49 protein-coding genes (1 of these 49 cut by a window edge) are annotated in these 56,902 nt (G+C 72.4%); 23 read left to right on the top strand and 26 right to left on the bottom strand.

Annotation, left to right across the window (positions count from 1 at the left end; all coding sequences use genetic code 11):
* Both HS048_RS22100 and HS048_RS22095 read right to left on the bottom strand, forming a co-directional pair.
* Window positions 1-2,418: the 5' end (the start) of a type I polyketide synthase gene (locus HS048_RS22100; RefSeq protein WP_196468514.1), read on the bottom strand. The gene continues 2,868 nt to the left of window position 1, outside the view; only the first 2,418 of its 5,286 coding nucleotides appear in the window; the start codon lies at window positions 2,416-2,418; the stop codon falls past the left edge of the window.
* A 72-nt stretch (window positions 2,419-2,490) separates the two neighbouring features.
* The gene (locus HS048_RS22095) at window positions 2,491-3,537 is read right to left on the bottom strand and encodes a methyltransferase (RefSeq protein ID WP_196468513.1); all 1,047 of its coding nucleotides are present in this window, start codon (window positions 3,535-3,537) and stop codon (window positions 2,491-2,493) included.
* 216 nt (window positions 3,538-3,753) lie between these two features.
* Here HS048_RS22095 and HS048_RS22090 point away from each other — a divergent pair, with 216 nt between their 5' ends.
* The gene (locus tag HS048_RS22090; RefSeq protein ID WP_196468512.1) at window positions 3,754-4,974 is read left to right on the top strand and encodes a class I SAM-dependent methyltransferase; all 1,221 of its coding nucleotides are present in this window, start codon (window positions 3,754-3,756) and stop codon (window positions 4,972-4,974) included.
* Window positions 4,975-5,181: 207 nt separating this feature from the next.
* Here HS048_RS22090 and HS048_RS22085 read toward each other — a convergent pair whose 3' ends face one another.
* Entirely contained in the window at window positions 5,182-6,345 is a 1,164-nt protein-coding gene (locus tag HS048_RS22085; RefSeq protein WP_196468511.1) for a DegT/DnrJ/EryC1/StrS aminotransferase family protein, read from the bottom strand.
* Window positions 6,346-6,739: 394 nt separating this feature from the next.
* Between HS048_RS22085 and HS048_RS22080 the strand changes: the two genes are divergently transcribed.
* Together HS048_RS22080 and HS048_RS22075 are read left to right on the top strand one after the other, a co-directional pair.
* Complete coding sequence (locus HS048_RS22080) at window positions 6,740-8,116, top strand: nucleotide sugar dehydrogenase (protein WP_068897455.1); 1,377 nt, start codon at window positions 6,740-6,742, stop codon at window positions 8,114-8,116.
* Window positions 8,113-9,096: an NAD(P)-dependent oxidoreductase gene (locus HS048_RS22075; protein WP_196468510.1), complete on the top strand. Its 984-nt coding sequence runs from the start codon at window positions 8,113-8,115 to the stop codon at window positions 9,094-9,096. The genes HS048_RS22080 and HS048_RS22075 overlap by 4 nt, the downstream gene beginning before the upstream one ends.
* Before the next feature lie 158 nt (window positions 9,097-9,254).
* Here HS048_RS22075 and cmdF read toward each other — a convergent pair whose 3' ends face one another.
* Window positions 9,255-10,856, bottom strand: a complete 1,602-nt coding sequence (gene cmdF, locus HS048_RS22070; RefSeq protein WP_230882022.1) for a tyrosine 2,3-aminomutase — start codon at window positions 10,854-10,856, stop codon at window positions 9,255-9,257.
* A gap of 305 nt (window positions 10,857-11,161) precedes the next feature.
* Here cmdF and HS048_RS22065 point away from each other — a divergent pair, with 305 nt between their 5' ends.
* The 5 genes from HS048_RS22065 (at window position 11,162) to HS048_RS22045 (ending at window position 18,262) form a co-directional block, all read left to right on the top strand.
* Window positions 11,162-12,643: an FAD-dependent oxidoreductase gene (locus tag HS048_RS22065; protein WP_068897222.1), complete on the top strand. Its 1,482-nt coding sequence runs from the start codon at window positions 11,162-11,164 to the stop codon at window positions 12,641-12,643.
* Between the two features lie 28 nt (window positions 12,644-12,671).
* Window positions 12,672-13,949, top strand: coding sequence for a cation:proton antiporter (locus HS048_RS22060; RefSeq protein ID WP_068897221.1), 1,278 nt, complete (start codon window positions 12,672-12,674; stop codon window positions 13,947-13,949).
* Between the two features lie 320 nt (window positions 13,950-14,269).
* Complete coding sequence (locus HS048_RS22055; protein ID WP_068897220.1) at window positions 14,270-15,628, top strand: condensation domain-containing protein; 1,359 nt, start codon at window positions 14,270-14,272, stop codon at window positions 15,626-15,628.
* A 68-nt stretch (window positions 15,629-15,696) separates the two neighbouring features.
* Complete coding sequence (locus HS048_RS22050; protein ID WP_196468508.1) at window positions 15,697-17,277, top strand: 4-hydroxyphenylacetate 3-hydroxylase family protein; 1,581 nt, start codon at window positions 15,697-15,699, stop codon at window positions 17,275-17,277.
* A 61-nt stretch (window positions 17,278-17,338) separates the two neighbouring features.
* A complete protein-coding gene (locus HS048_RS22045) occupies window positions 17,339-18,262 on the top strand; it encodes a phytanoyl-CoA dioxygenase family protein (protein ID WP_196468507.1) in 924 nt (307 codons plus the stop codon).
* A gap of 68 nt (window positions 18,263-18,330) precedes the next feature.
* Here HS048_RS22045 and HS048_RS22040 read toward each other — a convergent pair whose 3' ends face one another.
* From HS048_RS22040 to HS048_RS22025, 4 genes are all read right to left on the bottom strand, one after another.
* The gene (locus HS048_RS22040) at window positions 18,331-19,185 is read right to left on the bottom strand and encodes an FkbM family methyltransferase (protein WP_068897217.1); all 855 of its coding nucleotides are present in this window, start codon (window positions 19,183-19,185) and stop codon (window positions 18,331-18,333) included.
* A gap of 71 nt (window positions 19,186-19,256) precedes the next feature.
* Window positions 19,257-19,526: a phosphopantetheine-binding protein gene (locus HS048_RS22035; RefSeq protein WP_068897216.1), complete on the bottom strand. Its 270-nt coding sequence runs from the start codon at window positions 19,524-19,526 to the stop codon at window positions 19,257-19,259.
* 17 nt (window positions 19,527-19,543) lie between these two features.
* The gene (locus HS048_RS22030; protein ID WP_196468506.1) at window positions 19,544-22,864 is read right to left on the bottom strand and encodes a non-ribosomal peptide synthetase; all 3,321 of its coding nucleotides are present in this window, start codon (window positions 22,862-22,864) and stop codon (window positions 19,544-19,546) included.
* 172 nt (window positions 22,865-23,036) lie between these two features.
* Window positions 23,037-23,765 (bottom strand): ankyrin repeat domain-containing protein, encoded by a 729-nt coding sequence (locus tag HS048_RS22025; protein ID WP_196468505.1) that lies wholly within the window; start codon window positions 23,763-23,765, stop codon window positions 23,037-23,039.
* A 190-nt stretch (window positions 23,766-23,955) separates the two neighbouring features.
* Between HS048_RS22025 and HS048_RS22020 the strand changes: the two genes are divergently transcribed.
* Window positions 23,956-24,348, top strand: coding sequence for a DUF3224 domain-containing protein (locus HS048_RS22020; RefSeq protein ID WP_196468504.1), 393 nt, complete (start codon window positions 23,956-23,958; stop codon window positions 24,346-24,348).
* 45 nt (window positions 24,349-24,393) lie between these two features.
* Here HS048_RS22020 and HS048_RS22015 read toward each other — a convergent pair whose 3' ends face one another.
* The 10 genes from HS048_RS22015 to HS048_RS21970 all read right to left on the bottom strand — a co-directional run bounded on the left by HS048_RS22015 (window position 24,394) and on the right by HS048_RS21970 (window position 33,874).
* Entirely contained in the window at window positions 24,394-26,028 is a 1,635-nt protein-coding gene (locus HS048_RS22015; protein WP_374058801.1) for a phosphoenolpyruvate--protein phosphotransferase, read from the bottom strand.
* Between the two features lie 148 nt (window positions 26,029-26,176).
* The gene (locus tag HS048_RS22010; RefSeq protein ID WP_068897213.1) at window positions 26,177-26,461 is read right to left on the bottom strand and encodes an HPr family phosphocarrier protein; all 285 of its coding nucleotides are present in this window, start codon (window positions 26,459-26,461) and stop codon (window positions 26,177-26,179) included.
* A 39-nt stretch (window positions 26,462-26,500) separates the two neighbouring features.
* Window positions 26,501-27,541, bottom strand: a complete 1,041-nt coding sequence (locus HS048_RS22005) for a zinc-dependent dehydrogenase (RefSeq protein ID WP_068897212.1) — start codon at window positions 27,539-27,541, stop codon at window positions 26,501-26,503.
* On the bottom strand, window positions 27,538-27,990 hold the full coding sequence (locus HS048_RS22000) for a PTS sugar transporter subunit IIA (protein ID WP_068897211.1): 453 nt from the start codon (window positions 27,988-27,990) through the stop codon (window positions 27,538-27,540). Before HS048_RS22000 ends, HS048_RS22005 begins: the two co-directional genes overlap by 4 nt.
* The gene (locus HS048_RS21995; protein WP_189238476.1) at window positions 27,983-28,291 is read right to left on the bottom strand and encodes a PTS lactose transporter subunit IIB; all 309 of its coding nucleotides are present in this window, start codon (window positions 28,289-28,291) and stop codon (window positions 27,983-27,985) included. Before HS048_RS21995 ends, HS048_RS22000 begins: the two co-directional genes overlap by 8 nt.
* Before the next feature lie 3 nt (window positions 28,292-28,294).
* Window positions 28,295-29,521 carry a PTS mannitol transporter subunit IICB gene (gene mtlA, locus HS048_RS21990; RefSeq protein ID WP_196468502.1) on the bottom strand — a complete coding sequence of 409 codons (1,227 nt, stop codon included), beginning with the start codon at window positions 29,519-29,521 and terminating at the stop codon, window positions 28,295-28,297.
* A gap of 67 nt (window positions 29,522-29,588) precedes the next feature.
* On the bottom strand, window positions 29,589-30,530 hold the full coding sequence (gene pfkB / locus HS048_RS21985) for a 1-phosphofructokinase (protein ID WP_068897208.1): 942 nt from the start codon (window positions 30,528-30,530) through the stop codon (window positions 29,589-29,591).
* Window positions 30,527-31,288 (bottom strand): DeoR/GlpR family DNA-binding transcription regulator, encoded by a 762-nt coding sequence (locus tag HS048_RS21980; protein ID WP_068897207.1) that lies wholly within the window; start codon window positions 31,286-31,288, stop codon window positions 30,527-30,529. The genes pfkB and HS048_RS21980 overlap by 4 nt, the downstream gene beginning before the upstream one ends.
* Window positions 31,289-31,592: 304 nt before the next feature.
* The gene (locus HS048_RS21975) at window positions 31,593-33,215 is read right to left on the bottom strand and encodes a membrane dipeptidase (protein WP_196468501.1); all 1,623 of its coding nucleotides are present in this window, start codon (window positions 33,213-33,215) and stop codon (window positions 31,593-31,595) included.
* 83 nt (window positions 33,216-33,298) lie between these two features.
* Window positions 33,299-33,874 (bottom strand): TetR/AcrR family transcriptional regulator, encoded by a 576-nt coding sequence (locus HS048_RS21970; RefSeq protein ID WP_196468500.1) that lies wholly within the window; start codon window positions 33,872-33,874, stop codon window positions 33,299-33,301.
* 214 nt (window positions 33,875-34,088) lie between these two features.
* Here HS048_RS21970 and HS048_RS21965 point away from each other — a divergent pair, with 214 nt between their 5' ends.
* The 7 genes from HS048_RS21965 to HS048_RS21940 all read left to right on the top strand — a co-directional run bounded on the left by HS048_RS21965 (window position 34,089) and on the right by HS048_RS21940 (window position 40,785).
* Window positions 34,089-35,885 (top strand): ABC transporter ATP-binding protein, encoded by a 1,797-nt coding sequence (locus HS048_RS21965; RefSeq protein ID WP_196468499.1) that lies wholly within the window; start codon window positions 34,089-34,091, stop codon window positions 35,883-35,885.
* A complete protein-coding gene (locus HS048_RS21960; RefSeq protein ID WP_196468498.1) occupies window positions 35,882-37,609 on the top strand; it encodes an ABC transporter ATP-binding protein in 1,728 nt (575 codons plus the stop codon). Before HS048_RS21965 ends, HS048_RS21960 begins: the two co-directional genes overlap by 4 nt.
* A gap of 4 nt (window positions 37,610-37,613) precedes the next feature.
* Window positions 37,614-38,390 (top strand): helix-turn-helix transcriptional regulator, encoded by a 777-nt coding sequence (locus tag HS048_RS21955; protein WP_196468497.1) that lies wholly within the window; start codon window positions 37,614-37,616, stop codon window positions 38,388-38,390.
* Window positions 38,391-38,560: 170 nt separating this feature from the next.
* Window positions 38,561-38,860 carry a hypothetical protein gene (locus HS048_RS37415; RefSeq protein ID WP_230881829.1) on the top strand — a complete coding sequence of 100 codons (300 nt, stop codon included), beginning with the start codon at window positions 38,561-38,563 and terminating at the stop codon, window positions 38,858-38,860.
* Window positions 38,861-38,887: 27 nt separating this feature from the next.
* Complete coding sequence (locus HS048_RS37410) at window positions 38,888-39,466, top strand: sterol desaturase family protein (protein ID WP_307832585.1); 579 nt, start codon at window positions 38,888-38,890, stop codon at window positions 39,464-39,466.
* Between the two features lie 38 nt (window positions 39,467-39,504).
* Window positions 39,505-40,392 carry an NAD(P)/FAD-dependent oxidoreductase gene (locus tag HS048_RS21945; protein WP_196468496.1) on the top strand — a complete coding sequence of 296 codons (888 nt, stop codon included), beginning with the start codon at window positions 39,505-39,507 and terminating at the stop codon, window positions 40,390-40,392.
* Between the two features lie 120 nt (window positions 40,393-40,512).
* Window positions 40,513-40,785: a GlsB/YeaQ/YmgE family stress response membrane protein gene (locus tag HS048_RS21940; protein ID WP_068897201.1), complete on the top strand. Its 273-nt coding sequence runs from the start codon at window positions 40,513-40,515 to the stop codon at window positions 40,783-40,785.
* A gap of 122 nt (window positions 40,786-40,907) precedes the next feature.
* On the opposite strand, the gene HS048_RS21935 is transcribed toward HS048_RS21940, so the two are convergent.
* From HS048_RS21935 to HS048_RS21925, 3 genes are all read right to left on the bottom strand, one after another.
* Window positions 40,908-41,348 (bottom strand): type II toxin-antitoxin system PemK/MazF family toxin, encoded by a 441-nt coding sequence (locus HS048_RS21935; RefSeq protein WP_196468495.1) that lies wholly within the window; start codon window positions 41,346-41,348, stop codon window positions 40,908-40,910.
* 68 nt (window positions 41,349-41,416) lie between these two features.
* On the bottom strand, window positions 41,417-41,629 hold the full coding sequence (locus tag HS048_RS21930) for a DUF5302 domain-containing protein (RefSeq protein ID WP_068897199.1): 213 nt from the start codon (window positions 41,627-41,629) through the stop codon (window positions 41,417-41,419).
* Between the two features lie 147 nt (window positions 41,630-41,776).
* Window positions 41,777-41,959: a hypothetical protein gene (locus tag HS048_RS21925; protein ID WP_068897198.1), complete on the bottom strand. Its 183-nt coding sequence runs from the start codon at window positions 41,957-41,959 to the stop codon at window positions 41,777-41,779.
* 506 nt (window positions 41,960-42,465) lie between these two features.
* Here HS048_RS21925 and HS048_RS21920 point away from each other — a divergent pair.
* Entirely contained in the window at window positions 42,466-42,702 is a 237-nt protein-coding gene (locus HS048_RS21920; RefSeq protein WP_068897197.1) for an HGxxPAAW family protein, read from the top strand.
* 22 nt (window positions 42,703-42,724) lie between these two features.
* On the opposite strand, the gene HS048_RS21915 is transcribed toward HS048_RS21920, so the two are convergent.
* Both HS048_RS21915 and HS048_RS21910 read right to left on the bottom strand, forming a co-directional pair.
* Window positions 42,725-43,069, bottom strand: coding sequence for an STAS domain-containing protein (locus HS048_RS21915; RefSeq protein WP_068897196.1), 345 nt, complete (start codon window positions 43,067-43,069; stop codon window positions 42,725-42,727).
* 259 nt (window positions 43,070-43,328) lie between these two features.
* The gene (locus HS048_RS21910; RefSeq protein WP_068897195.1) at window positions 43,329-43,796 is read right to left on the bottom strand and encodes a hypothetical protein; all 468 of its coding nucleotides are present in this window, start codon (window positions 43,794-43,796) and stop codon (window positions 43,329-43,331) included.
* A 228-nt stretch (window positions 43,797-44,024) separates the two neighbouring features.
* Here HS048_RS21910 and HS048_RS21905 point away from each other — a divergent pair, with 228 nt between their 5' ends.
* The 3 genes from HS048_RS21905 to HS048_RS21895 all read left to right on the top strand — a co-directional run bounded on the left by HS048_RS21905 (window position 44,025) and on the right by HS048_RS21895 (window position 51,304).
* The gene (locus tag HS048_RS21905) at window positions 44,025-44,807 is read left to right on the top strand and encodes a transposase family protein (RefSeq protein WP_196468490.1); all 783 of its coding nucleotides are present in this window, start codon (window positions 44,025-44,027) and stop codon (window positions 44,805-44,807) included.
* A 208-nt stretch (window positions 44,808-45,015) separates the two neighbouring features.
* Entirely contained in the window at window positions 45,016-50,589 is a 5,574-nt protein-coding gene (locus tag HS048_RS21900; protein WP_196468494.1) for an Ig-like domain-containing protein, read from the top strand.
* A gap of 97 nt (window positions 50,590-50,686) precedes the next feature.
* Window positions 50,687-51,304: a DUF6461 domain-containing protein gene (locus HS048_RS21895; RefSeq protein WP_196468493.1), complete on the top strand. Its 618-nt coding sequence runs from the start codon at window positions 50,687-50,689 to the stop codon at window positions 51,302-51,304.
* A gap of 124 nt (window positions 51,305-51,428) precedes the next feature.
* Here the strand turns inward: HS048_RS21895 and HS048_RS21890 are convergent, their stop codons facing one another.
* Complete coding sequence (locus HS048_RS21890) at window positions 51,429-51,962, bottom strand: hypothetical protein (protein ID WP_196468492.1); 534 nt, start codon at window positions 51,960-51,962, stop codon at window positions 51,429-51,431.
* Between the two features lie 213 nt (window positions 51,963-52,175).
* Window positions 52,176-52,742 carry an HNH endonuclease signature motif containing protein gene (locus HS048_RS39160; RefSeq protein WP_196468491.1) on the bottom strand — a complete coding sequence of 189 codons (567 nt, stop codon included), beginning with the start codon at window positions 52,740-52,742 and terminating at the stop codon, window positions 52,176-52,178.
* Window positions 52,743-52,933: 191 nt separating this feature from the next.
* Between HS048_RS39160 and HS048_RS21880 the strand changes: the two genes are divergently transcribed.
* Both HS048_RS21880 and HS048_RS21875 read left to right on the top strand, forming a co-directional pair.
* Window positions 52,934-53,716 (top strand): transposase family protein, encoded by a 783-nt coding sequence (locus HS048_RS21880; protein ID WP_196468490.1) that lies wholly within the window; start codon window positions 52,934-52,936, stop codon window positions 53,714-53,716.
* Between the two features lie 301 nt (window positions 53,717-54,017).
* Window positions 54,018-54,578, top strand: coding sequence for a DUF4396 domain-containing protein (locus tag HS048_RS21875; protein ID WP_068897194.1), 561 nt, complete (start codon window positions 54,018-54,020; stop codon window positions 54,576-54,578).
* A 160-nt stretch (window positions 54,579-54,738) separates the two neighbouring features.
* Here the strand turns inward: HS048_RS21875 and HS048_RS21870 are convergent, their stop codons facing one another.
* On the bottom strand, window positions 54,739-55,602 hold the full coding sequence (locus HS048_RS21870) for a helix-turn-helix domain-containing protein (protein ID WP_196468489.1): 864 nt from the start codon (window positions 55,600-55,602) through the stop codon (window positions 54,739-54,741).
* A gap of 206 nt (window positions 55,603-55,808) precedes the next feature.
* Between HS048_RS21870 and HS048_RS21865 the strand changes: the two genes are divergently transcribed.
* Window positions 55,809-56,861: an aldo/keto reductase gene (locus HS048_RS21865; RefSeq protein ID WP_196468488.1), complete on the top strand. Its 1,053-nt coding sequence runs from the start codon at window positions 55,809-55,811 to the stop codon at window positions 56,859-56,861.
* Window positions 56,862-56,902: the final 41 nt, after the last annotated feature.

Genomic DNA, 56,902 nt, shown 5'->3' with positions numbered 1-56,902 from the left:
GATGGAGTGCTCCACGACCGGGTGCGGGGAGACCTCGACGAACAGGCGGTAGCCGTCCTCGACGGCGGCCGTCACCGCCTGGGCGAACCGCACCTGTCCGCGCAGGTTGGCCGCCCAGTAGGCGCCGTCGCGGGGCGCGCCGGAGCGGGGGTCCTCCAGCGCCGTGCTGTAGAGGCGGACCGCCGGCGGGCCCGGCGGCAGGTCGGCGGCGGCCTCGGCCAGCGGGGCGAGCAGCGGGTCCATGTGCGGGCTGTGGAAGGCCACGTCGGAGTCGACGCGGCGTACGGCGAGCCCTTCGGCACGCCACCGCCCGGCGAGCTCCTCGACGGCGCGGACGTCGCCGGAGACCACCGCCGAGCCCGTCGAGGCGGCGACGGCCACGGCCAGGTCGCGCCGGTCGCCGAGGCGGCGTTCGGCCTTCTCCGGCGGCAGGTTCACCAGGACCATGGCGCCGCGGCCCGCCACCCGGCGCAGCAGCAGCGAGCGCCGGCACACCAGCCTCGCGCCCTGCTCCAGGGTGAGCACCCCGGCGGTGACGGCCGCCGCGATCTCGCCGACCGAGTGGCCGATCACCGCGTCGGGCCGCACCCCGCAGGCCCGCCAGACCGCACCGAGCGCCACCTGCACCGCGAAGATCATCGGCTGGACGACGTGCACCGGCTGCGGGGCGTCGTCGGCGATCACCGCACGGGGCGACAGGCCCATCTCCTCGGCGAAGACCGGCTCCAGGCGGTCGATCACCCCGGCGAACGCCGGGTGCCCGGCGAGCAGCTCGCGGGCCATCCCGGGCCACTGGGAACCGTGACCGGAGAACACCCAGACCAGCCCGCGCCCGGCGCCCGGCACCGCGGTCCCGGTCGCCGGCCCCGTGCCCTGCGCGGCCAGCTCCCGCAGCCGCGCGACCAGCTGCCCGCGGTCGGCCGCGAACACGGCGGCCCGGTGCGGCAGGTGCGTGCGCCGGCGGGCCAGGGTGTGCCCGACGTCGGCCGTGCCCGGCCCGCCGCGCGAGAGCAGGTCGGCCAGCCGGCCCGCGTACTCGCCGACGGCCGCCCGGCTCGCCCCGGACAGCGGGTACAGCGCCGGGCCGGCGTCCGGGCCCGGCCGCTCCGCGGGCGCGTCCCCCTCCTCCAGGATGACGTGCGCGATCGTGCCGCCGTAGCCGTACCCGGAGACCCCGGCCCGCCGCGGCCCGCCGGTGTCCGGCCAGGCGGCCGGCCCGGTCACCACCCGCAGTCCCGAGGCCTCCCACGGGATCGCCGGGTTGGGCGTGGTGACGTTCAGGCTCGGCGGTATCTCCCCGTGCCGGAGCGCGAGCACCGTCTTGATCACGCCGGCCACGCCGGCGCCCGCTTCGAGGTGGCCGATGTTCGGCTTCACCGACCCGATCAGGCAGGGACGCCCCCGGGGCCGGCCGCGGCCGAAGACCTCGGCCAGCGCACCGGCCTCGAGCGGGTCGCCGACCCGGGTGCCGGTGCCGTGCGCCTCCACGTAGCCGACCGTGGCCGGGTCGACGCCGGCGGCCTCGTAGGCCCGGCGCATCAGGTGGGCCTGCGCCCGGCCGCTGGGCGCCATGATGCCGTTGGTGCGGCCGTCCTGGTGCACGGCGCTGCCGCGGATCACCGCGAGCACCCGGTCGCCGTCGCGCCGGGCGTCCGCCAGCCGCTTCAGCACGACGACGCCGCCGCCCTCGCCGCGGCCGTAGCCGTCCGCCGCCGCGTCGAAGGACTTGCTGCGGCCGTCGGGCGCGGTGGCGCCGGCCGCGTCGAGCACCAGCGAGAGGCCCGGCGCCGCCATCACCATCACCCCGCCGGCCAGCGCCACCGGGCACTCCCCGGCGCGCAGCGCCTGCGCGGCGAGGTGGACGGCGACCAGCGACGACGAGCAGGCCGTGTCCACCGCCATGCTCGGCCCGCGCAGGTCGAGCGTGTAGGAGACGCGGTTGGCGACCCCGCAGTAGGCGCCGCCGATGCCGGTCCACGCCTCGATGCGGGGCAGGTCCTCCAGCAGCCTGCGGCCGTAGTCGTCCGCGCCGACCCCCATGAACACCCCGGCGTCGGTCCCGGCGAGGTCGCGCGGCGGGATGCCCGCGTGCTCCAGCGCCTCCCAGCACAGCTCCAGCACGATCCGCTGCTGCGGGTCCATGAGCGCGGCCTCGCGCGGGGTGATGTCGAAGAACTCGGCGTCGAACCCGCGCACGTCGTCGAGGAAGGAACCGCGCCGCGTCACCTCCCGTACGGCGGCGGCGTACTCGTGTCCCCGGGCGGCGTACCCGTCCCAGCGGTCCGGGGGAACCTCCCCGACGGTGTCGCGGCCCTCGCGCAGCAGGTCCCAGAACGCCTCCGGCGAGTCGACGCCTCCGGCGAATCTGCAGGCCATCCCGATGATGGCGAGGGGTTCGGGGGGTTCGGGGGAGTTCATCGGCCCTCCTTCGTTCGTCGTGGGCATCCCGGCGGGACCTCCAGAGCGGCTCGCGGTCGGGGGAAGGGGGATCTAGCGGCGGCCGACGACGAGCGCGTGGCTGAAGCCCAGGTCCTGGCGGCGCTCCACGTGCGAGAAGCCGGCGGCGCGGACGGCGCGCTCCATGTCGCCCGGTGAGTAGGCCATGCCCTCGCCGGAGGCGAGGGTGAGGAAGTACGGCGAGACCAGCCCGGCGGTCATCGGGCCGGTGCCCTCGTCGTCGCAGGCGATGTTGTAGACGAGGCACACGCCTCCGTCCGGGAGCGCGTCGTGGCACCTGCGCAGCAGCTCGGTGTTGCGCTCCAGCGACCAGATCTCGAAGATGTGGAACAGCAGGATCGCGTCGGCGCCCTCGGGCAGCGGGTCGGTCAGCAGGTCCCCGGCCCGGAAGCGCACCCGCTTGCGCAGGTCGGGATCGTCGATCCGCTCCGCGGCGAGCCGGACCACGCTCTCCTGGTCGAAGACCGTCACGGTGAGGTCCGGGTGGCGCCGCGCCAGCTCGACGGCGTTGGTGCCGTCGCCGCCGCCGACGTCGACGGCGTGCCGGATCCCGCTGAAGTCGTAGTGGTCGAGGAGCTGCGCGAACGACTTGCGCGACGCGTCGCCCATGTTGGCGTAGAAGACCTCCTGCAGGTCCGGGTGGGCGGTGAGCCGCTCGTACAGCGTCGCGCCGGGACCGTCGAGGCGCCGCAGCCCGACGTTGGTGCCGCGCCGTACCGCCTCGGCGAGGTCCGGCATGCTCGCGTTGATGACGCGCGCCTGGACGTCGACGAGCGGGCCCAGGAAACGCGGGCTGGACCGCAGGAGCTTGCGCCGCACCACCGGGCTGTTGACGTACCGGCCGTCGCGTCTGTCCAGCAGCCGCACGGAGCTCAGGCCCAGCAGCAGGACGCGGGCCGGCTGCTCGGCGACGCCCATGGCCGCCGCGGCCGCCGCCACGTCCATCCCGCCGGCCGCCTCCAGGTGCTCGAAGAGGTCGAGCTCCAGTGCGGTGCGGAGCAGCTCGAAGGCGGTCGTGCCGTGGATGATGAGCCGGAGGTAGTCGGAATCCGGCATGGTGACGCTACCGCTGGTGAGCATCGGGGCCCCCTACAGGAATGCTGGCGCTCCTACTGCGACGACTACTCCAGAATCATCACCGCGCCGTTTCCCGCCGCATCTCCGTAAATGCGCTGCGGCCTTCCGGGGAAGCGGCCCCGGGACGCCCGGGAGAGGCCGCGGCCGGGACCGCGTGCGGGGCGGAGCACGGCACTGGTGAAGAAGCGGCCGGGGGCGCGCGTGTCTACGATCCGGCACATGGACAGAAGATGCCGGGTATGCGGTGGTGAACTGCGGGAGTTCGTCGACCTGGGGCGGCAGCCGACGGCCAACGGCTTCCTGCGGCCGGACGAGACCGACGGTGAGTACTTCTTCCGCCTGGCGGCGGCGGCGTGCGCGGACTGCGCGATGGCGCAGCTCGTCGACGAGGTCCCGCAGGAGCGCAGGTACCACGGCGGGTACCGGTACCACGCGTCGGGGTCCGCCGGCCACCGCAAGCACTTCGAGGAGAACGCGCTGCGCCTCCTCGAGACCGAACTCACCGGTCCCGACCCGTTCGTCGTCGAGATCGGCTGCAACGACGGGGTGATGCTGTCGACGATCGCCCGGGCCGGCGTCCGGCACCTGGGCGTCGAGCCCTCCGCCAACGTGGCGGAACTGGCCAGGGCCAAGGGCGTCGAGGTGCTGACCGAGTTCTTCGACGAGCGGACGGCGGCCGGCGTCCGTGCCCGCCACGGCGCGGCGGACGTCGTCTTCGGCGCCAACACGATCTGCCACATCGCGCACGTCGCCTCGGTCTTCCGCGGGATCGACGCGCTGCTCGCGCCGGGCGGCGTCTTCGTGTTCGAGGAGCCCTACCTGGGCACGGTCGTCGAGCGGACGGCGTTCGACCAGATCTACGACGAGCACGTCTTCTACTTCAGCGTGACCTCGGTGCGGGCGATGGCCCGGCGCTTCGGCTTCGAACTGGTCGACGCCGAGCGCATCCCGCTGCACGGCGGCGAGATCCGCTACACGCTGGCGCGGCCGGGCGCGCGGGTCCCGAGCCCGGCGGTGGAGGAACTCCTCGCCGAGGAGCGCGAACGGGGGCTGTCGGAGCCCGGGACGCTCGACCGCTTCCGGGGGAGGGTGGAGCGCATCCGGGACGAGCTGGTCGCCCTCCTGCGCGACCTGCGCGCACAGGGGCGGCGGGTGGTCGGCTACGGCGCGCCGGGCAAGAGCACCACGGTGACGAACTACTGCGGGATCGGCCCGGACCTGATCCCGTTCGTGTGCGACTCCACCCCGTCGAAGCAGGGGCACCTGGTGCCCGGCTCGCACCTGCCGGTGCGGCCGCCGGAGGCGTTCGCAGACCCCTACCCCGACTACGCCGTGCTGTTCGCCTGGAACCACGCCGACGAGATCATGGCCAAGGAGCGGGCGTTCCGCGAGAGCGGGGGCCGGTGGATCCTCTACGTCCCGGAGGTCCGGATCGTCTGATCGACGGACGGGCGGACGGACGGCGACGGCGCCGCCGCCCCCGCGGGCCGAAGGGCCTCTGCCGACCCGGCGCACCGCCGCGGCAGAGGCCCTTCGGCCGCCTCCGGCGGACCGCCCGGACGCCTCGGACGCCCCGGGCCTCCAGGCGTCCCCGGACACCCGGACCCCGGACACCCGGGCGTCCGTCCGGTCAGGCGGGCCGTCCGGTCAGGCGGGCGCCGGGCTGCGGCGCCGGCCCAGGCGGGCGCGCACGCACTCGCGCACCGCGTCGACGACCCGGTCGACGTCGGCGTCGGTCAGCCCCTGGTGCATGGGCAGCAGGAGCGTGCCGTCCGCGGCCCGGTCGGCGCCCGGCAGCACGGCGTCGGAGCCGTAGGCCCTGACCCGGTGCAGCGGCGGGTAGCGGAAGGTCGTGTAGATCCCGCGCTCGTAGAGGTCGCGCGCTAGGTCGTCCCTGATGCCGCCCTCCAGCTGGATCCAGTACATGTAGTGGGACGACTCGTGGCCCGGCGGCAGCGGCGGCGGGCAGAGCAGTCCCTCGACGCCGGCGAGTCCCCGGTCGTACCGTTCGGCGATCCGGCGCCTGCGGGCCACGAAACCGGGCAGGCGGCCGAGCTGCACCAGGCCCACGGCGGAGAGCACGTCGTTGGTGACCGAGCGCCTGGAGAAGGAGGACAGCTCGAACTCCCACCACCGGGTCCGGGCCCGCAGCGCCTGGTCGTACCCGCTGACCTGCTCCATCCCCAGGTAGGCCAGCTTGGGTGCGCGCGCCGCGAGCTCGGGGTCGCGCACGTACAGCATGCCGCCGTCGACGGTGACCAGGATCTTGCCGTGGTCGAAGCTCCAGACCCCCATGTCCCCGAACGTCCCGCAGGCGCGGCCGTCGACGCGCGAGGCGACCGCGATCGCCGCGTCCTCGACGAGCAGGACGCCGCGCTCCCGGCAGAGTTCCGCGATCCGCGCGACGTCACCGGGACGGCCGCCGTAGTGCAGGACGACCACCGCCCTGGTCCGCGGCGTCAGCGCGGCCTCGACGTGGTCGGCGGTGGGGTTCAGCGTCCGGGGGTCGACGTCGCAGAAGACCGGCCGGGCTCCACGGGAGGCCACGGCGTTGCCCGCGCCGACGAAGCTGATCGTCGGCAGGACCACCTCCGCGCCCGGGCCCACGTCGGCCAGCTCCATCGCGATGAACGTCGCCTCGGTGCACGAGTTGGTGGACGTCACGTGCCGCGGGCCGACGCCGAGGTGCCGGGCGAACCCCTCCTCGAACGCCTTCGTCCGCTCGCCCCTGCCGATCCAGTTGCTCTCGAAGACCTCCCGTACGGCCGCCAGCTCCTGTTCTCCGAGCATGGGCTGGAACACATTGATCATGTCTTTCATCGATGCCCCGTTCCCGCGACGGCGATTCTCCTCCGAGGCCCATAGTGAGGGCGGGGAACGGGCGCCGACAGTGAGCGGGCCCGACACGGCAATTTCCGATAAACGCCCCGGCGCGGACGCACCGGCGCGAAAGCGCAGGAGGGGGCGGGGATCCGGCGGCGCGGCGGCGCCGTACGGCGGGACGTGGCGGGAGAGCGCGGTGATTCCGCGGACCGCCGCAACAGGGAAGGTGCGGGGGCGTGCCGTGATGATCACCATTGGGATGGACGCCGTGTCCGGGGCGGAGGGCCCCGCCGCCACCGGGGCGGGCCGGACCGTGTCCGGACCGCCCCCGCGCCCCGGCCGCCGACCGGCTTGCCGTTGACGAGGAGACCAAGAGGTGGTCATGGCCGTGCCAGTGGTGGACCTCCCGGACCCGCCGGGGGCAGACGTACGCGAGAACCCGACCGTCGCCGTGGTCGGCCTGGGATACGTCGGATCGTGTCTCGCGGCGGCACTGGCCGACCGCGGGCTGGACGTCGTCGGGATCGACACCGACCCGGAACTGGTCGGTGAGCTGCGGAGCGGCCGCTGCCGCTTCCGGGAGCACGAGCTGGAGGAGGTCCTGTCGCGGGTCACGGCGGCCGGGCGGCTGCGGGTCACCGGCGAGCACCCGGCCGTCTCGGAGGCCGACGTCGTGGTCGTGGCGGTCGGCACGCCGATCCGCGACGACGGCTCGATGGCCGACGGCCAGCTGCGCGCCGCCTGCCTGGCGCTGAGCGGGCACCTGCGCCCCGGCCAGCTGGTGCTGCTCAAGAGCACCCTGGCCGCGGGCACCACCCGCGACCTGGTGGTCCCGCTGCTGGAGCGCGGCGGGCTGACCGCCGGTACGGACTTCCTGCTCGCCTGCACCCCCGAGCGGCTCGCCGAGGGCACCGCCCTGGCGGAGCTGCGCACCCTGCCGATCGTGGTCGGCGGCATCGACGCGCGCAGCACGCGGGCCGCGGCGGAGTTCTGGCGGCGGGCCCTGGGGGTCAGGGTCATCGAGCACGACTCGCCGGAGGCCGCCGAGATCACCAAACTGGCCAGCAACTGGTGGATCGACCTGAACATCGCCCTCGCCAACGAGCTGGCCATGTTCTGCGCGCTGTACGGGGTGGACGTCCTCGACGTGATCGAGGCGGCGAACTCCCTGCCCAAGGGGTCCGGCAACGTCAACATCCTGCTGCCCAGCGCCGGGGTGGGCGGGTCGTGCCTGACCAAGGACCCGTGGATGGTGTGGCGGTCGGCCCGCGGCCGGGGCGTGGAGCTCCGGACGCCCCGGGCCGGCCGCGAGGTCAACGAGGCCATGCCCGGCCACACCGCGCAGCTGATCATCGACGAGCTGGTCGCCCGCGGCAAGGACCCGGCCAGGGCGAAGATCGCCGTACTGGGTCTGGCCTTCAAGAACGACACCGGCGACCTGCGGGCCACCCCGGCGCGCGGCGTCATCGAGGCGCTGGCCAAGGCCGGCGCGGAGGTCCGCGCCCACGACCCGCTGGTCGATCCGGACCAGGCCGAGGAACTGCTGGGCGTCCGGCCCGTGGAGAGCCTGCACGAGGCCGTCCGGGACGCCGACTGCCTGGCCGTCCTGGCCCTGCACCGGCAGTTCGAGGACCTCGACCTCGCCGGGCTGCCCGTCGCGGACTCCTGCCTGATCCTGGACGGGCGGGCCTACTACCCCAAGGAGACGATCGCCCGCCTGCGCCGACTGGGCCACGCCTACCGGGGGATCGGGCGATGAGCGCCGTCCGAGCCGTCGTCACGGGCGGGTCCGGTTTCGTCGGCGGCCACCTCGTGGACCGGCTCCTCACCCGGGGCGACGAGGTCACCGTCTTCGACGGCGCGCCCCCGGCCGGCCCGGCGGGCCGGGAGCACGCCCGGTACGTCCAGGGCGACGTCCGCGACCTCGACCGCCTGGCCGAGGCCGTCACCCGCGGTGTGGACGTGGTCTACCACCTGGCCGCGGTGGTGGGGGTGGACCGCTACCTGGCCCGGCCGCTGGACGTCATCGACGTCAACTTCTCCGGCACCCGCAACGTGCTGGAGCTGGCCGCCCGGGCGGGGGCCAGGGTCGTGGTGGCGAGCACCAGCGAGGTGTTCGGCAAGAACCCCTCGGTGCCCTGGTCCGAGGACGGCGACCGCGTCCTCGGGCCGACCACCGCCGACCGCTGGACCTACGCCTCCAGCAAGGCGCTCGGCGAGCACCTGACGTTCGCCTTCGGCCGCCAGCACGGGCTGGCGGCCACGGTCGTGCGCTACTTCAACGTCTACGGGCCGCGCCAGCGCCCCGCCTACATCGTCAGCCGCAGCGTGCACCGGGCGCTCAACGGCCTCCCGCCGGTGGTCTACGACCGGGGGCGGCAGTCCCGCTGCTTCACCTACGTGGCCGACGCGGTCGAGGGCACCCTGCTGGCCGCGGCCCGCCCCGAGGCGGTGGGCCGGGCCTTCAACCTCGGCAGCACCCGGGAGACCTCGGTGGCCGAGGTCGTCGCCCTGATCGCCGAGCTCACCGGGGCCGGTCCGGCCCTGCCGGTGGACACGGCCGAGAGGCTCGGCCCCGCCTACGAGGACCTGCCCCGCCGGGTGCCCGACACCGCGCGGGCGCGCACGCTGCTGGGCTGGGAGTGCGTCACGCCGCTGCGCGACGGGCTGGTCGAGACGATCGAGTGGGCCCGCGCCAACCCCTGGTGGCTCGCGCTCCCCGACAGCGGCGCCGCCTGACCTCGGCGCTTCCCGTCAGGCGGTGCCGCCTGACGGGGGCTTCCCCCCACAGCGGCGCCGCCTCCTGAGGCGACAGCGACGCCGCCTCCTGACGGCGGCCGGCGACGAAAACGGGCCCCGCCTCCGCGCGACGGAGGCGGGGCCCGTTTTCGTCGGGTTCAGCGCAGTTCCACGCCGCTCCGCCTGACGGCGTCGAGGAGGCGTCCCCGGGACAGGGCCGAGGCGACGACCTCGATGTCGTCGCTCATGAAGCGGTCGCGGTCGAGCGTGGGCACCAGGGAGCGCACGGCGTCGTAGGCGGCCCGGCCGGCCGGCCCGAGACCGTCGTACCGGCCCGAGACGTCCACCGCCTGGGCCGCGGCCAGGAACTCCACCGCGAGGATCCGGTCGTTGTTGCGCAGGACCCGGCGCGCGTTGCGCGCGGCGATCAGGCCCATGCTGACGACGTCCTGGTTGTCGCCGTTGGACGGCACGCTCTGCGTGCTGGCCGGGCCGATCGTCCGGTTCTCGGCCACCAGCGCCGTGGCGGGGTACTGCGCCCCGGCGAACCCGCTGTTGAGCCCCGGCTCCCCGGCGACCAGGAACTCGGGCAGGCCGTAGCTCAGGTGCCGGTTCAGCAGCCGGTTGGTCTGGCGCTCGGAGAGCACCCCGAGCTGGGTCAGCGCGATCGTCACGAAGTCCATCGCGAAGGCGATCGGCTGGCCGTGGAAGTTGGCCCCGTGGAAGATCTCCTGGCCGGGGAAGAAGAGGGGGTTGTCGTTGGCGGAGTTGAGCTCGATGCGGAGCTTGTCCCCGGCGTGGGCCAGGGTGTCGCGCACGGCGCCGAGGATCTGCGGCACCGCGCGCAGCGAGTAGGCCTTCTGCAGGTAGGTCTCGGTGCGCTGGACCTCCGCCCCGTCCCGCCTGCCCCGCTGCACCTGCCGCCGCAGCTCGCCGTGGTCGACCGTCAGGCCGCTGCCGCCCATGAGCGCCCGCAGGTTGGCCGCGCTGTCGATCTGGCCGGGATGCGGGCGGGCGGTCTCGTGGCCCTCGGGCAGGAAGGGGCTCGTCGAGCCCCGCAGGGTCTCGATCACCAGAGCCGAGACGATCTCGGCCTGCCTCACCTGGTCCAGGGCCCGGCAGACGACGAGCGAGCCCAGGCCGGTCATCGCGGAGGTGCCGTTGATCAGCGCGAGCCCCTCCTTGAAGCGCAGCTCCAGCGGGGTGATCCCGTGCTCGCGCAGGACCGTCCCGGTCTCGACCGGCCGGCCGTCCCGCAGGACGTACCCCTCGCCGATGACCGTGGAGGCGATGTGGGACAGCGGTGCCAGGTCGCCGCTGGCGCCGAGCGACCCGATCTCCGGGACGGCGGGGGTGATCCCCAGGTTGAGGTAGAGGGCCAGGCGCTCCAGCACCTCCGGGCGCACGGCCGAGTGCCCCTTGGCCAGCGCGTTGAGCCGGGCGGCCAGGATCGCCCTGGCCTCGTCCTCGGCGAAGAGCGGGCCCACGCCGGCGCTGTGGCTGCGGACCAGGTTGGTCTGGAGCTCCACCTCCTTCGAGACGTCGACCAGCATGTAGATCATCTCGCCGTAGCCGGTGGTGACGCCGTAGATGGGGATGTTCTGCCGGGCGATGTCCTCGAACATCCGCCGGCTCTCCGCCGCCCTGGACAGGGCCTCGGGCGCGATGCGGCAGGGCGTCCCCTCCTCGGCCACCCTCCGGACGTCCCCGATGTCCAGGCTCTCGCCGTCGAAGTCGACCGCCACGCGGGTCTCGACCATGGTCACATTACTCACCTCTGACAATTCATCGGATCGCATGAATTACCGCGGAATGAAAATGCCGGCAGTGTGGACTGATTCTGTTGGAAATGCGCCCGCGAGTCCAGGGCCGCGCGTGCGGATATGCCCTCGGAAGGGGTTCATGTTCCTGCCATATTCGTACGGCGGCCGCCGCAACACGGAAGATGCGCGGCCGGTCGGCGGTGGTGAAGATGCGGTGGACGGATTCGCCGGAACCGTCGCCGGGCCGTTTCCGCGTGCGACCGCCGCGGCCGGTCCGGGCTGCACGTTCGAGAGGAGTGCCGGTGAGTTCACCGCAGGAATACGACGTGGTGGTGGTCGGGGGCGGACCGGCGGGATCCACCGTCTCCACTCTCGTGGGCAAGCGCGGGCACCGGGTCCTCCTTCTGGAGAAGGAGGGCTTCCCCCGTTACCAGATCGGTGAGTCGCTGCTTCCCGCGACCGTCCACGGAATCGCCCACCTGCTCGGCGTCGACGACGAGCTGCGGCGCGCGGGTTTCACGGTGAAGCGCGGCGGCACGTTCAAGTGGGGGAGCAACCCCAAGCCGTGGACCTTCGAGTTCGCCGTCTCCCGCCGGATGGCCGGCCCCACGTCGTACGCGTACCAGGTGGAGCGGATGAAGTTCGACTCCATCCTGCTCGACAACGCGCGCAAGAACGGCGTGGAGGTCCGGGAGAACAGCCCCGTCACGGGCGTCGTGGAGGAGGACGGGCGCGTCCGCGGCGTGCGCTACCGCGACCTCGACGGGCGGACGGCCGAGGTCCGCGCCCGGTACGTCGTGGACGCGTCGGGCAACACCAGCCGCCTCTACGGCCGGGCGGGCGCGGAGCGCAGGTACTCGCCGTTCTTCCGGAACCTGGCGCTGTTCGCGTACTACGAGGGCGGCGGGCGGCTGCCGGCGCCGTACGAGGGGAACATCCTGAGCGTCGCGTTCGACCACGGCTGGTTCTGGTACATCCCGCTCAGCCCCACCCTGACCAGCGTCGGAGCGGTGGTGGGCCGGGAGTCGGCGCAGCTGGTGCAGGGGGACCCCGAGGCGGCGATGCGCAGGTTCGTCGACGCGTGCCCGCTCATCCGCGAGAAGCTGGCCGGCGCCACCCGGGTCACCGAGGGGCCCTACGGCCGGTTCCGGGTCCGCAAGGACTGGTCGTACTGCAACACGCGGTTCTGGGGTCCGGGGATGGTCCTGGTCGGCGACTCGGCCTGCTTCGTCGACCCGGTCTTCTCCTCCGGCGTGCACCTGGCCACCTACGGAGGGCTGCTGGCCGCCCGGTCCGTCAACTCCTGCCTGGCCGGCACGGTCGACGAGGAGAGCGCCTTCGCCGAGTTCGAGCGCCGCTACCGCCGCGAGTACGGGCTCTTCCACGAGTTCCTCATCGGCTTCTACGACATGCACCAGTCCGAGGACTCCTACTTCTGGCGGGCGCGGAAGGTCTCCGACACCGCCCCCACGGACGTGGAGGCGTTCGTCGAGCTGGTCGGCGGCGTGGCGTCGGAGGAGATCGCCGGCGGCGTCATGGCCAGGGCGCGCCTGGCGGCCACCTCCCGGGAACTGGCGAAGACGGTCGCCGCGTTCGAGGAGGAGCCCGTCGACTCCCTCGGCGCCGCGAGCGGCCCGGTCCTGTCCCGGCTGCTGGAGCAGGGTGCGGCCCTGCAGGGGCGGGCCCTGCTCGGCGAGCGGGCGGGCGAGGGCGGGCCGCTGGAGCCGGGGGGCCTGCGCGCCTCCGCGGACGGCCTGATGTGGGTCCGGCACGAGCCGGCCTGACGCGAACCGGTGAACGGAGCGACCGACCATGCCGTCAGGAGGCTCGCACTTCCTGCTCTTCCTCGTCCAGGTGGGCGTGCTGCTCTCGCTGGCCCTGCTCTTCGGGCGCGCCGCGGTCCGGCTGGGACTGCCCGCGCTGGTCGGCGAGCTGCTGGCCGGGGTGCTGCTGGGCCCCACGGTGCTGGGCCACGCCGCCCCGCAGCTGGCCGGCCTGCTCTTCCCCGCCGGGCAGACCCAGCTCCTGGACGCCTTCGGCCAGATCGGGGTGCTGCTGCTGGTCGGCGTCACCGGCGCCCAGCTCGATCCGGGACTGCTGCGCGACCGCGGCGCCGCCGCGGTGCGGATCAGCCTCGCCGGGCTGCTGGTGCCGCTGGCGCTGGGCGTCGCGACCGGCTACCTCCTCCCGGGTGAGGTCGTGGCCCCCGGCACGTCCCGGGAGGTCTTCGCGGTGTTCCTGGGCGTCGCCATGTGCGTCACGGCGCTGCCGGTGATCGCCAAGACGCTGAGCGACCTGAACCTCCTGCACCGCAGGATCAGCCAGTTCATCGTCACCGCGGCGCTCTTCGACGACGCGGTGGGCTGGCTGCTGCTCTCGGTCGTCTCGGCGATGGCGGCGGGCCGGGCCCACGCCGGCGGGGTGGCGGCGACCGTGGCGTACACGGCGGCCTTCCTCGCCGCCGCGGTCCTGGTCTGCCGCCCGCTCGCGCGCCGCGCGCTGCCCGCGGTGACCCGCGACACGGGCTCGTCGATCGCGACGGCGGTCTCGGTCGTGCTGTTCTCCGCCGCGATCACCGGGGCGATGGGCATGGAGGCGCTGTTCGGCGCGTTCATCGCCGGGGCCGCGATCCTCACCCTCATGGACCCGGTACGGCTGGCGCCGCTGCGCGCGATCGTCATGTCGGTCTTCGCCCCGGTCTTCCTGGCCGGCATCGGCCTGCGCCTCGACCTGACGGCGCTGGCCCGGCCCCAGATCCTGCTCGTCGGGATCCTGCTGCTCCTGGTGGCGACCGCCGGCAAGTTCGCGGGCGCCTACCTGGGCGCGCGGAGCGCCCGGCTGGGCCACTGGGAGGCGCTGGCGCTGGGCGCGGGCATGAACTCCCGCGGCATGGTCGAGGTGATCATCGCCGCGACCGGCCTGGCACTCGGGGTGCTGGACACGGCGATGTTCACCGTCATCGTCTTCGTCGCCGTCGTCACCTCCCTGACGGCGCCTCCGCTGCTGCGCGCGGCGGTGCGGCGGCTCCCGGCCGACGAGGAGGAGCGCGCGCGGGAGGAGCGGCAGGCCGCCTGGCACGCCGTCGGGTGACGTACGGCGGGCGGCCGGGCTCCCGTGCGGCGGCTCGATTCCCGCGCCGCGGGCCGATTCCCGTACCGCGGTCCCGTCCCCGCGCGACGGTTCCATTTCCGCGCCATGGCTCCGTTCCCGATCGGCGGATTCGTTTCCGCGCGGCGGGTCCATTTCCGTGCGGCGTTTCCCGGGAGAACGACGCAATTTCCGAGAAGCGGATGGAAAATCCGGTGTCTAGGCTTGGACGTGCGCATCACCTGCCCGTACCGGACCGCTGCGGAGAAACACCCGGCAGGTGCCCGTGACGGCCTCGGAATCATTGAGGAAAGGCATCGGCGATGACCACTGTCGCACCGGCTGAGCAGATTCCGCTCAGCTTCCACCAGGAATTCCTGTGCGCGTTCGACACGGGCACCACGGAGGGCCCGTTCGGCCCCCGGTACCACGTGGTCGGGGCGTGGCGCCTGCGCGGCGAGCTCGACCTCGGGGCGCTGGAGGCGGCGCTGCGCGACGTGGTGGACCGGCACGAGGCGCTGCGGACCGTGATCGTCCGCGACCGGGGCAGGCCGTACCAGAGCGTCCTCGCGCCGTGTCCCCCGGAGCTGTCCGTGCGGGACCTGCGCGGATGCGCCCCCGAGGAGCGGGAGCGCCGCGCCGAGGAGCTCCTCAACGAGGTGGAGTCGGAGACCAACGACGCGGGGGAGCTCCCGCTGATCAGGGCCGTCGTGGGGCGGTTCGACGACACGGACGCGGTGCTCGTGCTCAACGCCCACCACACCGCCGCCGACGCCTGGTCGATCGACGTGATCCTGCGCGACCTGCTGGCCTGCCACGCGGCCCGCGCCCGGGGCGCGGCGCCGGACCTGCCGCCCGTGCCGCAGTACCGGGACCACGCCCGCCACGAGCGGGAGAACGCCGCGGGGCCGGCCGCGGCCGCGGCGCGCGCGTACTGGCGGGAGAGGCTGCGGGACGCGAGCATCACCGCGCTGCGCACCGACCGCCCCCGGTCCGCCGGAGCCCCCAAGGCGACCTCGTGGCACCGCTTCGCCGTCGACGCGGAGGTGGCGTCGGCGACCGTGTCCCTCGCCGGTGAGCTGAAGAGCTCGCCGTTCATGGTCCTGTTCGCCGCCTACCAGGTGTTCCTGCGCGGGCTGACCGGCACCGACGACCTCGTGGTGCCGACGTTCACGCCCGGCCGCGGCAACGCGCGCTTCCACGAGACGGTCGGCTCGTTCATCAACTTCCTGCCGCTCAGGACCGACCTGTCGGGATGCGAGACGGTCCGCGACGTGGTCCGCCGGACCCGGCAGACCTGCCTGGGCGCCTACTCGCACGACATCCCGTTCGTGCAGATCCTGGAGGAGGCGCCCGCCCTGATGGCCCCGGTGGCCAGCGACGACCTCCAGGTCAGCGCCTTCCAGGCGATCAGCTCGCCGTACCTGGCGGCCGACGAGCGGGCGGGCGGGCTCAGGTACTCCAAGCTGTGGCGGCGGACCCTGTCGCAGGAGGTCGGGTCCGACGTCCCCGACGGGATCCTGTGGACCCTGCACATCGGCCCCTCCAACGACATGGTCGGGAGCCTGGGGTTCAACGGCAACCGGTTCGACGCCGACACGATGAGCGGGATGCTGGCCGACTTCCTCCGGCTGCTGCGCAGGGCGGTGACCGCTCCGGACACCGCCCTGCGGCGGCTGTGACCGGCCGCCCGCGGGAGGCGGGCGCGCACGGGCGGGCACGGCGAGAGACGACGAGACCCGGAGACGCCATGGTCGACCACCCCACCGCCGGGCCGGACGCCACCGGTCCCCGGCGAAGGACACGCCCCCTGACCGGAGACGAGTACATCGAGAGCCTCCGGGACGGCCGCGAGATCTACATCTACGGGGAGCGCGTCAAGGACGTGCCGTCGCACCCCGCCTTCCGCAACCCCGCCCGGATGGTCGCGCGGCTCTACGACGCGCTGCACGACCCGGAACGGCGCGACGTGCTCACGGCGCCGACCGACAGCGGCGACGGGTACACGCACCGCTTCTTCACCACCCCCCGCAGCGTCGACGACCTGGTCGCCGACCAGCGGGCCATCGCCGAGTGGGCGCGCATGACCTACGGCTGGATGGGCCGCAGCCCCGACTTCAAGGCGTCCTTCCTCGGGACGCTCGGCGCCAACGCCGACTTCTACGAGCCCTTCGCCGACAACGCGCGGCGCTGGTACCGGGAGTCGCAGGAGAAGGTGCTGTACTGGAACCACGCGTTCGTCCATCCGCCGGTGGACCGGGACCGGCCGCCGGACGAGGTCGCCGACGTCTTCGTGCACGTGGAGCGGGAGACCGACGCCGGCCTCGTGGTCAGCGGGGCCAAGGTGGTGGCCACCGGCTCGGCGCTGACGCACTACAACTTCATCGCGCACGTCGGCCTGCCGGTCAAGGATCGCAGGTTCGCGCTGGTGGCCACCGTCCCGATGTCCGCGCCGGGGATGAAGCTGGTCTGCCGCACCTCCTACACCGCCGCGGCGGCGGTCGTGGGGACGCCCTTCGACTACCCGCTCTCCTCCCGGATGGACGAGAACGACACCCTCCTCATCCTCGACGAGGTGCTCATCCCCTGGGAGAACGTGTTCGTCTACGGCCATCTGGGCAAGGTCCGGGCCTTCTCCGGCCAGTCGGGGTTCATGGAGCGGGCGGCCTTCCACGGCTGCACGCGGCTGGCGGTGAAGCTGGACTTCATCGCCGGCCTGCTGGTCAAGGCGCTGGAGATGAACGGCACCGCCGACTTCCGGGGGGTGCAGACCCGGCTGGGCGAGGTGCTGGCGTGGCGGAACCTGTTCTGGGGGCTGTCGGACGCGGCGGCGCGCAACCCCGTGCCGTGGAAGAACTCCGCGCTGCTGCCCAATCCGCAGTACGTGATGGCCTACCGCTGGTTCATGCAGCTCGGCTACACGCGGATCAAGGAGATCATCGAGCAGGACGTCGCCAGCGGGCTGATCTACGTCAACTCGAGCACCGCCGACTTCAAGAACCCCGAGATCCGCCCCTACCTGGACAAGTACCTGCGCGGCTCGCACGGCGCGGAGGCCGTGGACCGGGTCAAGCTGATGAAGCTCCTGTGGGACGCGGTGGGCTCGGAGTTCGGCGGCCGCCACGAGCTGTACGAGCGCAACTACTCGGGCAACCACGAGAACATCCGGCTGGAGCTGGTCTTCAGCCAGACGGCCGGCCGGCAGATCGACGGGTACAAGGCCCTGGTCGACCGGTGCCTCGGCGAGTACGACCTGGACGGCTGGACCGTGCCGGACCTGTCGTCCTTCGAGGAGCTGCGCCGCCTCACCTCCGACGCGTTCAACGGCTGAGCGGGCCTCCCGCCCGGCGAGTACGGAAGCTTCCCGACAAACACGAAAGGGGTAACCGACGATGGCAGACCTCATCCGAGTGAAGCCGGACGCCGCTCCCGGGGACGTCGTCGAGGCGCTCGAGCGCGACGGCGCGGTGATCATCGAGGGGTTCGCCGACGGGGCGACGATGGAGGGACTCCGGGCCGACCTCGGCCCGCACCTGGAGGCCTCCGACTACTGCGAGAGCGGCTACGACGGCCACCGTACCCGGCGGGTCTCCTCGCTGTTCGCCCGCACCGCCCACCTGACGCCGGTCGTGACCCACCCCCTCTACCTGGGGCCGGCCCGGACGATCCTGCAGCGGCCGGTGCCGATCTGGATCGGCCGCTCCCGGATCGAGATGACCCCGAACATCCACATCAGCGCCACCCAGGCGATCCAGATCGACCCCGGCCAGGGCAAGCAGCCCCTGCACCGCGAGGACACCCTCTACCTGCGCCCGCACCCGGGCCCCACCATCCGCCTGCAGCTCATGCTCGCCATGACCGACTTCACCGCGGAGAACGGCGCCACGCTGGTGATCCCGGGAAGCCACCACTGGGACGACGAGCGCGCCCCGCGCTACTCCGAGAGCATCCCCGCCGAGATGCCCGCCGGGTCGGCGCTCGTCTTCGCCGGAGGGGTGTACCACTGCGGCGGCAGGAACGACACCGACAGGCCGCGCGTCGGTCTGACCCTCTCACTGGACGTGGCGAACCTGCGCCAGGAGGAGAACCAGTACATCGCGGTGCCGAGGGAGGCGGTGCTGGCCTACCCCGAGGAGGTCAGGCGCCTGCTCGGCTACGACCGCTGCCCGCCGGGGGTGGGCTGGTTCGAGCTGCAGGACCCCCACCTGGTCCTGGAGCACGACGGCATCGACCAGGCGCGCGCGGCGGCGGACCGGATGGGCCTGCGCGCCTCCCGCGAGGCGGCCGGCGCGGCCCGGGAGACCGTCACGGCGTGAGCCGGACCGGCCGGAAAGCGGCGGGCCCCTGGTCGGAGAGACCAGGGGCCCGCCGCTTTCCGCGCCCGTCAGGCCGGGCCGCCCGCCCCGGGAGCGCCGGACGGCGTCCTGCCGGCGCGTCCGGAGGTGCCTCCGGACGGCAGGGCGGCCGGCCTGCGCTCCGCGGTGGCGTGGAGCAGGTGCATGCCGGTGCCCGAGAGCCGGTCCTCCTGGCAGGAGTCGACCCGGAAGCCGCGCCCGCGCAGCATCGAGACGACCCGGGCCAACCGGCCCGCGATGTCGTGCACCTCCAGCACCAGATGGCCGATCCTGGCCCAGTCCGGCTCCTCGATGCCGGCCAGCACGTCGAGCTCGCCCTTCTCCACGTCGATCTTCAGCAGGTCCACCCGGTCCACCCCCTGCTCCCGGATCAGGGTGGAGAGGGTGACGGTCCGGCAGTCCACGTAGGACAGCCGGTGCCGTTCCCGGGCGAGCCTGTCGGCGGCCGGCCCGGGCACCCCGCTGCCCACCAGGAGCCGCCTGGCGAGCTCGGTCTCCTGCCGCTGGTCGGCGTAGAAGCCCGACTCCGCCGGCGCCTGCGGGTAGTAGCCGAAGCGCCGGACGCCGTCCCGGTCGGACACGGCGACCTCGCGCGCCACCCCCGAGGGGACGTGCCGGGCGAAGTTCTCGCGCAGCGCCGCGTAGGTCCCGGGCCCGGGCTCCGCGGCGACGACGAACGCGTCCGGGAAGCGCTGCTTGAAGAAGATCGACGCGAGGCCGATGTTCGCGCCGACATCGAAGATCACTTCAGGGACGGTGGAAGGGAAGCCGTCCCTCAGGTACGACTCCTCGACGAATATCTCCCGGTAGATCAGAGCCGCCTCCCCGGGATCGACCTGGGTCACCTCCAGGCCGTTCGGGAGGCGCCTGCGCACGAGCCCCATCTCTCCTCCTCACGGCGCGGCCGGGGCGGCGCGGCACCGGCCGCGCCGCCCCGGCCGCCTCCACCGTCCTCCTACGCCTGCCGCCCCGGCGCCCTGGCTGCGACGTCGCGTGCGAACGTCACCAGGTCGGGGTCCTCGAACAGGTCGCCCATGTCGATCACGACGCCGAGCTCCTCCTCGATCCGGGCGATGATCCGGACCGCCGAGACGGACTGCCCGCCCAGCTCGAAGAAGGTGGCGTCGGACGGGATCTCGGGCACGCCGAGCACGTCCTTCCAGATCCGCTCGACCCGCCGCTCGATCTCCGGCGCGACGGGGCCCGGGTGCTGGTCAACGGTCATCTGCTCTCCTCCTGCCGTCAATGTGGATCGTCCCTGGGCCCGGAGAGGGCCAGGGCGGGAACGGCGACGCCGGCGGCCGGCGGCCGGGCGGCCTCGTCGATGAGCGCCGCGAGCCGGGCCGGCGTCGGTTCGGCGAAGAACCGCCGCAGGGGCAGCTCGACGCCGAAGCGGTCCCGGACGCGCGCGGCGAGCCGGGGGACCAGCAGGGAGTGGCCGCCGGCCGCGAAGAAGTCGTCCCCGGCGCCGATCCCCGCCGTCCCCAGCAGCTCCGACCACAGGGCGATCACGCCCTCCTCGGTCGGGGTCGGCGCCGCCGGCCGCCGGGCGGCGGCGCGCCGGTGGGCGGGCAGCCTTCCCCGGTCGACCTTGCCGGTGAGGTTGCGCGGGAGCGGGCGGTCCAGGACGGTGAACAGCACGGGCGGCGTCTCGCGGCCGAACCGACGGCGCAGGCAGGCCCGCCAGGCCCGGACCGGTGAGGCGTCCCCGGACGCGGCGGGGACCGGCACGACGTAGGCGACCAGCACGTCGGGCAGGCCGTCCCGGCCGGTGCGGGCGACGACCGCGCACTCGGCCACCGACTCGTGCGCCGACAGGGCCGCCTCGACCTCGGTGAGCTCGATCCGGATGCCGGAGAGCTTCACCTGGAAGTCCTTGCGCCCGCGGAACTCCAGCCGGCCGTCCCGCCGCCGGCGCGCCAGGTCGCCGGTCCGGTAGGTCCGGCCGGCCGCCGCGGGCTCCCCGATCCCCCGCAGCGGCCGGAAGGCCGCCGCACCGGCGGATGCGCCGACGTACCCGGGGGTGACGTACGGGCTGCGCACGACGATCTCGCCGGTCACCCCCGCCGGGCAGGGGCGGTCCCGGCCGTCCACGACCAGGACCTGCCGGCCGGGGATCGGGCGGCCGATGGGGACCGCGCCGGTCTCGTCGCCGATCTCCTGCCACGTCGCCGCGATCGTCTCCGTGGGGCCGTACAGGTTGACCAGCCGGGCGGCCGGCAGGGCGGCGCGCAGACCGCGCACCAGCTCCGGCGGCACCGCCTCACCCATGAGCAGGACGTGCCGCAGGGCGGCGAACCGCTCCGCCGCCCCACCGCCGGCGATCGCGCCCAGGAGCGTCCCGGCGAAGCTCGGGACGGTCTGCAGGTGCGTGATCCCCTGGTCGGCGAGCCAGGCCGCCAGCTTCTCGGGATGCGCCCTGACGCCGTCCGGCACCGGGCAGAGCGTCGCTCCGGAGACGAGCGCCGCGAACACCTCGCACAGGGCGGGGTCGTGCTCGGGGGCCACCCACTGCGCCACGCGGGAACCGGGACCGATGCCGAATTCGGCGGCGAACCAGGTGACGAACTGCGCGAGGGCGGCGTGGGTCTGCGGGATGCCCTTCGGACGCCCGGTCGAGCCCGACGTGTAGGCGACGTACGCCCAGGCGTCCGGGCCGGGAGCCCCGGGGAACGACGGCGCCTCCACCGCCGCCTCCACCGGGGCGTTCCCGGCTCCGGCGGCGCCGTCGAGGACCCGCCCGCCCAGCTCGCCGCGGTACCACTCGGCCAGTCCGTCCCCTCCGGCCGGGTCCTCCACGAGCATGCAGGCGGGACGCAGGTCGGACAGGACCGCCTTGACGCGGTCCCCGGCGTCGCCCGTGCCGAGCCAGACGAGGTGGGCGCCCGCGCCGAGCACCCCGAGCAGCGCCGCGATCCGGCCGGGGCCGGGCGGCATGCGCACCGCCACCGCCGCGCCCTCGGCGCAGCCCGCGTCGCGCAGGCGGGCGGAGAGGGCCGCCGCCCACCGGGTCAGCTCGCGGTAGGGCGTGACGTCGCCGCCCCAGTCGACCGCGCCGGCGTGCGGCCGGTGCACGGCGTGCCGGCGGACGAGCTCGTGGACCCCGGGCCCGGGGGAGGGCGGGCCGCCGGTCCGGTCCGCCTCCCGGACCGCCGCGCGGACGCGGTCGGCGGGCTCCAGGGGGAGCGCGTCCACGGGCAGGGCGGGATCTTCTGCGGCCGCGGCCAGCAGGGTGCGCAGCTGGTCCAGGAGGGAGCGGGCGGAGTCCCGGTCCAGGAGGCAGCCGCGACAGGCCAGCGAGCCGGTGACCGAGGGCCCGGCCAGGTCCACGGTGAAGGCCAGGTCGGCCGCGGCCGCGCCGTCTCCGCCCGGGAGGCGGCGGACCTCGGCGCCGGGCAGCCTGAGCTCGGACTCCGGCGTCTCCCGCACGTCGAGCACGACGTCGCACAGCGGGACCCGGTGGGGGTCCCGCCCGGCGCCGAGCGCCCGGACCAGGTGCGGGAAGGGCAGTTCCCGGCGGGCGAGGGACTCGCGGACGCGCCCGTCCAGCGCGGTGAGCAGCTCGCGGAAGCCGGGCCCGCCGGAGAGGTCGGCGGTCAGCACGAGCGGGTTGACGAACGGCCCGACCAGGAGGTCCGTCTCCGGCGCGGTGCGCAGGCTCGCCGGAACCGTCACCGCCGTCCGGTCCGCACCGCCGTACCGGTGCAGCAGGCAGTGCAGCGCGGCGAGCAGGACGGTGGACGGCGCGGTCCCGGCGGCGCGGGCCAGCTCCGCGACCTGGGCGGCCGCCTCCGTGCCCCAGTCGAACCGGACGGCGCCGCCGCGGGGGGCTCCGGGGCGGCCGCGGTCCACGGGCAGGGCGGCCGGCGGCGGCAGGGGGGTCAGCGTGCGGGTCCACCAGTCCAGCAGCTCGCGGAAGGCCGGGGTGCGGATCCACCGGCGCTGCCGCCGCGCGTGGTCGGCGAACCGCGACGGAAGGGCGGGCAGGGCCGCGCCCGCGGGCAGGCCCGCCAGCGCCGCGGCGTAGCCGGCCGACAGCTCGTCCACCACGATCGACACGGACCGGTCGTCGGCGACGACGCGGTGGAACGCGAGCGTCAGCAGGTGGTCGGCCTCGCCCAGGCGGACCAGGGTCGCGCGGGCCAGGGGCCCCCGCGCCAGGTCGAACGGCTCGGCGGCCAGTGCGGCGCGGACCCGCTCGGCGCGCCGTTCCGCGTCGGGGCCGCCTCCCGTGCCCGGGCCGCCTCCCGCGTCGGGGCCGCCTCCCGCGTCCGGTCCGAGGAGCGCGAGCGCGTGCCCGGCCTCCTCCGACCACGGCGAGACGTGCTGCACGAGCCGGCCGCCGCACTCCCGGACGACGGTCCTCAGGGGCTCGTGACGGCTGACGACCTCGCGCCAGGCGGCGCGCAGCGCGCCGACGTCGAGATCGCCGCTGATCCGGTAGGCCCTGCACAGGGAGTGGGCCGCCGGCTCCGGGTCCAGCCCGCTGAGCAGCCACAGTCCGTCCTGCGCACAGGACGTGACCGCGCGCCTGCCGCGGACGGAGCGCGTGTGACACACCACGTCCTGCCCTCCAGCCTTCTCGTGCGGTGCCGCATCGTCCCCTCCCGTACGCCGGCTCCGCCGCGCCGGTCGGTGGCCGCGCGACCCATGGTCCGCTCCGGGGCCCGCGAGCCGCATCTCCTCGGTTGCCGGGCACCGCCGGGCATCCCCGGGTCCGTCGCCGCGGTCCCGGTCACCGCCGCCGCGCGGCCGTCGTGGCGCCCCGCGCCCGCAGCCAGGCGGCCAGTTCCTCGGCGCCGGACCGGCAGGCGGCGTCCAGCGGGGTCAGCCCGTCGTAGCCCACGTGGTCGAGTTCGGCTCCCCGGCTCAGGAGCTGTTCGGCCGTCTCGCGCCGGCCGCCGTGGCAGGCGCACCACAGGGCGCCGTTCAGCTCCCGGCGGCCGGGCGGGGGGTCGGCCCGCAGCAGGTCGTGCACGCGCTCGGTCAGGCCGAGGGCAGCGGCCTGCCACAGGTTGACCCGGGCGCCGCGCTCGACCAGGCGGCGCGCGGCGTTCCACTGCCCGAACGCGACCGCGTCGGCCAGCGGCGCACCGCCGTCGACGACCGAGCCCGGGGCCTCGATGTCGGCGCCGGCCGCCAGCAGCGCGTCCAGCACCGGCACGTCGTCGGTGCTGGCCGCCCAGTGCAGCGCCGTCTCGGCGTGCGGGCCGGCGAAACGGCCGTCGACCTCGGCGCCCGCCGCCACCAGCGCCTCGACGGTCCGCGGGCCGTTCGGGCGGTGGCCGGGCCAGTCGGTGACCACGTGCAGCAGCGTGCGCGAGACCCCCTCGGGATCGCCGATCCGGGTCCGGGCCAGGCCCGGGTGCTCGTGCAGCAGGCGCCGGAGCGCTCCGACGTCACCGCCCTGGATCGCCGCCACCGCGGCGAGCGCGACCGGGTCCCCGGCGTCAAGATAGATCATGGTCACCATCGTCCGCCCTCCGGGCCGTACCCGCCACCGCCGGGGTGACGCCGCACCCGGGTTCCGGCGGCGGGAACGCGGTCCAGCGGCGCGGCCGGCGGTGCCCGGCAGCCGATCCGTACCTGACATCAGATGACAGGTACGGCCGCCATGATGGGGAAAGATCTGGAATTCTCCGAGGGAGGCCCATATGCCGCGCGCCATAGGAACCTTCACCGTCGACGGCTGGGACCCGCAGCCCTACGACACCGCCGAGGGGGCCACGCTCACCCGCGTCCACGTCACCAAGACCTTCGACGGCGACCTGACCGGCACCAGCACCACCGACATCATCACCGCGGTCTCCCAGGCCGAGACGTCGGCGGCCTACGCGGGCTTCGAGCGCTTCACCGGAACCGTGCACGGCCGCAAGGGCACCTTCGTGCTCCACCACACGGCCACGCAGCACGCCGAGGAGTCGGCGCTGAGCTGGACGGTCCTTCCCGGCTCCGGTACCGGGGAACTGCTGGGCATCCGCGGCGGCGGCGGGATCGTCAACGACGGCGGCGTCCACTCCTTCCACCTCGACTACGAACTGGACTGAGGGCGGCCGCCCTCCCGCCGCGGCCCGGACCGGTCCGCGGCGGGTTCACCGGTCCGCGGCCACCGCCTCCCTGGCCCGCTCCGGGCCGTCGGCGTCGAGGGCGAGCCGGGCCTCGTCCCGGCAGCGCTGCAGGGTACGGCGGGCCAGCGCGTCCCGGACCGGTGCGAGGCCAGGCGCCGACATGGACAGGCTGGTGACGCCGAGCCCGGCCAGCACGGGGGCCAGGAGGGGGTCGGCCGCGGCCTCGCCGCACACCCCGACGGGCTTGCCCGCCGCCAGCCCGGCCCGCGCGCATCCGGCTATCAGGGCCAGCAGCCCCGGCTGCCAGGGGTCGAGCAGGTCGGCGAGCCCGCCGTGCTGGCGGTCGGCGGCGAAGGCGTACTGGCTGAGGTCGTTGGTGCCGATGCTGAGGAAGTCGAGCCGCTCCAGCAGCCGGTCGGCCCGGAGCGCGGCGGCCGGGACCTCGATCATCACCCCGACGCGGGTGATCCCCCGCGCCCGCGCCCGAGCGGCGAAGTCGTCCGCCTCGGCCACCGTGGAGACCATGGGCGCCATCACCCACGGCTGTGCGCCGCTGACCCGGGCGGCCTCGGCGATCGCGTCGAGCTGGGTGTCCAGCACGCCCGGCCGCCCGCGCGCGACGCGCAGCCCCCGCACGCCCAGCGCGGGGTTGGGCTCGGGGGCCGCACCGAGGAACGGCAGCGGTTTGTCCGAGCCCGCGTCGAGCGTGCGGACCACGACCTTCCCGCCGGGGAAGGCCCGGAAGACGGCCTCGTAGGCCGCGACCTGCTCGTCGAAGCCCGGCTCCTCCCTGCGGTCGAGGAAGAGGAACTCGGTGCGGAAGAGCCCCACGCCCTCGGCGTCCGCCCCGGGTGCGAGGTCGGCGGCGGAGCCGATGTTGAGCAGCAGCTCGACCGGGTGCCCGTCGGCGGTCCGGCCGGGGCCGCTGCTCGCCGCCTGCCGGAGGCGGTCGGCGGCGGCGAGCCGCAGGATCCCGGCGGCCTCCTCCTCCCCGATGCCGGTGCGGACCTCCCCGGTGGTCCCGTCGACCGCCGCCCAGGTGCCCTCGCCGACGCGCATGGCGCCCGGGCAGGCGACCACGGCGGGCAGGCCGAGGGCGCGGGCGAGGATCGCGGTGTGGCTGGTCGGCCCGCCCTTCTCGGTGACCAGGGCGAGCACGGTCCGGGTGTCGAGGCCCGCCGTGTCGGCGGGGGAGAGGTCCTCGGCGACGAGGACGAACGGGTGGCCGGGGTCGGGGACGCCGGGCACGGGCAGGCCCAGCACCGCGGCGACGGCCCGGTTGCGGATGTCGTCGAGGTCGGCGGCGCGCTCGGCGAACAGGCCGCCGGCCGCCAGCAGCGCCTCCCGGTGACCGGCGCAGGCGGCGTCGAGGGCGTGGGCGGCGCCCATCCCCGCGGTGACGTTCTCCTGCACCGACTCGAGCAGGCCCGGGTCGGCGGCGATGAACGACTGCGCCTCCAGGATCGCGCTCGCGGCCGGGTCGGACGCGGCGGAGGCGCGCGCCGCCAGTTCGGCGGAGACGGCCTCCAGCGCGCGCAGCGCCTCTCCGAGCTCCCGGTCGGGGTCGGCTTCCCGGGCCGGGTCCGGGAGCGGGAGCGGGCCCGCCATCCGGAAGACCCTGCCCGCCGTCCGCCCGGGACCGACCCCCAGCCCGCGCAGCGTCCCGGGCGCGAACCGTCCGGCCCCCGTGGAGGCGCTCCCGGGCCCGGTCTCGGCCCCGGAACCGGATACGGGCGCGGCCTCGGTCCCGGGCCTGGACCCGGATCCGGACACGGTTGCGGACCCCGGTACGGGCCCGGCCACCGGTTCAGGCATCCGGCGCCTCCTCGGCGTCGAGGTCTCGGGAGAGCAGTTCGGCCAGGGAGTCGAGCGCGGAGTCCGCGCCCGGGCCCTCGGCTTCCAGGACGACCTCCGCGCCGTGCCCCGCCCCGAGGGCCATCACGGCGAGCATGCTGGTGGCGGGGACGGACCTGCCCGCGCCGAGGCGGATCCGCACCGGCACCCCCTGGGCCGCCGCGGCCTGGACGAAGAGCTTGGCGGGCCGGGCGTGCAGACCGGTGCGCGAGGCGATGACGACTGTCCTTTCCGGCATGTCCGGACTTCCTCTCTGGCGGGGGTGGGGTCTGGCGGTTCAGGGCTCGACGGTGACCTTGATGGCCTCGCCGCGGCTGACGATGTCGATCCCGTCGAGGACCTCGGGGAGCGGCAGCCGGTGGGTGATCAGGTCGGCCACCGGGACCGCTCCGCCGGCGATCAGCTCCAGAGCCCGGGCGTTGTGCGCCGGGCTGGACCCGTTGGCGCCGACGATCGTCAGCTCCCGGTAGTGCACCAGGTTGGAGTCGCACCGGATGATCGGGTCGTCCTTGGGCAGGCCGCCGAAGAAGCTGATCCGCCCCTGCCGGGCGGCCATCCGCAGCGCCTGCTCCTGGGCCGCGCCGGAGGCGGCGGCGGTGATGACGACGTCGGCGCCGCGGCCCTCGGTCAGCTTGAGCACCTGCTCCACCGCATCTCCGGCGGACTCCGAACCGCCGTGCACGGCGGCGTCCGGCCGGACCAGGGCGGCGGCGGCCTCCAGCCGGCCGGCGTTGACGTCGACGAGGAAGACCCGGGCCGCGCCGCGCGAGCGGGCCAGCCGTACGTGGAGGCAGCCGATGGGGCCCGACCCCATGACCACCACGTCGTCGCCCTCGCCGACCCTGGCCAGCTCCTGGCCGTTGAGCACGCAGGCGAGCGGTTCGGCGACCGAGGCCTCGGCGAAGCCGACCCCGTCGGGGATGCGGTTGACGCCGTCCACGGCCAGGACCTTCGCGGGAACCACCATGTACTCGGCGAACCCGCCGTCGTAGTGGTAGCCCATCGACTCCTGGTTCGGGCAGACCGTCATCCGGCCCCTGCGGCACTCGCCGCACGTCCCGCAGGGGATCGCGGCGATCACCTGCACCCGGTCGCCCGGAGCCCAGCCGTCCGTCCCGTCGACCACCTCGCCGGCGATCTCGTGCCCCATGACCCTGGGCGGCCTGATGTGGTGGTGGCCGTGCTTGAGGATCTTGGCGTCGGTGCCGCAGGTGGAGCAGTTGCGCACGCGGATCCTGAGCTCACCCGGTCCGGCGACGGGTTCGTCGGCGTCCTCGACCCGGATGTCACCGGGGGCGTGGAAACGGGCGACCTTCATTCTTCCTCCTCTATGGGTTCCAGCAGGCGCAGCACCTCGGCGACCTCGTCCGCCTCGCGGAGGGCCCGGGCACGGTCGGGTTCCATCAGGATCCGGGCGAGCGCGGAGAGCAGCCGCAGGTGGCCGTCGCCGCGGGCGGCGATCCCGACGCAGACCGTGACCCGCTCGCCGTCCCAGTCGACGCCGCCGGGGAAGCGCAGCACGCACAGGGCGTCGTGCCGGACGGCGTCCTTGGCCTGCAGGGTGCCGTGCGGGATGGCGACGCCCTCGCCCATGTAGGTCGACACGGTGCGTTCGCGCTCCAGCATCGCGTCGAGGTAGGGGGCCTCGACCGCGCCCACCTCCATCAGCGCCCGGCCGCACTGCAGGATCGCGTCGTCGCGCCCGGCCGCCGCGGCGTCCAGCCGTACGGCGCGCGGGTCGAGGGGGAGCGGGGCCGGCTCAGCCACCGACCGTCCCGCCCTTCTTGATGGTGTCGATGAGCCGCGTCACCGCGGGGTCGCCGATGAAGACCTGGAAGGGGACCAGCACGGTGCCCGGGGCCGAGGCCCTGGCCCGGTCGGCCAGGCCCGCGTGGCACAGCACCACGTCGGCGTCACCGGGGATGGAGTTGACCGGGGTGTGCACCACCTCGATCTGCTCGCCCTTGAGCTGGCGGCGGACCTGGGTGGCGAGCATGACGCTGCTGCCCATGCCCGCGTCGCAGGCGACGACGATCTTCCGGATGTCCTTGCTGTCGATGCCGGTCACGGGTCATGCCTCCTTGGAGACGGGTGCGGTGGCGGGTGCGGTGGCGGGTGCGGCGGTGGGTGCGGCGGTGGGTGAGGCGGTGGGGGAGGTCCCCTCCGGAACCTCGTCCGCCGAGGTCGCGGCCGGGGCCGGGGCGGTGGTGGCGGTGGCGTCCGGGGCAGGGGCGGCGGCCGGGTCCTGCTGCTCGCCCCGGCCGAAGCCGAGCAGCACCGCCGCGACCGCGAAGGAGACCGCCGCGGCGACGAGGATCCCGGCGCCCGAGGCGAGCCAGCCGCCCCTGGGGGTGACCGCGAAGTAGGCGAAGACGCTGCCGGGGGACGGCGGGGCCACCAGGCCGCCGCCGGTGAGGATGAAGGTGAAGACGCCCGCGGCGCCGCCGGCGATGACCGCCAGGATCAGGCGCGGCTTCATCAGGACGTACGGGAAGTAGATCTCGTGGATGCCGCCGAGGAAGTGGATGACGATCGCGGCGGGGGTGCTGGGGCGCAGCGCCCGGGGGCCGAAGAACATGAAGGCCAGCAGCAGGCCGAGGCCGGGACCGGGGTTGCTCTCCAGCATGAACAGGATCGACCTGCCCTGCTCGGCGGCCTCGGCCACGCCCAGCGGGCTGAGCACGCCGTGGTTGATGGCGTTGTTGAGGAACAGCACCTTGGCGGGCTCGATCAGGACCGAGGCCAGCGGGAGCAGGTTGTTGCCCACCAGCCAGCCGACGGCGTCGCCCGCCGCCTCGGTCACCGTCTCGATGACCGGGCCGATGCCCCACACGCCCAGCAGCGCCATGGCGCCGCCGACGATGCCGGCGGTGAAGTTGTCCACCAGCATCTCGAAGCCGGCCCTGGTCCGCTCCTGGGTGAAGCCGTCCACCAGCTTGATCAGGTAGGCGGCGAGCGGGCCGACGATCATCGCGCCGAGGAACATCGGCACCTCGGCACCGACGACCACGCCCATGGTGGCGACCGCGCCCACCACGGCGCCGCGCTGTCCGTGGACCATCCGCCCGCCGGTGTAGCCGATCAGAACGGGGAGCAGGACCTTGACCATCGGGTCGACGAGGGCGGCCAGGTTCTCGTTGGGCAGCCAGCCCGTGGGGATGAAGAGCGCGGTGATCAGGCCCCAGGCGATGAAGGCGCCGATGTTCGGCATGATCATTCCGGCGAGGTGGCCGCCGAAGCGCTGGATGGTGGCTCTCACCCCGGTCCCCTGGACGGCGGGGGTGTAGTCGGTGGTCATGTGGATGGTGCTCCTTCCGGGGCGACCGGCGTGGTGCGCCGGTCAGGGGGGTGGTGGTGCGCCGCCGTCAGCCCCCGGACCGCAGCGGCAGGGCCGGATCGGCCGTGAAGGTGCGGACGTGGTCGCGGCGGATGTCGGCCGGGCCGGGCATCCGGCTGCCCGGCAGCCCGACGGCGGCGGTCGCCCAGGCCAGCGCCTCGACCAGGGCGGCCTCGCCGCTGGCCCCGGCGGCGAGGAACCCGGCCAGCATGGCGTCGCCGGCTCCGACGGTGCTGCGGGGCTCGGCGACCGGGCCCTCGCCGTACCAGATCTGGTCGCCCTGGAGCAGGACCGCGCCGTCGGGCCCGAGACTGGCCAGGACCGCGCCCGCACCGCGGGCGCGCAGCGCCGAGGCGGCCTCGATCGCGTCGCCGAGCGTGGTGATCGCCCGCCCGGTCGCCTCGGCGAGCTCCTCCCGGTTGGGCTTGACCAGCGCGGGCTCCGCGGCCAGCGCGGAGACCAGCGCGGGCCCGCTGGTGTCGACCGCGACGAGGATGCCCGCGCGGGTGAAGCGGTGGCACAGCCGGGCGTAGACGTCGGCCGGGACCTCCGGGGGGAGGCTGCCGGAGGCGACCACCCAGTCCGCCGAGTCCGCCGCGCCCAGCACCGCCTCGGCGAGGGCGTCCACCTCGGCGGGGGACAGGGCGGTGCCCGGCTCGTTGATCTTCGTGACGGTGCCGTCGGGCTCGGCCAGCGCGACGTTGGACCGGGTCGGCCCGGTGACCGGCACGGTGACCATGTCGATGCCCTCGGCCGACAGCAGGGAGACGAGCCGCCGCCCCTCGTCGCCGCCGTAGGGGACGACCGCGCAGGAGGGGACGTCGTTGGCCAGCAGCGCGCGGGAGACGTTCACCCCCTTGCCGCCCGGGTCGAGGTGGGTGTCGGCGGAGCGGATGACCGCCCCGCGGGTCAGCGCCCCGATCTCGATCGTCCGGTCCAGGCTGGGGTTGAGGGTCAGCGTCACGATCATGCCCGCACCACCTCGGGACCGGCGGCCGAGATCTCGGCGGCCAGCGCCGCGTCCAGGCCGGTGTCGCTGATCACGAGGTCGATCTCCGGCAGCGTGGCGAAGCGGGACAGGTAGGTGTTGGTGAACTTGGTGTGGTCGGCCAGCAGCACGCTGCGCTGCGCCGCGCCGATCATCGCCCGTTTGATCGCGGCCTCGGCCGGGTCGGGGGTGGTCAGGCCCTTGGCCACCGAGCAGCCGTTGGCCGCCATGAACGCCACGTCCACGTGCAGGTCGGCGAGGGGGCGCAGGGCCCAGTCGTCGACGGTGGCCAGCGTCCGCCCGCGCACCCGGCCGCCGAGCATGATCACGTTCAGGCCGGGCCGGACGGCCAGGGCGGTCGCCAGGGGAGGGGAGTTGACGATGACCGTGAGCTCCCGGTCGGGCGGCAGGGCCTGCACCAGCCGGGCGGTGGTCGTCCCGGCGTCGATGATGACCGCGCCGTCCTCCGGGAGCTCGGCGAGGGCGGCCTTGGCGATGCGCTCCTTCTCCGCGGTCATCACCTCGTCCCTGGCGGCCAGCGCGGGCTCGAAGCCCAGCCGCTCCACGGGGATGGCGCCGCCGTGCACGCGCCGCAGCACCCCGGCCCGCTCCAGCGCGGTCAGGTCGCGGCGGATCGTCTCGGTGGTGACGGCGAACTCCTCCGCCAGCGCCATCACGTCCACCCGCCCGGCCCCCCGGGCGCGCCGCAGGATCTCCTGCTGCCGCTCCTCGGCGTACATGGTGTTGATTCACCGCCGTTTCCGTGTTGTTTCGTATTTATTTACACCTGTATGTGTGGGAACACAATAGGGAGAGGGACGGTACTTCGCCCGGGCGGGAGGCGGGCGGCCGCAGGCAGAACGCGAAGGGCCCCGGGGCGTTCGCCCCGGGGCCCGGTCGTTCGTGGCGGATCTCAGCGCGCCGGGACGGTCCCCGGCGCCGCCGCGGCGTCCGCGCGGTCCACGGCGACGGAACCGGCCGTCCGGCGGCGGCCGTGGAGCCGGCCGGCCGGCCGGCGCGGACCGGCCCGGCCGGATCGCCGCCTCAGGGGGCCTGCGACACGGCCCCCTCCCAGGTGCGCAGGTAGGCCTCGGCTCCGGCGGCCATGTCCTGGACGAGCTCGTCGCCCGCGACGATACGGATGTCCTCGATCCAGTCGGGGACCAGCCCGTAGTGGGCGACCCCGTCGGTGTTGACGTCCCAGACCCGCTCGCCGGTGCGCTGCCGGTCCAGCGTGACCGCGCCGTCGAAGGAGGTGAAGGGGTAGGTCACCGGGTTGCCCGCGTTGCCGGGGCGGGCCGGCGGGAGCGGGCCCAGGCCGTTGGCGTCGAGGCCGTAGCCGTACCCGGGGCGCCCGAACTCCGCGCGCAGCGGCTCGCTCCGCCGCCAGGTCTCCGCGAACTCCTCCGCGTGGTGGCCGTAGGCGGTGACCATGCCGCCGAGCCGGTAGATCCGGCGCAGGAAGCCCGGGTCGGTCCAGCTGTGCGAGGAGACGACGCCCGGGTAGCCGGCCGCCTCCAGCAGGCCGAGCGTCCGGTCGGCGGCCTTGACGCTCATGTGGTCGATCTCGACGAGCATGCCGCGCTCCATCATGCCTTCGACCATGTGCGCGCCCAGGCTCGTCAGCCCGCGGGTGTTGCAGTGCGGGGCGGGCGGGTACAGCGGGAGCCCGACCCCGCCCGGCAGGAACCGCGCCAGCTCGGGCGGGAGCGTCCCGGCCTTCTCGATGGTGTTGTCGTGCTCGGGCCCGGTGCAGGTCCGCGCGGTCCAGAACCTGCCGCTGGACAGGAGGTTGCCCAGGTTGACGATGACGCCCTGGGTGCCGGAGTCGAAGCGCACGCCGCACAGCGCGTTGTCGTACTTGTGGCAGACGAACATGCTCCGCACGCCGAGCGCGTGCAGCTCGTCGAGGCCCCGGTCGATCTGCGCCCTCGTGCAGTGCGGGATGCCGAGGGTCTGCCGGCAGCCGAAGGGCTCGGAGGTCTCCACGCCCAGGACCACCGCCAGGTTGCCCGCCGCGATCACCTGCCGGGCCTCGGCGGGGGAGCGCACGACCCGGAACCAGCCCCGGCCGGGCCCGCCGGCCCGGGCGTCGACGAAGTCCTGCAGCTCGAAGGTGCGCTGTGCCTGCAGGCGCAGCGAGGCCGTCTCGTCGCAGGGGTTGCGCTTGAGCGGGTAGATCTCGCACAGCTGCCGGTTGGCGACCAGCTGGTTGACCAGGACGCGCAGCCCGCCCCGCCAGGCCCGCTCGACCCACCTGTGGTAGGTCTGCTGGTGGGTGAGGGAGTCGCCGGCGGGCCAGCTCCGGAAGGTGGGCCAGCCGACCGGGTCGTGGGTGCCGGTGGGGGAGCCGGTCCGGGTGAAGTTCTCGAACCAGGCGGCCTCGCCGCGCGGCAGGTGGTCCGGGCAGTCGACGAGGGCCTCGTGGGCGCCGTCGGGATCGAACGGCCTGCCGCAGAGCAGGCTGCCGCCGAACGCCTCGTAGGACATCAGGTGGGTGTGCCCGTCGACGAACCCGCGGACCGGGGCCGCGCTGCCGGGCGGCTGCCCGGTGGCGTTGACCTCCGACTCGGGGGGAGCGGGGGCGGACATGGCCGTGGTGCCGGCCATGGCGAGGGCGCCGATCAGCAGGAAGGCGGCGGCGAGGAGTCTGGGCGGTCTGGCCATGGGGGGTACCTCCGCGGGGAGGGGGCCGGTGCCCCATGGTCCGTCCGGTACGGCCGCCGGTCAAGAGAAAAGATGAGCCTGACTCAAGGGCTGTCCGGTTCCCGGCGGAACAACGGCAGGACCATCTCCACCAGCGCGTCGACGTCACCGTCGACCATCGGCTCGCCGGTCATGCCCATCCGGTGGAGCATGGTCCCGACGACGACGTCGATGAGGAACAGGACCCGGTGCTCCGGCTCGCCGAGCGCGTCCTGGAGTGCGAGCCGGTAGGGGTCCTGCAGTCGCGAGGAGAGGATCTCGCGCAGCTCCGGATCGCTGACGGCGTCACTGAACACGCCCGCGAACGCGTCACCCACCCCCGGCTCGCCGATCTTGCCCGCGGTCCAGCGGATGGCCGAGGACACGATCTCGGCCCGGCCGGCGCCCTCCAGCGGCACCGGGCCGAACGCGTCGAGCAGGCAGTCCACGATCAGCGCCCCCTTCGTCGGCCAGCGACGGTAGATCGTCGTCTTCGCGATGCCGGCCGCGGCGGCGATGCGCTCCACCGTGGCACGCGCGTAGCCCAGCTCGTGGACCGTGCTCAGTGTCGCGGCGAAGACCACGTCGTTGATGCCGGAACGCGGGCGGCCGGGCGGCCGGGCGGGTGTGCTCGGAGTCATTCTCACACGATACCGAATTGCGCTACCGTAGGTTCCGAAACCAGAGGTATCGAAATCTGGGGAGAAGCATGAACGACACCACCGCGATGCGGCCCGCGGAGCCGGACCGGCCCACGGTGACGGCCCCGAGCACGGCGGCACCGCCGGGCTCCCGCCACCCGCTCCCCGCCGGGGAGCGCCCCCTGACCGCTCGACGCGAGGAAGGACGTTCGGCATGACGGTCACCTCCGACGCCGGACAGGTCCAGGCCGGGCCGCCGCCCGCACCGCCGCCCGGCCCCGATCCCGCGCACGACGCCCGCCTGGGCAGGCTGCTGCGCCCGCACGCCTGGAGTTTCGCGGCCGTCGTCGCCTTCCAGGTCATCGGCGCCGTCGCGGGGCTGGCGCCGCTGCTGGCGGTCGCCGAACTCGGCCGGATCCTGCTGGCACCCGGCCCGATCGATCCCGGCCGGGTCTGGTCCGTGGTGCTCGCCGGCGCGGCGGGGCTGTTCGTCAGGCTGGCGTTCACCGGCGCGTCGTCCGCGATCGGGCACATCGTGGACGGCGAGGTGCAGCTCGCGCTCCGCCGGCGGCTGGCCGCCCGGCTGGGCCGGGTGCCGATCGGCTGGTTCTCCCGCCGCCGCACCGGCGAGCTGGCCAAGGTGGTGGGCGAGGACGTCAGCGCCGTGCACCCGTTCATCGCCCACGCCCCCGGCGAGCTCGTCGCCGCGTTCGTGCTGCCGCTGCTCTCGCTGGTCTACCTGTTCACCGTCGACTGGCGGCTCACGTTGATCACGCTGATCCCGGTGGTGCTGGCCCTGGCCCACCTCCCGCTGATGATGACCCCGGCCCGGCTGCGTGAGGAGAAGCGGTTCGACGCGGCCATGGGGCGGATCGCCGACTCCGTCGTCGAGTTCGTCCAGGGCATCGCCGTGGTCAAGGCGTTCGGCGGTTCCGGGCGCGCCCACCACAGGTTCCGCACGGCCACCGACGACTTCGTCGGCGTCTACCACCGCTTCGTGCGCGGCCTCTCCGTGGTCGCCGCCGGAATGCAGCTGGTGCTGTCACCGCCGTTCGTGCTGCTGGTCGTGCTGATCGGCGGCACCGCCCTGATCACGGCCGGCGGCCTGCCCCCGGCCGACCTGCTGCCCTTCCTGCTGCTGGGACTGGGCCTGACCGCTCCGGTGGAGGCCCTCATCGCCCACGGTCTCGACGACCTGCAGGCCGCCAGGCGCGCGATCGGCCGGATCCGGGACGTGCTCGAGGTGGCGCCGCTGCCGGAGCCCGCGCACCCGCTCCCGCCGCAGGGCCACCGGGTGGAACTGCGCGACGTCCGCTTCGGCTACGAAGCCGATCGCGAGGTGCTGCGCGGCATCGACCTGGTCCTCGAACCGGGCACGGTCACCGCGATCGTCGGGCCCTCGGGCAGCGGCAAGTCCACGCTGGTCCGGCTGCTGCCGCGCTTCTTCGACCCGACTCACGGTTCGGTCACCCTGGGCGGCGTCGATCTGCGCGAGATCGGCAGCCACGACCTCTACCGGACGGTCTCCTTCGTCTTCCAGGACGTGCGCCTGCTGCGCGCATCGGTCGCGGACAACATCGCGCTCGCCGTACCGCATGCCGGCCTCGACGAGGTGATGCACGCGGCCCGGACGGCGAACATCCATGATCGGATCCTTGAGCTGCCACGCGGCTACGACACGGTGCTCGGGCAGGAGGCCGGACTGTCGGGCGGCGAGGCACAGCGGATCGCGCTCGCCCGCGCGCTGCTCGCCGACACGCCCGTGCTGGTCCTGGACGAGGCGACCGCATTCGCCGACCCGCAGACCGAGCAGGCGGTACGGCGGGCACTGGCGGAGCCGGAGGGCGACCGCACGATCCTGGTCATCGCCCACCGCCTGGAGACGGTCGCCGACGCCGACACCGTCGTGATGCTGGGCGACGGGTCGATCGTCGAGCAGGGCAGGCCCGCCAACCTCCTGGCGGAGAACGGAAAGTTCGCCGCCTTCTGGCAGTCCAAGGAGTACCGATGATCCGCATGCTGCTACGCGTCCTGGGCCGTGACCACGCCCGGCCGGTGCGCCGCACCGTGGCCCTGATGACGGTGACCGCGATCGCCGAGGGCCTGTCCTACGCCCTGCTGGTCCCCGTGCTGCGGGCCCTGTTCGGCGGTGACCCCGCAGACGACCCCGCGGACGCGCTGCCCTGGCTGACCGCGTTCGGCGGCGCGGTCGCGATCTACGCGGTGCTGCGCTATCTCAGCGATCTGTTCGGTTTCCGCGCCGGGACCACGCTGCTGCGCGGCATGTACCACCGCCTCGGCGATCATCTGGCCCGGCTGCCCCTCGGCTGGTACGGCGGCGGCCGGGTCGGGGAGGTGTCCGTCCTGGCCAGTCAGGGCGTGCTGGAGACGATGGGCGTGATCGCGCATCTGCTGGCGCCCTACATCTCCGCCTTCGTCACCCCTGTGACGATCGTCGGCGTGATGCTCGCCTTCAACTGGCAGCTGGGCCTGGCCGCGCTGGTCGCCGTGCCGCTCGTGGCGGCGGTCCAGATCCGGACCGGCCGCTCGATGGCCGCAGGCGACGCCGACCGCCACGAACGTGACACCGAGGCCACCGGGCGGGTCATCGAATATCTCCAGGCTCAGCCGGTGCTGCGCGCCGGCGGCCGGAGCGTCCAACGCTTCGCGCTGCTCGACGACGCGCTGCGGGAGCTCCAGCGGGCGTCCCGCCGTACCGTGTTGTCGGTGCTGCCCGGCATGATCGGTTCAACGCTCGTGGTGCAGGCGGTGTTCACCGCGTTGCTCGTTCTGGGCGCCCACCTCGCGCTGGGCGGGAGCATCGGTGTCGCCGAGGTGCTGACGATCCTGGTGCTGGCCGCCCGCTGCGCCGATCCGGTCCTGTCGCTGGCGGACATGGGCGGCAAGCTCCGCAGCGCGCGCTCCGAGCTGACCAGACTCGAAGCGCTCCTGCGCACCGAGCCGCTGCCGGAGGCACCGGAACCGATCCAGCCGGTGGGTCACGGCCTGGAGCTGGAGTCCGTCGCCTTCCGGCACGGCGACCGCGCGGTGTTCGACGGGTTGTCGTTGTCCGTGCCCGAGGGACGGCGCCTCGCCGTGGTCGGCCCCTCGGGCGCGGGCAAGAGCACACTGCTGCAGCTGATCGCGCGCTTCCACGACGTGGACGCGGGCGCGGTGCGCGTGGGCGGCGTGGACGTGCGCTCGATGAGCACCGAGACGCTGATGTCCCGGCTGGCCATCGTGTTCCAGGACGTCTACCTCTTCGACGGCACGATCGAGGACAACGTACGGCTGGGCCGCCCCGACGCCACCGAGGCCGAGCTGCGGGCGGCGGCGGGCGCCGCGCGGCTCGACGAGGTCATCGAGCGCCTTCCCGGCGGATGGGCGGCGAACGTCGGCGAGGGCGGCGCCCTGCTGTCGGGCGGCGAGCGCCAGCGCGTCTCGATCGCGCGGGCTCTGCTGAAGGACGCGCCCATCGTGCTGCTGGACGAGGTGACCTCCGCGCTGGACCCGGTGAACGAGGCGGCCGTCCACGAGGGCGTCGAACGCCTGATGGCCGGCCGGACGGTCGTGATGGTCGCTCATCGGATGCGGACGGTCCGACGCGCCGATCGCATCGCCTTTCTCGAGGGCGGCCGGATCGTGGAGGAAGGCACCCACGACGAACTGCTCGACCGCGGCGGCCGCTACGCCGACTTCTGGAACGCCTCCCTGACACCGGCAGCGCAGGACTGAGCCGGTGAGTCCTGCCCGGGCTCCTTCGGCCGGTTGGGCGGGCACGGCCACGGCGGCCCCGGGCCTGCTCGCCTTCACCGGCGCGATCGGGTCGGCCGAACCGCACGCGCACGCCGCGGTGCAGGTCCTGCTGGTGCTCGACGGCGAGGTGACGCTGACCGACCGGCACGGCCACCGGCGCCGGACCGAGGCCGCGATCATCCCGGCCGGTGCCCGGCACGGACTGCGAGCCGCCCCCGGCGCCCATGGCCTGCTGGCCTACCTCGATCCGGCCCATCCGGCCGGGCGCGCGGCCGGCGCCCGCATCGCCGCGGCCGGCGACGCGGACATCGTGAGCACCTGGCAGGTCGCCGCCCGCCCGCTGGCCACCGCCGCGGTCAACAGCATGATCACCGGACCGGCGGCTCTGCCAGGTGTGCTGTGCTCGATCGGACCGGCCACCGACCCGAGAGGACTTCCCGCCGTTCTGTCCCGGGCGCTGGAGGCGGTCCCTCAGCTCATCGACGGGCCGCTGCCGCTGAGCGAGCTCGCCGCCCGGATCGGGGTGTCGGCCGACCGGCTGGGGCATCTGTTCGCCGAGCACCTGCAGCTGCCGTTTCCGGCCTGGCGGCGCTGGGCCCGCCTGCTGCACGCGATCGAGGCGGTGCGCGGCGGCGCCACGCTCACCGAGGCCGCGCACGGCGCCGGCTTCACCGACAGCTCTCATCTGACCCGCGTCTGCCACGAGATGTTCGGTCTGGCTCCCTCCCACCTGGTCCACCTCGTACGCCCCACCGCCTGAGGCCTGCCGCCTGCCGGCTGACGTCCGACCCGGGACGTCGTCCGGAGCGTGCCCCCTGAACGACGCCAGTCGGCCCCGCCCTGTCGCCCGGCAGGACCGGCACGGCCCGGTTCGCGGCCCAGCGGATCCGTCCAAGTCCGAGAGGGCCGGCGGCCGCGACGATGATGCGCATGCTGAAATCTGTCGTCCGCTACGGCTACGTGCCGTTCATGCTGCTGGGCGTCAACGGCGCCGCCATCGCCCTGGCCGCCTCCGGCGCCTCCAAGCTGTGGCTGATCGGCCTGCTGCTGACCGCGATCGGCTGCTCGTTCGCCGCCGAACGAGCCCTGCCGTACGAGGCGGAGTGGAACGGCCCGGCCGGAGACGGCGGCCGTGACGTCGCCCACGCCGGCGTCAACGAGTCGCTGCTGCTCATCAGCGTGGGCGCCATCCCGGTGCTGGCCGCCACCGTCACCGTCGCCGACGTGTGACCGCGCTCCTGGCCGTTCGTGCTGCAGGTGGCGGCTGCGGTTCTGATCGCCGACCTGGGCATCACGCTGACCCACTACGCCAGCCACAAGATCGGCCTGCTGTGGCGTTTCCACGCCGTCCACCACTCGGTCACGCGCTTCTACGGCTTCAACGGCCTGATGAAGCACCCCTTGCACCAGTCGCTGGAGATGAGCGCCGGTGTCGCCCCGCTCATCCTCATCGGATTGCCCGTCGACGTGGCCGCCGCGCTGGCCGTCACCGTCGCGGTGCAACTGCTGCTGCAGCACTCCAACGCCGACTACCGCATCGGCGCTGCGAAGTACGTGCTCGCGCTCAACGAGGGTCACCGCTTCCATCATCTGAAGTGGGCCGGCGTCGGCGACGTCAACTTCGGCCTGTTCACCCTGGTCTGGGACCATCTGCTCGGCACCTTCTCCTACGACCCGGCCCGGCGCTTCACCTCCGAGCAACTGGGCATGGCCGCCAGACCCGACTACCCCGCCGCCTATCTGGCCCAGCTCGCCGAGCCCTTCCGCGCCTCCGGCGCCTGCCAGGCGGAACCCACCGGGCCTGAGCCCGCCGTCCGGGAGCGGGCGGTGAGGTGACGAGGTGACGGGGCACGACCCCTGGGCAGGGGACCGGCATGCAACACTACGACGTCGCGATCATCGGTGGCGGGCCCGCCGGGCTCACCGCGGCCATGACACTCAGCCGATCCCTGCGCCGCGTCGCGGTACTGGAGTCGCCGGCCGACCCCCGCAACGCGGGTTCGCACGGCGTGCACGGCATCCTCGGCCTGGACGGGGTGAGCCCCGCCGAGTACCGGAGCCGCGCCTGGAGCGACCTCGCCCGGTACGGCATGGCCGAACTCCACGAGACCGAGGCCGTGGACCTGGTCCCCGACCCGGGCGGCGGCGGGTTCGAGGTGGTCATGGAGGACGGTGGTCCGTTCTGGGCCCGGCGGGTGCTGCTCGCCACGGGGATGACCGACATCATTCCCGAGCTGGAGGGGTTCCGGGAGTGCTGGGGCGCGAGCATCATCCACTGCCCCTTCTGCTCGGGCTGGGAGAACCGCGAGCGCGCCTGGGGAGTGGTCACCGCCGATCCGGAGTTCGCCAGGAAGGCACCCCGGGCGTTCGCCGCCTGGAGCGACGACGTGATCGTCTTCACCGACGGGGAGGCGCCGGCGGGCGACCTCGGCGTGGAGACGGTCACCGGGAGGATCCGCGGGCTGCGCCACGACGGCGGCGACCTGCGCGCGGTCGAGCTGGACGACGGTGCGGTCGTCGAGCGGGGGACCCTGCTGTGGCAGCTCGACCAGCGGCCGGTCCCGCTGGTCTCCAGGCTCGCGAAGGACAGGGGTCTGGCCCTGCGCGAGGACTGCTACGTCAAGACCGACGGCTCCTGCCGTACCAGCGTCCCGGGCCTGTACTCCGCGGGGGACACCATCACCGAGACGCAGGGCGCGATCGAGTCGGCCGCGAGCGGCTCCACCGCGGCGTTCCAGATCATCGAGGACGAGACCGCGTGAACGGAACCCCGGCGCGGCCGGTCATCAAGAGCGGTCGCGAGACCGTGATCGATCCGTGATGTGTCGGCCCTGCCCGCCGGGGCAGACGGAGGTCGGCTCGAACAAGAGGGAGTGTGGAACATGACAGTCACCGGCATCATCACCGCCATCGTCATCGGCGCCATCATCGGAGCCCTGGGCCGCCTGGTCGTCCCGGGACGGCAGGGCATCCCGATCTGGCTGACCGTCGTGATCGGCATCGTCGCCGCGCTCATCGGCACCGCCATCGCCGGAGCCTTCGGCGTCGCCAGCACCGGCGGCATCGACTGGATCGAACTGGTCCTGCAGATCGCCGTCGCCGCTGTCGGAGTCATCCTGGCGGTGAGCCTGTACGGCAGGCGCAGCGTCCGGTAGAAGGGGTCCGGCCTCCCGGCCGAGACGCCGCACGGACACGCACACGGCCCCGATCCCGGTTCCCCGGGACCGGGGCCGCGGCCTGTCCGGGCACGCGCCGGAGACGGAACGGGCGGGGCGGGTCAGCCGTCGGCGGCCCAGCCGCGGGTGGCGCGCAGGACGGCGGCGACCCGCAGGAAGCGGTCGCGGTCCAGGACGGCGCCCTCGCGGCGGATGTCGTCCTCGCCCAGCTCGAAGATCCGGTCCAGGCGCAGGTAGGAGACGCGGCCGCCGCGGTCCCAGTGGCCCGGGCCGAGCTCCAGCCAGTCGTCCGGGCGGTCGCCGCCGCGGCTGGAGAGCATCATCGCCAGCAGCCGCCGGCCGTGGCGGCCGACGACCAGCAGGGGCCGGTCCTTGCCCCGGCCGGGATCCTCCTCGTAGGGCACCCAGGCCCAGACGATCTCGCCGGGGTCGGCGAGGCCGTCCAGGTCGGGGGAGTAGTCCACGGTCGCCGCCCGGTCCACCCGGTGGACCTCCCGGACCGCGCCGCGGGCGGGCCGGGGATCTTCGCCAAGGTCGCGCATCCGGGCAGACTACGGCAGAAGCCTCCCCCGCGCACCGGGAGCGTCCGGCCGGGGACCGGTCGCGCCGGTCAGCCGCTCTTGCGCCGGAAGGAACGCCTGCCGGAGGCCGGACCGTGGGCGCCGTGGATCTTCGAACCGCTCCTGCCCCGGCCGCCTTCGCCGGCTCCCGGCTGGGAGAGCTTCTTGCGCTCGAGGGCCTCGCGGAACCTGCGCTTCATCTCGTCCTCGGAGCTCTCGGGCCGCGAGTCGGCGTTCTCGGGTTCTGGGGTGATGTCGGGCATGCGGACCTCCTGGTCACCGGCGGGCAGTCCAACTTCGGCCCGGCCTGATCGTCATCCTCTCATGTCCGAAACCGGCCCCCGACGCGTGCCGTCGGGGCCGCCCGCGTGTCGGAGGCCGCCCGGCGGCCGGTCCGGCGGCCGGGTGGCTCAGTGCAGGCCGATGGCCATCAGGAAGAGCAGTCCCGCGATGTGGCCGATGACGACGAACACGATGATGAAGATGAACAGGAACTTCGCCGGCCCGTGCTCGAAGTGCCGGCCCTCCTCGAGCGGCTTGCGCTTGGCCTCCCGCTCGGCGATCCGCTCCTCGATGGGCTTGCTGTGGAACATGGGGCTCCTCTGGCGGACGGATGCCGGGAAGGTGGCGGTTTATATCATTAATGTTAATTTATGTCACCGGGTGGGCGGTGCGGACGGCCTGCCGGCCGATCCCGTCCGGCCGTGCCGCCGGAAGGGCTCCCCCGCGCCACCGGAAGACGCCGGCGGCGGCGGGCGCGAGCGGGGAGCGGAACCGTCATCGGATGCCGCCTTCCCTGCGTGAAGCCGGAGATCGCGGGATTGCTCCAGCTTCATCCGGGTATGTTCTTTCCGCTGTTCACGCGCCCGGCCGGAGCGGGGGACGGTGCGGCGGCCGGGGCCGGGACGTCCCGGCCGTGCGGCCCGACCCGTGAGGACGGGACCTGCGGCGCGGGGCGGGGGGGATACCGCCTACGATCGTGAGGCGTCCGGGCAGGAACCTGCCGAACCGCAGGACCTTCAACAGACGCCGGAGCGCGTGGTCGCCGCAGCGAACGACGCGCGACGGTGCCCCATATCGAGAGGAACGGGAAGACGTCATGGCTGGAAGTCACGGAGGAAGCCTCAAGTCTTGGCTCGCGGTGATCGTCATCCTGGCGGGATTCACGGTCGGCGGCGTCGCCCTGTGCTTCGGTCCCAACTGGCCGCTGGTCTGGGCGGGGGCGGGCATCATCGCGGTCGGCGGAGTGATCGCCCTGCTCGTGGACATCTTCTCCGACGTGATCGTGGACGCGCCGCGCGTGCTCGCGTCGGAGAAGGTCGACCGCAAGGGCTGAAACCGCATGACCGCGAGCGTCGCTACGTCCCGTTGAGGGCCTCCCCGACGGTGGGGGAGAGCTCGAAGGCGGGGCGTAGCCCGGTGATGGCCAGGATCCGTTCCAGGATGCCGTGCACACCGGCCAGCACCAGGCGCGTGCCCAGATCGCGACTGCGGTTCAGGGCCCAGATCAGCTCGGCGATCCCCGCCGAGTCGCAGAAGGTCAGCCCGGTGACGTCGACGACCACCGTGGCGGGGGTGCCGGACTCCCAGACCCTGGTCAGCTCGGCCCGGAAGACGGGGGCGTGGGCGTAGTCGAGTTCGCCGCCCGCCTGGACGACGAACGCCGTGTCCAGCCGGTGCGACGAGACGGTGAAGACGGTCATCTCTCACTCCTCGGCCCGCAGGGGGCAGGGCGGGCTGTCTCCGTCCTACCAGTTCTGCGGGGACGGCGGCGCCGCCTGCGGGGATCGAAAACCGGATCGGTCCACCGCCGCGGACGGTGGACCGATCGAGTACGGAGCGCGCCGTCGCGAGCGGCCGTTCCCTGTGATGCGGCCTTCGGCGAGGACCTGCGGACGCGAGCCGCCGCGTTCACATCGTCAACTGCAGGCTGCGCCGGACCTCACCGGTGACCGATCAGGGTCAGCAGTGGAACCTGCCGTCGAACGAGTAGTGGTAGTACTTCCGATCCTTCAGCGGGGTGACCCCGCCGAACTGGTTGTTGCACCCGACGGTGACCTCGCTCTCGGCGAGGAGATCATCCCCGGAAGTATCGTCCTCCCAGACCTGGATCGTTATTCTGCTGCCCACTTCATAGGTGAGGGGATATGAAGACCGGAGGTCGACTGTTCCGCCCTCGTCGGATTCGTTGACGTCGATCGTGCCGTCGGTCGGAGCATAACGCCGAGAGGATCCATTCTGTACGACCTTGATGAAGACTTCGTCCCCATTGCTCCAGGTCCCCTCCTCGTCCACGTCGTGGACATACAGGGTGAGGCCGAATCCGATCTGGGATGCAGCGGCGTTCGCCGGGGCCGCGCCGGCAAGGAACAGCGACCCCGCAAGGCCTGCCAGGGACAGAAGAGCTCCGGGCCTAGAACGTACGAGCACGGTTTCTCCTTTTCTTGTTCGATCGGTCGTGATCAAGGTTTTCCCAGTTCCCTTGGAAGGGACTTGCGGCCGGCTTGGATCGGGCGGGCGGGAAACCGGCTTCAAGGAGCCCTTTTCAACCTGCCGACGCTGGTCAGCGTGGGTGCAAGGGGAGCTGGGTTGAGGTGAGATGAGGCTCCCGGTAAGACAGCAGTCGACCAAGATCCGATGCCCCAACCGGGAGCCTCGTTGCTGTCATACCGTGCCGCGATTCCGCTGTCTGACCGCACCCTTGTCCGCCTCGCCAAGCTGATCCGCGCCCACCGTGCCCAACGGTGCTCCCGCTGGCGCCGCCTCGGCCCCGGGCAACAAGCCCTCCTGGTCTTGGCGCATCTACGCAACGGCGACACCTACGCCCGCTTGGCCGGCGGGTTCGCCATCGGCACCACCACCGCCTGGCGGTACGTGCGCGAGGCGGTCGACCTGGTCGCCGCTCTGGCCGACGACGTGCACACCGCCGCGCGGAAGGCCTCCCGTCTGACCTATGCCGTTCTGGACGGCACGCTCATCCCGATCGACCGGCTGGCCGACGACAGGCTGTACTACTCCGGAAAACACCACCGGCATGGGGTCAACGTCCAGTTCCTCGCCGATCCGGCGGGCCGGCTGGTGTGGGCCTCACCGGCGTTGCCCGGCTCGGTGCACGATTTGACCGCGGCCCGGCGGACCGGCCTGATCGACGCCCTCGCCTATGCCGGCGTCCAGGTCTTCGCTGACCGGGGTTACCAGGGTGCAGGCAGCACGATCCGGACCCCGTTCAAGCGCCGTCGGCACCGGCCACGCCTGTCGCGCCACCAGAAGTCCGTCAACCGCTCCCACGCCCGTATCCGGGCGATCGGCGAACGCGCCGCCGCGACCCTGAAGGCATGGAAGGTAGTGGTCCGGCTCCGCTGCTGCCCCCGCCGCGCCACCGCGATCGTCCAGGCCATCCTCGTCCTGCAGCTCATCGAAGAGGGCCGCTACTCAGGATGAAAAACGCTCACTGCACCTGCGAGTGGAGTACGTGCGGTGATCACGGAGCATCCCTTTCCCGATACCGGAAACGATCTTTACTTTTATCTTTTCCTTATGTGATGATCACTCCGTTTTGCCATATCCGTCCGAAAGGCTGTGAGTGAACCCACGCCGATCAGCGTCCGGCTTATCCGTCCGGACGCGCCGCCATGCTGCCCTGATCGCGATGCTGACGCTGCCACTCTCGCTGATGAGCGCGCCCGCGATCGCCCAAGTCTCCACGCCATCCCCCGCCCCGACCTCTACATCGACACCACCAGGTGCCGCCTCGGATCCGACTCTCAAGAGCGCCTGGGAAAAAGCCACCAAGTCCGGTAAACCCGTCGAGGTCCCCTCCCGCTCCACCGAGACCATGAAGGTCTGGGCCGACCCCGACGGCAAGAACCTGCGCGCTGAGCTGCACACCCGACCCGTCCAGCTGAAGAACCCGGCCAGCGGCGCCTGGGAACCCATCGACACCCGTATCGTGACCCGCGACAGCAAGCTGCAGGCCACCCGGGTCAAGACCCCGCTGACCTTCGGCGGACGCGGCACCAAGCACCTGGTGTCAGCGGCCGGAGAAGATGGCAAGAGCGGCCTGGGCGTGACCCGGGCATTGCCGGAACCCAAGGTCTCCGGCAATGCCATCACCTACCCCGACGCCATCGCACCCGGAGTCGACCTAGTGGTGCTGGCCCAGGCCGACGGCTTCGTCTCCCAGGTGGTCTTCCGGCGCAAGCCGACCGGCCCGGTGACGGTGCGACTGCCGCTCACTCTGCCCAAGGACACCACTTTCGGCACGACTCCCCAAGGACTGCCGCAACTGAAGGACGCCGACGGCAAGCCCAAGGCCGCCCCGATCGTACTGACCGCCATGGACGCCAAGGTGGAAGCCTCCCCCGAGGAAGGCAAGACCTCCCCCGTCGAGGCACGCGTGGAGACCTCCGGCACCAAGCCGGAACTAGTGTTCTCCCCGGATGAGAAGTTCCTGGCCGACCCGGCGGTGACCTACCCGGTGACGATCGCCGCCGCCTCGGAGTGGTTCGGCGGCGGCGTACCCACCGATGCCTGGGTCAGTAAGAACAACCCCAGCGCCAACAACGCCGCGGCCGGATGGCTGCGCGTCGGCACCACCCAGACCAGCGCCGACATCGCCCGCGTCTACCTGAAGTTCGATACCGAGGCACCGGAACTGGAGGGCGCCACGGTCATCGACGCGGACCTGTACGTATGGAACTACAAGTCCGGCGGCCCCAACGGCCAGCTGTGTGGCGAGATCGGCTCAGGCATCGCCGCCGCCCTCGTCACCTCCCCGTGGACCCTTGACGGCTCATCGACCAGCCTGAGCTGGAACAGGCAGCCCTCCAACAACGGCGTCGCGGGCGGCAGCGGCAACAAGTACGGCTACAGCATCGACGCCAGCGGTACCTGGTGCGCCAAGGAAGAGGCGCTCGTGCATCGGGTTAGCGGCATGGCGCGCGCCTGGATCGAGCAGGGCGTGCCCAACTACGGAGTGATGCTGCGGGCGGTCACCGAGAGCCCGGCGCTCAACTGGCGCCAGTACTACGCCAGCGAGCATGGCGGCCAGCCCTACCCGGGCTACCGCCATCCACCCACTCTCATGGTGGAGTACACACCGGCGGAGGAGTTTGAGATCGCCTACGAGCGGGACGGGCTTCCCAACGACGACCTGCCGACCTATGAGGAAGTGCTCGCCAACCAGATTCCGCTGAGCGACTTCCCTCCGTCCTACCGGGTACGGACACTGGACGAGGTGGCGGCGCTGGCCGAGGCGACGACGCAAACGTTTGAGACCGATCAGGATGACCTGCCCACTGCCATCGTGCCCCCCGACAACAGCGAGCCGGACGCCAACCCGCCCAAAACCGTGGCGACGGCACCGGTCAAGGACGCGCAGAACGTCTCGGTCCTGTCCCGGGTAATGGCGTTCCTCGACGAGCCCGTCACCGGTGCGCAGGTCACCGTCCGGGACGCCTCGGGACAAATCATTCCCGGTGTCACAACCGCGAATTCGCAAGGTGACATCCTCACCTTCAGCCCTGCTCAGCAACTGCCCGCGGCCTCCACCTTCACCGCGGAGGCCAGCGGCGGCAAGGACGCGGCCGGCAACACGATGGCAGCCCATTCGTGGTCGTTCTCCACGGACAGGACTCCGCCGACGGTCACAAGCACGAGCCCGGCCAAGGATGCTGCGGACGTAGAACTTGACTCCACGATCAAGGTCACCTTCAGCGAGAAGATGTCCGATGTCCAGCTCACGTTGAAGGACGGAGCCGGAGCCGCGGTGGAGGGTACCGGGGTCCTTGACGGCACCGGCAAGGCGTGGACGTTCACGCCCGCACAGCGCCTGAAATGGAACGCCACGTACGCTGCGGAACTGGCTGCCAAGGACGCCTCCGGAAACGCGATGGAGCCGCACAAGTGGTCCTTCGCCACAGTCACGGACCACGAGGCACCCACGATTACTAAGACCGTTCCCGCCAAAGACGCCGTGGACGTGAAGGTGACCGAGACGGTCAAGGCCACCTTCAGCGAACCGGTCTCTGACGTGAAGATGACCGTAGCCGACGCCGCCAGCACGACGGTTGCCGGAAGTCTCACTGTGGCAGACGACGGCAAGGGGGTCACCTTCACGCCTGCCGCGCCGCTGGCTGTCATGACCTCCTACACGGTGACGGTCACGGAAGCCAAAGACCCAGCGGGGAACGTGATGATCCCCCATTCCTGGGTCTTCACCACCAGGCCGCCGGATGTCGTCCCGCCGACAGTCAGCTCGACGGTACCGGCAAGCGACGCGACCGGCGTACTGCCCACAGACGTCATCAAGGTCATCTTCAGCGAGGCAGTGACAGACACGCAGATCACCGTCACGGACGCGGTCGGCGCCCAGGCCGCCGGAACGCTGAGCGTGGACTCGGCCACTGCGGTGTCCTGGCGGCCAACGGGTTCACTGGCGGGAGAGACCCGCTACACAGTGACGGTTTCTGGAGCCAAGGACGAGGCCGGCAACACGATGGCCGCCGCCCACTCGTGGTCGTTCACCAGCGGCAGCCTTCCGCCGCCGCCCGACGCTCCCACGATCAGCAGCGAGTACGTGACGCCCACCAACGACACAGGCGCTGTTACGTCGCTCACCCCCACCTTCCGGGCTTACGTTACCGACCCTGAGGGTCGGTCCTCGCTTCTGAGCGTGGAGGTGGAGCATGATCCGGCGGCCGCTGGTCAGGGCACCGGCCTGATCTGGTCGGGGACCGGCACCACCAGCGTCCCATCCGGCAACTACACCGGCGTGACCATGCCGAGCGGTAAGCTCACCGACGGATGGAAGATCCGCTGGCGTGCCCGCGCTGTGACCACCAGCGGTATGGCTGGAGCGTGGACCGACTGGAACAACGAGACGGTGAGCCTGAACAAACCGTCGGCGAGTGATGCGTACGTGACGCCCACCAACGACACAGGCGCTGTTACGTCGCTCACCCCCACCTTCCGGGCTTACGTTACCGACCCTGAGGGTCGGTCCTCGCTTCTGAGCGTGGAGGTGGAGCATGATCCGGCGGCCGCTGGTCAGGGCACCGGCCTGATCTGGTCGGGGACCGGCACCACCAGCGTCCCATCCGGCAACTACACCGGCGTGACCATGCCGAGCGGCAAGCTCACCGACGGATGGAAGATCCGCTGGCGTGCCCGCGCTGTGACCACCAGCGGTATGGCTGGAGCGTGGACCGACTGGAACAACGAGACGGTGAGCCTGAACAAACCGTCGGCGAGTGATGCGTACGTGACGCCCACCAACGACACAGGCGCTGTTACGTCGCTCACCCCCACCTTCCGGGCTTACGTTACCGACCCTGAGGGTCGGTCCTCGCTTCTGAGCGTGGAGGTGGAGCATGATCCGGCGGCCGCTGGTCAGGGCACCGGCCTGATCTGGTCGGGGACCGGCACCACCAGCGTCCCATCCGGCAACTACACCGGCGTGACCATGCCGAGCGGCAAGCTCACCGACGGATGGAAGATCCGCTGGCGTGCCCGCGCTGTGACCACCAGCGGTATGGCTGGAGCGTGGACCGACTGGAACAACGAGACGGTGAGCCTGAACAAACCGTCGGCGAGTGATGCGTACGTGACGCCCACCAACGACACAGGCGCTGTTACGTCGCTCACCCCCACCTTCCGGGCTTACGTTACCGACCCTGAGGGTCGGTCCTCGCTTCTGAGCGTGGAGGTGGAGCATGATCCGGCGGCCGCTGGTCAGGGCACCGGCCTGATCTGGTCGGGGACCGGCACCACCAGCGTCCCATCCGGCAACTACACCGGCGTGACCATGCCGAGCGGCAAGCTCACCGACGGATGGAAGATCCGCTGGCGTGCCCGCGCTGTGACCACCAGCGGTATGGCTGGAGCGTGGACCGACTGGAACAACGAGACGGTGAGCCTGAACAAACCGCTCTCTGGAACTACGAACAGCCGCATGGCTACAAGCGTCCAGACGAACCAAGCCGCCGCAGCAGGACACGGAAAGGGCTGGCCATGGGTGACCAGACCCGACAAGCGCATCACGTTCTCCGACTGCTGGTCGAGCAAGATGGCCAACAGCAAGCGCACCTATCCGCTCGGCTGGGTGCGGGACTCCTACAATTGGTGCGCTGTCCGCACGGTCGGCAAGACACGCGTCAGGAAGCTAAAGGATCCGTGCGGTTGCAAGCACACGATCACCGGAAAAATCGAATTCCTGTTCAGCGTCGCGGGACACACCTTCACCGGCGATACGAAAATCGACGATGAAGGTAACCTCAACGCCTTCGCCGAGAAGGCGTACGACAGCAGTAATAAACTCATCGACAGCCGTACGACCCAGGTCTGGGCGCGCGTGGACAAAATCAAGGTCACGGGTACGTCCGGGCCCCTACTGTGGCCGGAGACATCTAGACTGGACGTGGACATGGGGTTCTACGGCACCGGCTGCCGGCAGACCCAGGGAGGCAGCGCCCGCGGCACTTTGGCCCATTGGAGAGCCAACCCGCAGGTCTACTTTGAGTACTTCTCGGACAAGAACGCCAGCAGTGGCCCACACAAACTGGCCACCTGCGACCTCAACCCGATGATCGTTGCTGGTAACGGCCCCTCACCGTACGTGCTGTCCAAGATGGCCAACATGACGGTACGCTGCGACACCTCAGAGACTTTAACGCTCAGCTACGGCGGATGCGTCTTCGCTGATCACGTCCCCACCTTCAAGGCAAAGCCCGTGTGGGGACACGACAGCAACGGCAATCCGATACCGAACTACTCCGCCATGCTCATTCAAACCGCACTCGACGATCCCAACGCCACCTATCCGAAAGCACCGAACGGAGCCTCGAAGGTCATTCCCGGGTCGCGGGATAAGGGGCCTCTCCACCGCTCCAGCAATGCGAAACGGAACGGGAAAAACCGTAGCCAATCGCTGAAGTTCTGCGCACAATTGGCCAATGAGCCCGACTATCCATGGGACAAGGCTCCGGACGAGGACTGCGACGAGTACCCCTTCGCCGCAACCCATGAGGGATCGGCCGGTCCGCAGGCGGACTCAATCAACTACAACGTGGCGGTCAACCTCATTCCGCGTAGCCCGAATCGGAGTGTAGGCAGCCTCATGAACTGGTTCTGTCATCATTACCGGGTTCTGGGTTCACACCCGGACACCGGAGCAGACACCAAGCATGCCTTCGGAAAATTTTACGTGACCGTAACAAATAGGTAATAGTTCATCAGAAACAGCTGATCGCCGCGAAGCACCGCTGGCCTTCGCGGCGATCAGCCATATCAAGACACCCGGCACCAACGGAAGGGCCGAAGCAATGCTCACCGAAATCGAGACGCACTACAAAGACCTGATTGAACGCAATATCTTTCTCGGCGAGCTCTGCATGACGTGGTTCCGGGCGAGCTCTGCCGATGAGGTGATCCGGACTCTCAATGTCGAAGTGCTCGATACCACCATGAGTGGATTGAAAGGGCTGTACGCTGAGTCGTACGAGGAGCACAACGAGGGCAAATTCGGCGGGTTCCTATTACTGGGGGAGGAACCGCCCTGGTTCCTCGCAATGGAGTACACCGGCGATCGGGCTTTCCGGGCGCTCGACCGGCTCTCCTCTGACGGCGAGGCGATCTGCCTGATCGGGAGTGCGACCCTCTATCGATTCGCGTTGTTCTATGCGCGCGACGGCAGGAAGCTATGTAGATTCGACTATGCAGGCGATATCCGGGGTGAAACGGCAGCCATTGAGGAGCACCTCCAGGGCCTGTTCCATCTGCACGAGCGATATGCCGACGCCGAGGCAGGCCGCGTCCCGGATGGAGGGCTGCTGGATGACTGGCGCATGCACGCATTCATACTGATGGAGCGGATCACCGGAGTCCGCCTATCCTTCGAATGGCTGGCACGAGGACACGTGCTTTACCGTTTCCGAGTCTAGGGAGCGCTCAGCCGCGGCGAGGGCGAGGCTGGGACGGGTCACCGAAGATCGCGAGCTGGGTCATCATGCTTTCTCCTCGGTACGGAGCGTTCGGGCCCGGGGCGGGCGAGTCCGCACGCGCGAGTCACATGCCGAGGCAGGCCGAGCAGGCGCGGATGGGCGGTGCGTCCGGGTCATCGTCGGCGGACCGGGACTCAACGTGCTCGGCATCACCACCGCAGTGGCGGCAGAGGCGGGCCGCGGGCGGCGGGGCGGGTACGGTCGTGCCGGTGGTGCGGGCCTGGTCGCTGTCGTCGAACACGATGGCGCCGCTGATGCTGATCTGTAGCGGGATGGTGCTGTCGTCTCGGACGAGTTCGTTCCAGATGCTGTCCAGGTCAACGGAGACGCGCAGTGCCTTGGTCTCCGGGTCCAGGTAGGCGAAGACCAGGACGCCGCCGACGAGCAGGGCGGGCAGGTTCTCGTCGTTAGTCACGGGCAGGAAAGCGGCGGTCCGGTTGGCCGCGTCGCAGTAGCCGGCGCTGAGAACGGGGTGGGCGAGCGGGAACGTCGCGTCGAGCTCGTCGAGGACCGCACGCCGGGCGTCGTCCTTCAGCCCGGCGAGTACGGTGTCGCTAGCCAGGTGGCCGGGTGAGGGGCCCTTGACGACGTCGAACACCTCGTCGCAGATGAACGGGTAGGCGCCGCCGATGCCGAGGGTGGCGACCCGGGCGAGGGTGCCGCCTGCGGTCAGGCAGTCGCGGGCCGCCTCGATCGGGGTGGTGTCGGGCGGGTGGGCTGGCCGCTGGTGGTGTCGCTGGCTGTCATCTCTCTCCTTGGAGAATGAGGCCGGGGGCGGCGCTTGGCGCGCCGCTCCCGGAGATGGGCTGGGTTATACGACTTCGTGTTCGTGGTAGATCCGGTAGTCGATCCCGGTGGTCCCCTTGGAGGCGTTGCAGGACCTGCATAGGGGCTGGATGTTGTCGATCGAGTGCGGTCCGCCCAGCGCCAGAGCCCACACATGATCGGGCTCTAGCGGGACGTCAGTTCGCAGGCATCCCAGACAGCAGCCGTAGGCGACGCGCAGCTCGGCCCATTCGACGGCGGTCACGCCTGAGCCAGGCGCCGCTGCCTTGCGAGCACGGTATCGGGCGCGCCGTGCGCGGTTGGCTTCCGGATTTTTTCTCGTCCATTCCGCGTTCTTCGCCGCATAGTAGGCGCGGTTCCGTTGGTAGTGAGCCCGTGATGCCGCCCTCACCTTGTGCGGATTCTTCTCTCGGTATTGCCGGTCGCGCACCCGAGCCTTCTCCAGGTTTCGGACCCTCCACTCACGGGTTACTTCGGCAAGGCACGGCTTGCACCGGCTGGCGAAGGCTGCCCCCTTGGGAGTGAAGTCAGCCAGTGACTTGGCCTTACCGCATTTCGTGCAGACCTTGATTGCGGGTTGGGGCGCGTCCATCGGACGGTACTTTTCTCGGTCCACGGCTCTGCAGAGGCGGCAGACGTTGAGGTGGCCGTCTTTCATCTTGAGCCCTTTTCAACCTGCCGACGCTGGTCAGCGTGGGTGCAAGGGGAGCTGGGTTGAGGTGAGATGAGGCTCCCGGTAAGACAGCAGTCGACCAAGATCCGATGCCCCAACCGGGAGCCTCGTTGCTGTCATACCGTGCCGCGATTCCGCTGTCTGACCGCACCCTTGTCCGCCTCGCCAAGCTGATCCGCGCCCACCGTGCCCAACGGTGCTCCCGCTGGCGCCGCCTCGGCCCCGGGCAACAAGCCCTCCTGGTCTTGGCGCATCTACGCAACGGCGACACCTACGCCCGCTTGGCCGGCGGGTTCGCCATCGGCACCACCACCGCCTGGCGGTACGTGCGCGAGGCGGTCGACCTGGTCGCCGCTCTGGCCGACGACGTGCACACCGCCGCGCGGAAGGCCTCCCGTCTGACCTATGCCGTTCTGGACGGCACGCTCATCCCGATCGACCGGCTGGCCGACGACAGGCTGTACTACTCCGGAAAACACCACCGGCATGGGGTCAACGTCCAGTTCCTCGCCGATCCGGCGGGCCGGCTGGTGTGGGCCTCACCGGCGTTGCCCGGCTCGGTGCACGATTTGACCGCGGCCCGGCGGACCGGCCTGATCGACGCCCTCGCCTATGCCGGCGTCCAGGTCTTCGCTGACCGGGGTTACCAGGGTGCAGGCAGCACGATCCGGACCCCGTTCAAGCGCCGTCGGCACCGGCCACGCCTGTCGCGCCACCAGAAGTCCGTCAACCGCTCCCACGCCCGTATCCGGGCGATCGGCGAACGCGCCGCCGCGACCCTGAAGGCATGGAAGGTAGTGGTCCGGCTCCGCTGCTGCCCCCGCCGCGCCACCGCGATCGTCCAGGCCATCCTCGTCCTGCAGCTCATCGAAGAGGGCCGCTACTCAGGATGAAAAACGCTCAAGGAATCCCGAATTATGGAGGAAGGAACCCTGCTGCACCGGGCGGTCGTCGGCCTCGGCTTCGACAAGGCTCCGTACGCCCGCTCCCCGGTGGCCGGCCGTACGGGGACCAGGTGTTGATCCTGAGCTGTCCCGCCAGATCCGACGGAGCGGACAGGGCGCCATGAGGTCCTGATACGGGGCCGGCGGCGAGAGAGGGGCGGCGGCACCGTCACGCCGGGCTGCTTGCCATATACCCCTAGGGGGTATAAATTCGGATGCGTCGGCACTCCACGGCAACAGAGGAAATGAGATGTCCGAACCGACCCACCACACTGCACACGGGCAGCAGAGGACCGGCGGCGCGCATCCCGGCCACCACGGACACGATCACCGCTCGCATGCCGCCCACGAAGGACACGCCGGGCACGCGTCGAAGACGACCTGGAAGACGGCCGCCTCGGCCACCCTGCACTGCCTCACCGGCTGCGCCATCGGCGAGGTCCTCGGCCTGGTCATCGGCACCGCGCTGGGCTGGGCCACCGCGCCCACCATCGTCCTGGCCGTCGCGCTGGCCTTCTTCTTCGGCTACCTGCTCACCCTCATCCCGCTGCGCCGCGCCGGGGTGAACTGGGGCACCGCGATCAAACTCGCACTCGCCGCCGACACCGTCTCCATCGTCGTCATGGAGATCGTCGACAACGGCGTCATGCTCATCGTCCCCGGCGCCATGGACGCCGGCCTGACCACCGGCCTGTTCTGGGGAGCGCTGGCCCTCGCCTTCCTGGTGGCCTTCCTCGTCACCACCCCGGTCAACAAGTGGATCATCGGCCGGGGCAAGGGCCACGCCGTCGTCCACGCCTACCACCACTGACACCTACGCCACCGAGTGCTGGAACACCTCGCCGCCCGCACCGGTGTCCTCGCGGGCGGGCCGGAGCCGGCGGCTCACCCGCCGGAGCACTTCCCGCAGCCCGTCGGGGAGCGGTCGTCGCATGGACCTTTCCACGTCCCGTGCAACGAGCGATCACCGGTCAAGACGCCCCCTGGGGGCCGCCGACCGCCGCTGGGGCCGCCGTCCCCGCCAGGAGACCGAGGGCGGCCGAAGCGGCGTCGTCGGCCGGTAGGTAGACGATCAGGCGGTGCTCGTCGGTGCCGGGTATGTCGAGGCTCTCGTAGGCGAGCAGCAGCTCGCCGGCCAGGGGATGCGACCACCGCTCCACACCCGTGCGCCGGGGGAGCGCGGCCGCGGCCTCGAACCGGGCGCTGAACCCGGAGCCCGCGGCGACCGCGAGTTCTCCGGCGAGGAGCGCGGCCCGGTGGTCACCGAGGGACGCGGCGGCCCTGAGCCCGGCGGCCAGCTCGCCGGCGACCCGTTCCCAGTCGGGGAAGACGCCGCGCGCACGGGCGTCGGTGAAGACGAACCGGGTGAGGTTGGCGGGACGCGCCTCCAGCAGCCCGGCCGGGCCGGCGAGCCGCTCGTAGCCGGCCGTGCAGGCGAGGATCTCGCCCAGCCGGTCGGCCACCAGCGCCGGGGCCGGGTCGAGCCGGTCGAGCAGCGCCCGCACCGTGGGGCGCACCGCGCGGTCGGGGGGCGGGGCGCCGCCCTGGCAGGTGCCGCCGGTCATGGCCTTGACGAGGCGGTGCAGGTGGACCCGCTCGTCGGCGGAGAGCCCCAGCGCGTCGGCGAGCGCGGCGAGGATCTCGGCGGAAGGGTGCCGGTCGCGGCCCTGCTCCAGACGGGTGAGGTATTCCACGCTCACCCCGGCGAGCGTGGCCAGTTCGGCGCGGCGCAGCCCGGGGGTACGGCGGCGCGGCCCGCCCGGGAGTCCCGCGTCGGCGGGTGTCACGGCCTCCCGCCGGGCGCGCAGGAACGCGCCCAGCTCGTTGTCTCCCATGGCCGGAGTCTAGTGGGCGCGCACGGTCCCGCCGCGATCATGGCCCTGCCGGGGCCAGTCTCACCGCGGCCTCCTCCGGCGGTCTCCGGTCCGGGATGCTCGGAGCCGTGGCGATCCGCCGCGAAGCCCCGCACCCCGACGGCGGGGCACGAGGGCCGCCCGTGAGCGGAGGGCCGCCCGGACAGGGCCGACGAAAGGGATCTTCTTTGCGCTACCGACTGCTGGGCCGGACCGGTCTGCGGGTGTCCGAACTGTTCTTCGGCGCGATGTCCTTCTACGAGCGCGGCGGCCCCGACGCGCTGCGGGAGTACCGCGCCATGCTCGACGCCTACGCCGACGCCGGGGGCAACGTCATCGACACGGCCTCGGCGTACGGGGAGAGCGAGGAGGTCGTCGGCGAGCTCCTGGCGGGCCGCCGCGACCGCTTCGTCGTGGCCACCAAGTACACGCTCTCCCGTGACCGCACCGACCCGAACGCCGCCGGCAACCACCGCAAGAACCTCGTCCTGTCCTTGGAGGACAGCCTCCGGCGGCTGCGGACCGACTACATCGACCTGTACTGGGTGCACATCTGGGACCGCCACACCCCGGTGGAGGAGACGATGCGGGCGCTGGACGACGCCGTGCGCGCAGGGAAGATCCTCTACGTCGGCATGTCCGACGCCCCGGCGTGGCTGGTCAGCCGCGCCGACACGCTGGCCGAGTGGCGGGGCTGGACCCGGTTCGCGGGGGTGCAGGTGCCGTACAGCCTGCTCAGGCGGGACGTCGAGCGGGAACTGCTGCCGATGGCCGAGGCGCTCGGGATGAGCGTCGCCGTATGGGGAGCGCTCGCCGGAGGCGTCCTGTCGGGCAAGTTCACCGGCCCGGGAGGGACGCCGGAGGAGGGGACGCGGCGGGCGGGGGCCACCCGGGTCGACCCCGGCTCCCTGACCTCCCGGGACCACGCGGTCGCGCACGCCGTACAGGAGGTCGCGCGCGAGCTGGGCGCCACGGCGGCGCAGGTGGCGATCGCCTGGACCCGCACCCGGCAGGCCGCCGTGCACCCCATCGTCGGCGCGCGGGACCTCGCCCAGCTCGTCGAGAACCTGGGCGCGGCCGACGTCGTCCTCCCCGGGGAGGCGGTCCGGCGGCTGGAGGCGGCGGCGGAGTTCGAGCTCGGATTTCCCGGCGACTTCATCGCCGAGTACGAGGCCCACACGCAGGCGCTCGGCGAGGCGGCCTCAGGGGAGCGGGACGGTCGGCGCACCGCGGCGCGGTAGGGCTCCCGGGCCGGTGCGGTCGTGCGGGTGGCGGAGCGCTG

This window comes from Planomonospora sp. ID91781 (assembly GCF_015711595.1).
GTDB lineage: Bacteria > Actinomycetota > Actinomycetes > Streptosporangiales > Streptosporangiaceae > Planomonospora > Planomonospora parontospora.
This window is presented reverse-complemented; position numbering and strand designations above follow the sequence as displayed.

Coding starts and splice junctions, on each gene's coding strand:
- HS048_RS22095 (WP_196468513.1), bottom strand. CDS start 3,537: ATGCTCACCAGCGGTAGCGTCACCATGCCGGATTCCGACTACCTCCGG.
- HS048_RS22090 (WP_196468512.1), top strand. CDS start 3,754: ATGGACAGAAGATGCCGGGTATGCGGTGGTGAACTGCGGGAGTTCGTC.
- HS048_RS22085 (WP_196468511.1), bottom strand. CDS start 6,345: ATGATCAATGTGTTCCAGCCCATGCTCGGAGAACAGGAGCTGGCGGCC.
- HS048_RS22080 (WP_068897455.1), top strand. CDS start 6,740: ATGGCCGTGCCAGTGGTGGACCTCCCGGACCCGCCGGGGGCAGACGTA.
- HS048_RS22075 (WP_196468510.1), top strand. CDS start 8,113: ATGAGCGCCGTCCGAGCCGTCGTCACGGGCGGGTCCGGTTTCGTCGGC.
- cmdF (WP_230882022.1), bottom strand. CDS start 10,856: ATGGTCGAGACCCGCGTGGCGGTCGACTTCGACGGCGAGAGCCTGGAC.
- HS048_RS22060 (WP_068897221.1), top strand. CDS start 12,672: ATGCCGTCAGGAGGCTCGCACTTCCTGCTCTTCCTCGTCCAGGTGGGC.
- HS048_RS22055 (WP_068897220.1), top strand. CDS start 14,270: ATGACCACTGTCGCACCGGCTGAGCAGATTCCGCTCAGCTTCCACCAG.
- HS048_RS22050 (WP_196468508.1), top strand. CDS start 15,697: ATGGTCGACCACCCCACCGCCGGGCCGGACGCCACCGGTCCCCGGCGA.
- HS048_RS22045 (WP_196468507.1), top strand. CDS start 17,339: ATGGCAGACCTCATCCGAGTGAAGCCGGACGCCGCTCCCGGGGACGTC.
- HS048_RS22040 (WP_068897217.1), bottom strand. CDS start 19,185: ATGGGGCTCGTGCGCAGGCGCCTCCCGAACGGCCTGGAGGTGACCCAG.
- HS048_RS22035 (WP_068897216.1), bottom strand. CDS start 19,526: ATGACCGTTGACCAGCACCCGGGCCCCGTCGCGCCGGAGATCGAGCGG.
- HS048_RS22025 (WP_196468505.1), bottom strand. CDS start 23,765: ATGATCTATCTTGACGCCGGGGACCCGGTCGCGCTCGCCGCGGTGGCG.
- HS048_RS22020 (WP_196468504.1), top strand. CDS start 23,956: ATGCCGCGCGCCATAGGAACCTTCACCGTCGACGGCTGGGACCCGCAG.
- HS048_RS22010 (WP_068897213.1), bottom strand. CDS start 26,461: ATGCCGGAAAGGACAGTCGTCATCGCCTCGCGCACCGGTCTGCACGCC.
- HS048_RS22005 (WP_068897212.1), bottom strand. CDS start 27,541: ATGAAGGTCGCCCGTTTCCACGCCCCCGGTGACATCCGGGTCGAGGAC.
- mtlA (WP_196468502.1), bottom strand. CDS start 29,521: ATGACCACCGACTACACCCCCGCCGTCCAGGGGACCGGGGTGAGAGCC.
- pfkB (WP_068897208.1), bottom strand. CDS start 30,530: ATGATCGTGACGCTGACCCTCAACCCCAGCCTGGACCGGACGATCGAG.
- HS048_RS21980 (WP_068897207.1), bottom strand. CDS start 31,288: ATGTACGCCGAGGAGCGGCAGCAGGAGATCCTGCGGCGCGCCCGGGGG.
- HS048_RS21975 (WP_196468501.1), bottom strand. CDS start 33,215: ATGGCCAGACCGCCCAGACTCCTCGCCGCCGCCTTCCTGCTGATCGGC.
- HS048_RS21970 (WP_196468500.1), bottom strand. CDS start 33,874: ATGACTCCGAGCACACCCGCCCGGCCGCCCGGCCGCCCGCGTTCCGGC.
- HS048_RS21965 (WP_196468499.1), top strand. CDS start 34,089: ATGACGGTCACCTCCGACGCCGGACAGGTCCAGGCCGGGCCGCCGCCC.
- HS048_RS21960 (WP_196468498.1), top strand. CDS start 35,882: ATGATCCGCATGCTGCTACGCGTCCTGGGCCGTGACCACGCCCGGCCG.
- HS048_RS37415 (WP_230881829.1), top strand. CDS start 38,561: ATGCTGAAATCTGTCGTCCGCTACGGCTACGTGCCGTTCATGCTGCTG.
- HS048_RS21945 (WP_196468496.1), top strand. CDS start 39,505: ATGCAACACTACGACGTCGCGATCATCGGTGGCGGGCCCGCCGGGCTC.
- HS048_RS21940 (WP_068897201.1), top strand. CDS start 40,513: ATGACAGTCACCGGCATCATCACCGCCATCGTCATCGGCGCCATCATC.
- HS048_RS21935 (WP_196468495.1), bottom strand. CDS start 41,348: ATGCGCGACCTTGGCGAAGATCCCCGGCCCGCCCGCGGCGCGGTCCGG.
- HS048_RS21930 (WP_068897199.1), bottom strand. CDS start 41,629: ATGCCCGACATCACCCCAGAACCCGAGAACGCCGACTCGCGGCCCGAG.
- HS048_RS21925 (WP_068897198.1), bottom strand. CDS start 41,959: ATGTTCCACAGCAAGCCCATCGAGGAGCGGATCGCCGAGCGGGAGGCC.
- HS048_RS21920 (WP_068897197.1), top strand. CDS start 42,466: ATGGCTGGAAGTCACGGAGGAAGCCTCAAGTCTTGGCTCGCGGTGATC.
- HS048_RS21915 (WP_068897196.1), bottom strand. CDS start 43,069: ATGACCGTCTTCACCGTCTCGTCGCACCGGCTGGACACGGCGTTCGTC.
- HS048_RS21900 (WP_196468494.1), top strand. CDS start 45,016: ATGCTGACGCTGCCACTCTCGCTGATGAGCGCGCCCGCGATCGCCCAA.
- HS048_RS21895 (WP_196468493.1), top strand. CDS start 50,687: ATGCTCACCGAAATCGAGACGCACTACAAAGACCTGATTGAACGCAAT.
- HS048_RS39160 (WP_196468491.1), bottom strand. CDS start 52,742: ATGGACGCGCCCCAACCCGCAATCAAGGTCTGCACGAAATGCGGTAAG.
- HS048_RS21875 (WP_068897194.1), top strand. CDS start 54,018: ATGTCCGAACCGACCCACCACACTGCACACGGGCAGCAGAGGACCGGC.
- HS048_RS21870 (WP_196468489.1), bottom strand. CDS start 55,602: ATGGGAGACAACGAGCTGGGCGCGTTCCTGCGCGCCCGGCGGGAGGCC.